This is a genomic window from Streptococcus sp. V940, assembly GCF_054353495.1.
Window position 1 is genome coordinate 1 of sequence record NZ_JBTHHZ010000003.1, and the last position, 55,628, is coordinate 55,628.

Annotated in this window: 70 protein-coding genes and 1 tRNA gene (1 of these 71 running past the window's edge); 10 read left to right on the top strand and 61 right to left on the bottom strand. The window is 40.2% G+C overall.

Annotated elements, in window-relative coordinates; translation table 11 throughout:
• Nucleotides 1–54: 54 nt before the first annotated feature.
• The 3 genes from ACXYSM_RS07655 to pbp2a all read right to left on the bottom strand — a co-directional run bounded on the left by ACXYSM_RS07655 (nt 55) and on the right by pbp2a (nt 3,082).
• Nucleotides 55–126, bottom strand: a tRNA-Glu gene (locus ACXYSM_RS07655).
• 66 nt (nt 127–192) lie between these two features.
• The gene (locus ACXYSM_RS07660; protein WP_036756170.1) at nt 193–672 is read right to left on the bottom strand and encodes a sigma factor; all 480 of its coding nucleotides are present in this window, start codon (nt 670–672) and stop codon (nt 193–195) included.
• A 184-nt stretch (nt 673–856) separates the two neighbouring features.
• Nucleotides 857–3,082 carry a penicillin-binding protein PBP2A gene (pbp2a, locus tag ACXYSM_RS07665; RefSeq protein WP_458634939.1) on the bottom strand — a complete coding sequence of 742 codons (2,226 nt, stop codon included), beginning with the start codon at nt 3,080–3,082 and terminating at the stop codon, nt 857–859.
• A gap of 88 nt (nt 3,083–3,170) precedes the next feature.
• Between pbp2a and ACXYSM_RS07670 the strand changes: the two genes are divergently transcribed.
• Nucleotides 3,171–4,046 (top strand): RluA family pseudouridine synthase, encoded by an 876-nt coding sequence (locus tag ACXYSM_RS07670; protein ID WP_458634940.1) that lies wholly within the window; start codon nt 3,171–3,173, stop codon nt 4,044–4,046.
• Between the two features lie 65 nt (nt 4,047–4,111).
• Here the strand turns inward: ACXYSM_RS07670 and gap are convergent, their stop codons facing one another.
• The 51 genes from gap to mnmA form a co-directional block, all read right to left on the bottom strand.
• Nucleotides 4,112–5,122 carry a type I glyceraldehyde-3-phosphate dehydrogenase gene (gene gap / locus ACXYSM_RS07675; protein ID WP_004251141.1) on the bottom strand — a complete coding sequence of 337 codons (1,011 nt, stop codon included), beginning with the start codon at nt 5,120–5,122 and terminating at the stop codon, nt 4,112–4,114.
• Nucleotides 5,123–5,431: 309 nt separating this feature from the next.
• Nucleotides 5,432–8,083, bottom strand: a complete 2,652-nt coding sequence (gene adhE / locus ACXYSM_RS07680) for a bifunctional acetaldehyde-CoA/alcohol dehydrogenase (protein WP_458634941.1) — start codon at nt 8,081–8,083, stop codon at nt 5,432–5,434.
• Nucleotides 8,084–8,382: 299 nt separating this feature from the next.
• Nucleotides 8,383–8,796, bottom strand: a complete 414-nt coding sequence (locus ACXYSM_RS07685) for an MORN repeat-containing protein (protein ID WP_024056349.1) — start codon at nt 8,794–8,796, stop codon at nt 8,383–8,385.
• Nucleotides 8,789–9,226, bottom strand: coding sequence for a low molecular weight protein-tyrosine-phosphatase (locus tag ACXYSM_RS07690; RefSeq protein WP_006153398.1), 438 nt, complete (start codon nt 9,224–9,226; stop codon nt 8,789–8,791). The genes ACXYSM_RS07685 and ACXYSM_RS07690 overlap by 8 nt, the downstream gene beginning before the upstream one ends.
• 48 nt (nt 9,227–9,274) lie before the next feature.
• On the bottom strand, nt 9,275–9,595 hold the full coding sequence (gene yajC, locus ACXYSM_RS07695; protein ID WP_004251136.1) for a preprotein translocase subunit YajC: 321 nt from the start codon (nt 9,593–9,595) through the stop codon (nt 9,275–9,277).
• A gap of 115 nt (nt 9,596–9,710) precedes the next feature.
• Nucleotides 9,711–11,687, bottom strand: coding sequence for a transketolase (tkt, locus tag ACXYSM_RS07700; protein ID WP_458634942.1), 1,977 nt, complete (start codon nt 11,685–11,687; stop codon nt 9,711–9,713).
• A 118-nt stretch (nt 11,688–11,805) separates the two neighbouring features.
• Nucleotides 11,806–12,426, bottom strand: a complete 621-nt coding sequence (locus ACXYSM_RS07705) for a ribonuclease P (RefSeq protein ID WP_458634943.1) — start codon at nt 12,424–12,426, stop codon at nt 11,806–11,808.
• 53 nt (nt 12,427–12,479) lie between these two features.
• A complete protein-coding gene (gene jag, locus ACXYSM_RS07710) occupies nt 12,480–13,436 on the bottom strand; it encodes an RNA-binding cell elongation regulator Jag/EloR (protein WP_070677854.1) in 957 nt (318 codons plus the stop codon).
• 14 nt (nt 13,437–13,450) lie between these two features.
• Nucleotides 13,451–14,266 (bottom strand): YidC/Oxa1 family membrane protein insertase, encoded by an 816-nt coding sequence (locus ACXYSM_RS07715; RefSeq protein WP_458634944.1) that lies wholly within the window; start codon nt 14,264–14,266, stop codon nt 13,451–13,453.
• Complete coding sequence (gene rnpA, locus ACXYSM_RS07720) at nt 14,241–14,612, bottom strand: ribonuclease P protein component (RefSeq protein ID WP_178895568.1); 372 nt, start codon at nt 14,610–14,612, stop codon at nt 14,241–14,243. Before rnpA ends, ACXYSM_RS07715 begins: the two co-directional genes overlap by 26 nt.
• Before the next feature lie 311 nt (nt 14,613–14,923).
• Nucleotides 14,924–16,261: a PFL family protein gene (locus ACXYSM_RS07725; RefSeq protein ID WP_458634945.1), complete on the bottom strand. Its 1,338-nt coding sequence runs from the start codon at nt 16,259–16,261 to the stop codon at nt 14,924–14,926.
• 9 nt (nt 16,262–16,270) lie between these two features.
• On the bottom strand, nt 16,271–16,537 hold the full coding sequence (locus ACXYSM_RS07730) for an ACT domain-containing protein (protein ID WP_281137978.1): 267 nt from the start codon (nt 16,535–16,537) through the stop codon (nt 16,271–16,273).
• A gap of 263 nt (nt 16,538–16,800) precedes the next feature.
• Nucleotides 16,801–17,187, bottom strand: coding sequence for a 50S ribosomal protein L17 (rplQ, locus tag ACXYSM_RS07735; RefSeq protein ID WP_000331493.1), 387 nt, complete (start codon nt 17,185–17,187; stop codon nt 16,801–16,803).
• Between the two features lie 11 nt (nt 17,188–17,198).
• The gene (locus ACXYSM_RS07740; protein WP_004251121.1) at nt 17,199–18,134 is read right to left on the bottom strand and encodes a DNA-directed RNA polymerase subunit alpha; all 936 of its coding nucleotides are present in this window, start codon (nt 18,132–18,134) and stop codon (nt 17,199–17,201) included.
• Nucleotides 18,135–18,177: 43 nt separating this feature from the next.
• The gene (gene rpsK, locus ACXYSM_RS07745; RefSeq protein ID WP_001118385.1) at nt 18,178–18,561 is read right to left on the bottom strand and encodes a 30S ribosomal protein S11; all 384 of its coding nucleotides are present in this window, start codon (nt 18,559–18,561) and stop codon (nt 18,178–18,180) included.
• A 17-nt stretch (nt 18,562–18,578) separates the two neighbouring features.
• Nucleotides 18,579–18,944, bottom strand: coding sequence for a 30S ribosomal protein S13 (rpsM, locus tag ACXYSM_RS07750; RefSeq protein ID WP_004251117.1), 366 nt, complete (start codon nt 18,942–18,944; stop codon nt 18,579–18,581).
• Between the two features lie 17 nt (nt 18,945–18,961).
• Nucleotides 18,962–19,078, bottom strand: a complete 117-nt coding sequence (rpmJ, locus tag ACXYSM_RS07755) for a 50S ribosomal protein L36 (protein ID WP_001808836.1) — start codon at nt 19,076–19,078, stop codon at nt 18,962–18,964.
• A 24-nt stretch (nt 19,079–19,102) separates the two neighbouring features.
• The gene (infA, locus tag ACXYSM_RS07760) at nt 19,103–19,321 is read right to left on the bottom strand and encodes a translation initiation factor IF-1 (protein WP_001029883.1); all 219 of its coding nucleotides are present in this window, start codon (nt 19,319–19,321) and stop codon (nt 19,103–19,105) included.
• Between the two features lie 117 nt (nt 19,322–19,438).
• Nucleotides 19,439–20,077, bottom strand: coding sequence for an adenylate kinase (locus ACXYSM_RS07765; protein ID WP_004251114.1), 639 nt, complete (start codon nt 20,075–20,077; stop codon nt 19,439–19,441).
• A 155-nt stretch (nt 20,078–20,232) separates the two neighbouring features.
• The gene (gene secY, locus ACXYSM_RS07770; RefSeq protein WP_004251112.1) at nt 20,233–21,543 is read right to left on the bottom strand and encodes a preprotein translocase subunit SecY; all 1,311 of its coding nucleotides are present in this window, start codon (nt 21,541–21,543) and stop codon (nt 20,233–20,235) included.
• Between the two features lie 12 nt (nt 21,544–21,555).
• Entirely contained in the window at nt 21,556–21,996 is a 441-nt protein-coding gene (rplO, locus tag ACXYSM_RS07775; protein ID WP_004251104.1) for a 50S ribosomal protein L15, read from the bottom strand.
• A gap of 145 nt (nt 21,997–22,141) precedes the next feature.
• Nucleotides 22,142–22,324, bottom strand: coding sequence for a 50S ribosomal protein L30 (rpmD, locus tag ACXYSM_RS07780; RefSeq protein ID WP_000057241.1), 183 nt, complete (start codon nt 22,322–22,324; stop codon nt 22,142–22,144).
• A gap of 13 nt (nt 22,325–22,337) precedes the next feature.
• Nucleotides 22,338–22,832 carry a 30S ribosomal protein S5 gene (gene rpsE / locus ACXYSM_RS07785; protein ID WP_004251100.1) on the bottom strand — a complete coding sequence of 165 codons (495 nt, stop codon included), beginning with the start codon at nt 22,830–22,832 and terminating at the stop codon, nt 22,338–22,340.
• A 17-nt stretch (nt 22,833–22,849) separates the two neighbouring features.
• Nucleotides 22,850–23,206, bottom strand: a complete 357-nt coding sequence (gene rplR, locus ACXYSM_RS07790; RefSeq protein ID WP_004251098.1) for a 50S ribosomal protein L18 — start codon at nt 23,204–23,206, stop codon at nt 22,850–22,852.
• Nucleotides 23,207–23,289: 83 nt separating this feature from the next.
• Nucleotides 23,290–23,826: a 50S ribosomal protein L6 gene (gene rplF / locus ACXYSM_RS07795; protein ID WP_016466460.1), complete on the bottom strand. Its 537-nt coding sequence runs from the start codon at nt 23,824–23,826 to the stop codon at nt 23,290–23,292.
• 187 nt (nt 23,827–24,013) lie between these two features.
• Nucleotides 24,014–24,412, bottom strand: a complete 399-nt coding sequence (rpsH, locus tag ACXYSM_RS07800; protein ID WP_004251095.1) for a 30S ribosomal protein S8 — start codon at nt 24,410–24,412, stop codon at nt 24,014–24,016.
• Nucleotides 24,413–24,696: 284 nt separating this feature from the next.
• Nucleotides 24,697–24,882 carry a type Z 30S ribosomal protein S14 gene (locus tag ACXYSM_RS07805; protein WP_001085699.1) on the bottom strand — a complete coding sequence of 62 codons (186 nt, stop codon included), beginning with the start codon at nt 24,880–24,882 and terminating at the stop codon, nt 24,697–24,699.
• A gap of 17 nt (nt 24,883–24,899) precedes the next feature.
• Nucleotides 24,900–25,442, bottom strand: a complete 543-nt coding sequence (gene rplE, locus ACXYSM_RS07810) for a 50S ribosomal protein L5 (RefSeq protein WP_000013542.1) — start codon at nt 25,440–25,442, stop codon at nt 24,900–24,902.
• 23 nt (nt 25,443–25,465) lie between these two features.
• The gene (rplX, locus tag ACXYSM_RS07815) at nt 25,466–25,771 is read right to left on the bottom strand and encodes a 50S ribosomal protein L24 (RefSeq protein WP_000497691.1); all 306 of its coding nucleotides are present in this window, start codon (nt 25,769–25,771) and stop codon (nt 25,466–25,468) included.
• A gap of 72 nt (nt 25,772–25,843) precedes the next feature.
• Nucleotides 25,844–26,212 (bottom strand): 50S ribosomal protein L14, encoded by a 369-nt coding sequence (gene rplN / locus ACXYSM_RS07820; RefSeq protein WP_002928796.1) that lies wholly within the window; start codon nt 26,210–26,212, stop codon nt 25,844–25,846.
• 25 nt (nt 26,213–26,237) lie between these two features.
• Nucleotides 26,238–26,498, bottom strand: a complete 261-nt coding sequence (rpsQ, locus tag ACXYSM_RS07825; protein WP_000440801.1) for a 30S ribosomal protein S17 — start codon at nt 26,496–26,498, stop codon at nt 26,238–26,240.
• Between the two features lie 24 nt (nt 26,499–26,522).
• Complete coding sequence (gene rpmC, locus ACXYSM_RS07830; protein WP_000772918.1) at nt 26,523–26,729, bottom strand: 50S ribosomal protein L29; 207 nt, start codon at nt 26,727–26,729, stop codon at nt 26,523–26,525.
• 9 nt (nt 26,730–26,738) lie between these two features.
• Nucleotides 26,739–27,152 carry a 50S ribosomal protein L16 gene (gene rplP, locus ACXYSM_RS07835; RefSeq protein WP_002928793.1) on the bottom strand — a complete coding sequence of 138 codons (414 nt, stop codon included), beginning with the start codon at nt 27,150–27,152 and terminating at the stop codon, nt 26,739–26,741.
• A 3-nt stretch (nt 27,153–27,155) separates the two neighbouring features.
• Nucleotides 27,156–27,809 (bottom strand): 30S ribosomal protein S3, encoded by a 654-nt coding sequence (gene rpsC, locus ACXYSM_RS07840; RefSeq protein ID WP_000529936.1) that lies wholly within the window; start codon nt 27,807–27,809, stop codon nt 27,156–27,158.
• 12 nt (nt 27,810–27,821) lie between these two features.
• The gene (gene rplV, locus ACXYSM_RS07845; RefSeq protein ID WP_000818137.1) at nt 27,822–28,166 is read right to left on the bottom strand and encodes a 50S ribosomal protein L22; all 345 of its coding nucleotides are present in this window, start codon (nt 28,164–28,166) and stop codon (nt 27,822–27,824) included.
• A gap of 11 nt (nt 28,167–28,177) precedes the next feature.
• Nucleotides 28,178–28,459 carry a 30S ribosomal protein S19 gene (gene rpsS / locus ACXYSM_RS07850; RefSeq protein ID WP_000533766.1) on the bottom strand — a complete coding sequence of 94 codons (282 nt, stop codon included), beginning with the start codon at nt 28,457–28,459 and terminating at the stop codon, nt 28,178–28,180.
• A gap of 102 nt (nt 28,460–28,561) precedes the next feature.
• Nucleotides 28,562–29,395, bottom strand: coding sequence for a 50S ribosomal protein L2 (gene rplB, locus ACXYSM_RS07855; protein WP_000512910.1), 834 nt, complete (start codon nt 29,393–29,395; stop codon nt 28,562–28,564).
• Nucleotides 29,396–29,412: 17 nt separating this feature from the next.
• A complete protein-coding gene (locus ACXYSM_RS07860) occupies nt 29,413–29,709 on the bottom strand; it encodes a 50S ribosomal protein L23 (protein WP_001055347.1) in 297 nt (98 codons plus the stop codon).
• Nucleotides 29,709–30,332, bottom strand: coding sequence for a 50S ribosomal protein L4 (gene rplD, locus ACXYSM_RS07865; RefSeq protein WP_006154757.1), 624 nt, complete (start codon nt 30,330–30,332; stop codon nt 29,709–29,711). The genes ACXYSM_RS07860 and rplD overlap by 1 nt, the downstream gene beginning before the upstream one ends.
• A gap of 24 nt (nt 30,333–30,356) precedes the next feature.
• Nucleotides 30,357–30,983, bottom strand: coding sequence for a 50S ribosomal protein L3 (rplC, locus tag ACXYSM_RS07870; RefSeq protein ID WP_004251088.1), 627 nt, complete (start codon nt 30,981–30,983; stop codon nt 30,357–30,359).
• Between the two features lie 82 nt (nt 30,984–31,065).
• A complete protein-coding gene (gene rpsJ, locus ACXYSM_RS07875; protein ID WP_001284511.1) occupies nt 31,066–31,374 on the bottom strand; it encodes a 30S ribosomal protein S10 in 309 nt (102 codons plus the stop codon).
• A 299-nt stretch (nt 31,375–31,673) separates the two neighbouring features.
• On the bottom strand, nt 31,674–32,270 hold the full coding sequence (nrdG, locus tag ACXYSM_RS07880) for an anaerobic ribonucleoside-triphosphate reductase activating protein (RefSeq protein WP_458634946.1): 597 nt from the start codon (nt 32,268–32,270) through the stop codon (nt 31,674–31,676).
• Nucleotides 32,271–32,274: 4 nt separating this feature from the next.
• Entirely contained in the window at nt 32,275–32,775 is a 501-nt protein-coding gene (locus tag ACXYSM_RS07885) for a GNAT family N-acetyltransferase (protein ID WP_458634947.1), read from the bottom strand.
• 38 nt (nt 32,776–32,813) lie between these two features.
• Nucleotides 32,814–32,954, bottom strand: coding sequence for a hypothetical protein (locus ACXYSM_RS07890; RefSeq protein ID WP_000521611.1), 141 nt, complete (start codon nt 32,952–32,954; stop codon nt 32,814–32,816).
• A gap of 11 nt (nt 32,955–32,965) precedes the next feature.
• Nucleotides 32,966–35,173, bottom strand: a complete 2,208-nt coding sequence (gene nrdD, locus ACXYSM_RS07895; protein WP_458634997.1) for an anaerobic ribonucleoside-triphosphate reductase — start codon at nt 35,171–35,173, stop codon at nt 32,966–32,968.
• Nucleotides 35,174–35,298: 125 nt separating this feature from the next.
• Nucleotides 35,299–36,852, bottom strand: a complete 1,554-nt coding sequence (locus ACXYSM_RS07900) for a damage-inducible protein CinA (protein WP_458634948.1) — start codon at nt 36,850–36,852, stop codon at nt 35,299–35,301.
• Nucleotides 36,853–36,896: 44 nt separating this feature from the next.
• A complete protein-coding gene (locus ACXYSM_RS07905) occupies nt 36,897–37,031 on the bottom strand; it encodes a hypothetical protein (RefSeq protein WP_024054483.1) in 135 nt (44 codons plus the stop codon).
• An 87-nt stretch (nt 37,032–37,118) separates the two neighbouring features.
• Nucleotides 37,119–39,035 (bottom strand): tRNA uridine-5-carboxymethylaminomethyl(34) synthesis enzyme MnmG, encoded by a 1,917-nt coding sequence (mnmG, locus tag ACXYSM_RS07910; RefSeq protein WP_458634949.1) that lies wholly within the window; start codon nt 39,033–39,035, stop codon nt 37,119–37,121.
• Nucleotides 39,025–39,456 carry an NUDIX hydrolase gene (locus ACXYSM_RS07915; RefSeq protein WP_458634950.1) on the bottom strand — a complete coding sequence of 144 codons (432 nt, stop codon included), beginning with the start codon at nt 39,454–39,456 and terminating at the stop codon, nt 39,025–39,027. The genes mnmG and ACXYSM_RS07915 overlap by 11 nt, the downstream gene beginning before the upstream one ends.
• A gap of 8 nt (nt 39,457–39,464) precedes the next feature.
• A complete protein-coding gene (locus ACXYSM_RS07920) occupies nt 39,465–39,920 on the bottom strand; it encodes an NUDIX hydrolase (RefSeq protein ID WP_458634951.1) in 456 nt (151 codons plus the stop codon).
• A 139-nt stretch (nt 39,921–40,059) separates the two neighbouring features.
• Nucleotides 40,060–41,181 carry a tRNA 2-thiouridine(34) synthase MnmA gene (gene mnmA / locus ACXYSM_RS07925; protein WP_458634952.1) on the bottom strand — a complete coding sequence of 374 codons (1,122 nt, stop codon included), beginning with the start codon at nt 41,179–41,181 and terminating at the stop codon, nt 40,060–40,062.
• A 305-nt stretch (nt 41,182–41,486) separates the two neighbouring features.
• Here mnmA and ACXYSM_RS07930 point away from each other — a divergent pair, with 305 nt between their 5' ends.
• Nucleotides 41,487–42,290, top strand: coding sequence for a hypothetical protein (locus tag ACXYSM_RS07930; protein WP_458634998.1), 804 nt, complete (start codon nt 41,487–41,489; stop codon nt 42,288–42,290).
• Between the two features lie 178 nt (nt 42,291–42,468).
• On the opposite strand, the gene ACXYSM_RS07935 is transcribed toward ACXYSM_RS07930, so the two are convergent.
• Together ACXYSM_RS07935 and apf are read right to left on the bottom strand one after the other, a co-directional pair.
• The gene (locus ACXYSM_RS07935; RefSeq protein WP_414170747.1) at nt 42,469–42,666 is read right to left on the bottom strand and encodes a hypothetical protein; all 198 of its coding nucleotides are present in this window, start codon (nt 42,664–42,666) and stop codon (nt 42,469–42,471) included.
• 276 nt (nt 42,667–42,942) lie between these two features.
• Complete coding sequence (apf, locus tag ACXYSM_RS07940; protein WP_036756293.1) at nt 42,943–43,569, bottom strand: aggregation-promoting factor; 627 nt, start codon at nt 43,567–43,569, stop codon at nt 42,943–42,945.
• Between the two features lie 240 nt (nt 43,570–43,809).
• On the opposite strand from apf, the gene sdaAB reads away from it, so the two are divergent.
• Genes sdaAB through ACXYSM_RS07955 form a run of 3 tightly spaced genes read left to right on the top strand, consistent with a single transcriptional unit; the run spans nt 43,810 to nt 46,018 of the window.
• Nucleotides 43,810–44,481, top strand: coding sequence for an L-serine ammonia-lyase, iron-sulfur-dependent subunit beta (gene sdaAB / locus ACXYSM_RS07945; RefSeq protein ID WP_195183513.1), 672 nt, complete (start codon nt 43,810–43,812; stop codon nt 44,479–44,481).
• A gap of 8 nt (nt 44,482–44,489) precedes the next feature.
• Nucleotides 44,490–45,362 carry an L-serine ammonia-lyase, iron-sulfur-dependent, subunit alpha gene (gene sdaAA, locus ACXYSM_RS07950; protein WP_458634953.1) on the top strand — a complete coding sequence of 291 codons (873 nt, stop codon included), beginning with the start codon at nt 44,490–44,492 and terminating at the stop codon, nt 45,360–45,362.
• Nucleotides 45,363–45,385: 23 nt separating this feature from the next.
• Entirely contained in the window at nt 45,386–46,018 is a 633-nt protein-coding gene (locus ACXYSM_RS07955; RefSeq protein WP_454380025.1) for an HAD hydrolase-like protein, read from the top strand.
• A 105-nt stretch (nt 46,019–46,123) separates the two neighbouring features.
• Here ACXYSM_RS07955 and ACXYSM_RS07960 read toward each other — a convergent pair whose 3' ends face one another.
• The 4 genes from ACXYSM_RS07960 to ACXYSM_RS07975 form a co-directional block, all read right to left on the bottom strand.
• A complete protein-coding gene (locus ACXYSM_RS07960; RefSeq protein ID WP_458634954.1) occupies nt 46,124–46,591 on the bottom strand; it encodes a DUF805 domain-containing protein in 468 nt (155 codons plus the stop codon).
• A 158-nt stretch (nt 46,592–46,749) separates the two neighbouring features.
• Nucleotides 46,750–47,103: a DUF805 domain-containing protein gene (locus ACXYSM_RS07965; protein WP_314945763.1), complete on the bottom strand. Its 354-nt coding sequence runs from the start codon at nt 47,101–47,103 to the stop codon at nt 46,750–46,752.
• A 164-nt stretch (nt 47,104–47,267) separates the two neighbouring features.
• Complete coding sequence (locus tag ACXYSM_RS07970; RefSeq protein WP_458634955.1) at nt 47,268–49,118, bottom strand: polysaccharide biosynthesis protein; 1,851 nt, start codon at nt 49,116–49,118, stop codon at nt 47,268–47,270.
• A 78-nt stretch (nt 49,119–49,196) separates the two neighbouring features.
• On the bottom strand, nt 49,197–50,027 hold the full coding sequence (locus ACXYSM_RS07975; RefSeq protein WP_458634956.1) for a glycosyltransferase: 831 nt from the start codon (nt 50,025–50,027) through the stop codon (nt 49,197–49,199).
• A 218-nt stretch (nt 50,028–50,245) separates the two neighbouring features.
• Here ACXYSM_RS07975 and ACXYSM_RS07980 point away from each other — a divergent pair, with 218 nt between their 5' ends.
• The 5 genes from ACXYSM_RS07980 (at nt 50,246) to ACXYSM_RS08000 (ending at nt 54,411) form a co-directional block, all read left to right on the top strand.
• Nucleotides 50,246–51,412, top strand: a complete 1,167-nt coding sequence (locus tag ACXYSM_RS07980) for a CynX/NimT family MFS transporter (protein WP_458634957.1) — start codon at nt 50,246–50,248, stop codon at nt 51,410–51,412.
• Between the two features lie 138 nt (nt 51,413–51,550).
• Entirely contained in the window at nt 51,551–51,877 is a 327-nt protein-coding gene (locus ACXYSM_RS07985; protein ID WP_006149048.1) for a PadR family transcriptional regulator, read from the top strand.
• A complete protein-coding gene (locus ACXYSM_RS07990) occupies nt 51,864–52,457 on the top strand; it encodes a DUF1700 domain-containing protein (RefSeq protein ID WP_414288139.1) in 594 nt (197 codons plus the stop codon). Before ACXYSM_RS07985 ends, ACXYSM_RS07990 begins: the two co-directional genes overlap by 14 nt.
• Nucleotides 52,450–53,403 carry a DUF4097 family beta strand repeat-containing protein gene (locus ACXYSM_RS07995; RefSeq protein ID WP_414288141.1) on the top strand — a complete coding sequence of 318 codons (954 nt, stop codon included), beginning with the start codon at nt 52,450–52,452 and terminating at the stop codon, nt 53,401–53,403. Before ACXYSM_RS07990 ends, ACXYSM_RS07995 begins: the two co-directional genes overlap by 8 nt.
• A 48-nt stretch (nt 53,404–53,451) precedes the next feature.
• Nucleotides 53,452–54,411, top strand: a complete 960-nt coding sequence (locus ACXYSM_RS08000; protein ID WP_458634958.1) for a DUF6574 domain-containing protein — start codon at nt 53,452–53,454, stop codon at nt 54,409–54,411.
• Nucleotides 54,412–54,494: 83 nt separating this feature from the next.
• Here the strand turns inward: ACXYSM_RS08000 and ACXYSM_RS08005 are convergent, their stop codons facing one another.
• Nucleotides 54,495–55,628, bottom strand: partial view of an Mbeg1-like protein gene (locus ACXYSM_RS08005; RefSeq protein WP_414288143.1) — the 3' portion only. 54 nt of this gene lie beyond the right edge of the window; the window shows 1,134 of its 1,188 coding nt (coding positions 55–1,188); the start codon falls outside the window, past its right edge; its stop codon occupies nt 54,495–54,497.

The window sequence follows — 55,628 nt, forward strand, 5'->3', positions numbered from 1 at the left end:
ACAGGTTTTTTTAACTTTTTTTAAATCCTATTTCCATCAACCGCGATACACTCATAGTCCGTACGGGATTCGAACCCGTGTTACCGCCGTGAAAAGGCGGTGTCTTAACCCCTTGACCAACGGACCTGAGCTTTTTAACTCTTTCTATTATACCTACTTTTAGAATCTTGTCAAGATATTGGATTTGTTTTTTTATCTTTTTGGAGAAAAATCTCTTAGCACATGTTTTAGTTCTTTCAACATTGCTTTTCTTCCTTTGAATCGCTCATCAGCTAACAATCGTTCAAATAACTCCAATTTTTCTTTTCCTAATCCTGCTCGATACTCTTTAAGCACTTCTTGTAATGCGTAAGACTCATCTATCAACAACCCCCCTTCGCCTAATCGATGGCTAATCTCGCTCACTTCTTCATAAGCTTGTCGATCCAATCTTCTTTTGTAACTTTCTTGTTTCCTGACTGCATCCAAAATTCGATTTCGAAACTTTGTTTTGAAGTAGGTATAAAATTCCTTATTTTTATTTTCCTTAAAATCAGGGTGATTTTCTAGTAATTCATGTAGGCAAATCATTCCCTCTTGATCCCAATCTTCTTTTTCCCATAAATGAAGGTAGTATTCTTTTCTACACTTATGTACAATAGCTTTTACTTCGTGGTAATTCATGTCTAACATAGTCGTTCTCCTTTTCTGCCATTAGTATAGCAAAGGTAGAGACGAATTATGACATTTCTTCTATTTTGTTATTTATCTTGCCTGATTTTATTTTTTTGAATGTTTGATATTTCGTTGGGATATCTTTTTAGACTTTTTAGGATATAAAAAGAGACAAGAGTTATGCTCTTGTCTCATAAAAAAATTATTGGAACAAATCTACAATTGTATCCCAGACGGTTTTTGCCTTTTCTTTAATTTTTGCATCTGAAATAGCTTTTTCTGCTTCATCAATAAGGTTCTGGGCTCGACTTTGAATGTCACTTATAGAGTCATTTGACTGCCCTCCACCATTGTTAGCTGACTGATTCGGAACATTTTCAGGAGCAATCCCATTTATTTTATAGGCATTTTCAACTGTAAATGTACTTCCTGGTGTATAAGGAAGAATTGTTTCTGCCATACTTCTAAAAATATGAGCGGCGCCATTTGATGTCGAACCTGCTAGATAATGATTTTCATCGGTTGTCGGGAAACCAAGCCAGTGACTAATGACTACATCTGGCGTATAGCCGATAACCCACTGGTCACTCGTATACACCGGGTTGAAGGCTGCTTCTGTTGTACCTGTTTTCCCGGCCATAACATAACCATCTGGTGATGAACTTATCCCTGTACCGTTTGTGAATGTCCCTAGCATCATGCTAGTCATTTTATCCGCTACGGATTTATCTATCACTCGTTTTTGAGAATTCTTATGCGTAGCAATGACTTGACCACTTGCATTTTCAATACGTGTAATGAAATGTGCTTCAGGCATCAAACCTTCGTTCGCAAATGCTGCATAAGCTTGCGCCATTTGCAGTGGACTAGTTTCCACACCACCGCCCAGTGCAACACCTAACACACGATCTACATTGGTTAAGTTAAGCCCGAATCTTTCGCCTGATTCAAAAGCCTTGTCAATACCAAGTTCCTTAACCGTGGCTACTGCAGGGAGGTTTAGGGATTCAGCTAAAGCTTGGTACATTGGAACTTCTGGAGATGTTTTAATTCCTGCGTAGTTATCTACCTTGTAATCACCATACTCCATAGTATGATTGTCCAACTCTTTATTTAGAGGCCAACCAGCTTCGACTGCTGGGGTATAGACAACTAAGGGCTTAATAGTTGAACCTGGGCTTCTTTTTGATTGAGTTGCATAGTTGAAATTTCGGAAACCAGCTTTATCATCTCCTGCTACACGACCAACAACTCCTCGAACTCCTCCTGTTTTTGGCTCTAGAGCAACACTGCCCGACTCAGCATGAGTTCCATCTTCTGCGGTTGGAAAGAGAGCTGTGTTTTCATAAATGACCTGCATATTAGCCTGGTAATTCTGATCTAATTCCGTATATATACGATAGCCGTTGTTCACAATTTCTTCTTCAGTTAAATTATACTTTTCAATTGCTTCATTAACAACAGCATCAAAATAGGATGGATATCGGTAGTCTGAAACTTTACCTTCATAAGCATCTTGCAGTTGAGAGGCCATATCAACACCCGAAGCTTCCGCTTCTTTGTCTTTATCAATATAGCCAGCAGCGACCATGTTTTGGAGAACGGTGTCTCTACGATTAGTAGAATCTTCAATAGAATTCAAAGGGTTATACAATTCTGGTCCTTTGAGCATTCCGGCTAAAGTTGCAGCTTCATCAAGTGTCAGTTGAGAAGCTGAGACCCCGAAGTATTTTTTACTTGCATCTTCAACACCCCAAACTCCATTTCCGAAGTAGGCATTGTTCAAGTACATAGTCAGAATTTCTTTCTTACTATATTTTTTTGTTAGCTCCAAAGCTAAAAAGAATTCTTTCGCCTTTCTCTGTACAGTCTGATCTTGAGAAAGATAGGCATTTTTCGCCAACTGCTGAGTAATTGTAGAACCACCACCTAAGCGTCCAGCCGTCACTATCGCTAGGAAAAAACGAGCATAGTTAATACCATCGTTCTTATAGAAACTTCTATCTTCTGTAGCAATGACGGCATTTTGTAAGTCTTCACTGATGTCCGAAAGTTCGACATAGGTGCCTTTTTGACCTGACAAGGCGCCTGCTTCTTTTTCCTCTCTGTCAAAAATCAGAGTGCGAGTTTTTAAAGCGTTTTGTAAGTCGGTAACATTTGTCGATTTTGCTAGAGCAAACAAATAGACCCCAACAAATAAGCTGGCACTAAGCCCAAGAATCAAAAAGATTTTTGTCAGATGATAGCGACGCCAAAATTTTCGAACAGGGCCAATTGCCCCCGCTTTCTTTCGCCCTGCTCTTGAACGCCGTAAATTGCTCGACACACTTTCTTCTTGTTCAGTTCCATTCATTTCTGTTTTTTCAATTTCAGATTCTTCTTTTTTAAATAAAGAAAGAAATTTTTCAAATAAGGTATCTAATTTCATGCGTATATTTTATCATCTTCCCCATAGGAAGACAAGAATTTTGCTAGTTCCCCTGTCCAAATAAATTGATTTTTGTTACAATATCAGTATGAAGTTTACCTTTACGATCCCCAACTCTCTACCCGAAATGACTGTCAAACATTTTCTAGAAGAACAATTGTTAATACCTAGAAAAATAAGGCATTTTTTGAGAATCAAGAAACACATCCTCATTAATCAAGAAGAAGTCCACTGGCATCAAACGGTCAAGGCTGGAGATGAGTGCCAATTGATTTTCGACGAGGAAGATTATCCTACAAAAAAAATTCTATGGGGAAATCCCAAACTTGTCGAAAAAGTCTATCAAGACCAACATTTAATTATCGTCAATAAACCTGAGGGTATGAAGACACATGGAAATCAGCCAGACGAGATAGCTCTTCTCAATCATGTCAGCGCCTATGTCGGCCAAACCTGCTATGTTGTTCATCGCTTGGATATGGAAACAAGCGGTCTCGTACTGTTTGCGAAGAATCCATTCATCCTTCCTATCCTTAATCGCTTATTAGAAAAGAAAGAGATTTCCCGAGAATACTGGGCTCTGGTTGATGGAAGATTAGCGGCTAAGGACTTGATCTTCCGAGATAAAATCGGTCGCAATCGTCACGATCGTAGAAAAAGAATTGTGGATCAAAAAAACGGTCAATACGCTGAAACTCACGTAACTCGGTTAAAACAATTTCAAAACAAAACCAGTCTCGTTCGGTGTAGATTAAAAACAGGACGTACTCATCAGATTCGAGTCCACCTATCTCACCACGGACATCCAATCCTCGGAGACCCTCTCTACAACCCACACTCAAAAAACAAGAGACTGATGCTTCACGCATTTAAACTATCCTTTATCCACCCTCTGACTTTAAATAAATTAAGCTTTACCGCACTCTCAGATACATTTGAAAGAGAATTAAAACAAAATGGATGATAAAATCATCCATTTTATAGATACAAAAAGCAAGACCGATTGGTCTTGCTTTTTCGACTCAGAAATTATTTAGCAATTTTTGCGAAGTATTCAAGAGTACGAACAAGTTGTGCAGTGTAAGACATTTCGTTGTCATACCATGAAACAACTTTAACCAATTGTTTACCATCAACGTCAAGAACTTTAGTTTGAGTTGCGTCAAACAATGAACCGTATGACATACCTACGATATCTGAAGATACGATTGGATCTTCTGTGTAACCGTATGATTCGTTTGAAGCTGCTTTCATAGCTGCGTTAACTTCATCAACAGTAACGTTCTTTTCAAGAACAGCTACCAATTCAGTAACTGATCCAGTTGGAGTTGGAACGCGTTGTGCAGATCCGTCAAGTTTACCATTCAATTCTGGAATTACAAGACCGATAGCTTTAGCAGCACCAGTTGAGTTAGGAACGATGTTTGCAGCACCAGCGCGAGCACGACGAAGGTCACCACCACGGTGTGGTCCGTCAAGGATCATTTGGTCACCAGTGTAAGCGTGGATAGTAGTCATCAATCCTTCTACAACACCGAAGTTATCTTGAAGAGCTTTAGCCATTGGAGCCAAGCAGTTTGTAGTACATGAAGCACCTGAGATAACTGTTTCAGTACCATCAAGAACGTCGTGGTTAGTGTTAAATACAACTGTTTTAACATCGTTTCCACCAGGAGCAGTGATAACAACTTTCTTAGCGCCACCTGCATGCAAGTGTTTTTCAGCAGCTTCTTTCTTAGCAAAGAAACCAGTTGCTTCAAGAACGATTTCTACACCATCGTTAGCCCAGTCGATTTGTTCTGGATCACGTTCAGCAGAAACTTTAACGAATTTACCGTTAACTTCGAATCCACCTTCTTTAACTTCCACAGTACCGTCGAAACGACCTTGAGTTGTGTCATATTTCAACAAGTGTGCAAGCATAACTGGATCTGTAAGGTCGTTGATGCGAGTAACTTCAACACCTTCTACGTTTTGGATACGACGGAAAGCAAGACGACCGATACGACCGAAACCGTTAATACCAACTTTAACTACCATTAGTGATTTCCTCCTTATGAAAATCATGAAAATTTTATTGTGAAAAGAGTAACTTGAATCACTACAAATCACCTTTCAACAAACCTATTATATAACTATTTTAGTTTTATTGCAAGCGCTGACGTTGATTTTCACTTTAGTTTTCTACTTTCTAGATACACAATTTTATATAGATTCCCTTTATCAAAAGTCTATCAACATACATCTTTACAGTTATTTACTAAACTTTTTTGTTAAACTTTTAACCTCTTCTATTTTGAAAAACTATAAAAAGAGACAGGATTACTCCTGCCTCTGACTGATAATCAATTATTTAAGACGTCCTGGTCTTTCTTTGTAACCATAGTAAGCATCTTCGATGATTTCTTGCATATGATCAACCATTGGAAGACGTGGGTTTGCAGGTGAACATTGATCTTCATAAGCAAGGAAGGCCAATTCACGTGAATGTTCTTTCCATTCTTTCTCGTCAACACCTTGTGCTTTGAAGTTCATTTCGATACCTACGCGCTCACCGAGTTCGTAAACAGCTTTAGCAAAAGATGCAACTCCTTCTTCTGGAGTAGAAGCTGGAAGTCCAAGCATACGAGCGATATCTTGATATTTCTCATCTGCACGGTAGTAGTTGTACTTAGGCCATGTAGCTGTCTTAGCTGGGCGTGTACCATTGTAACGGATAACGTATGGAAGCAAGATTGCATTTGTACGTCCGTGAACTGTGTGGAATTGTGCACCAATCTTGTGAGCCATTGAGTGAGAAATACCTAAGAAGGCATTCGCAAAGGCCATACCAGCAATAGTTGAAGCATTATGCATTTTCTCACGTGAGTGGAAGTCTGCATTCTTAACTGAGCTTTCAAGGTTTTCAAATACGAGTTTGATCGCTTGAAGAGCAAGACCGTCAGTGTAGTCGCTAGCCATTTGTGATACGTAAGCTTCAGTTGCGTGAGTCAATACGTCCATACCAGTATCCGCCGCAACAAATCCAGGAACTGTCAATACCAAGGCAGGGTCTACGATTGCCACAGTTGGTGTCAATGAGTAGTCAGCGATTGGGTATTTACGGTTGTTTGCTTTATCAGAGATAACGGCAAATGGAGTTACTTCAGATCCTGTACCAGATGTAGTTGGGATAGCGATGAATTTAGTCTTCTTCCCAAGCAATGGGAATTTGAAGGCACGTTTACGGATATCCATGAATTTTTGTACAAGGTCACGGAAGTCCACTTCTGGTTGCTCATAGAAGAGCCACATTACTTTAGCAGCGTCCATTGGTGATCCACCACCAAGAGCAATGATTGTATCTGGTTTGAAGGAACGCATAATCTCAGTACCACGTTCAACTGTAGTGATATCTGGATCTGGCTCTACATCTGCAAAGATTTGGTAAACAACCTTATTGCGACGAAGGTCAAGTTGCTCGATGATACGATCAAGGAAGCCAAGCTCTACCATAGCGTGGTCAGTAACGATCATGACACGCTCAACGTCACGACATTTTTGAAGGTATTGAATTGAATCACGTTCAAAGTATGTTTTTGAAGGAAGTTTCATCCATTGCATGTTATTTCTCCGTCTTCCGACTTTTTTGATATTCAAGAGGTTAATGGCGCTAACGTTATCCCCAACTGAGTTACGTCCGTAAGAACCACATCCGAGTGTCAATGATGGCAAGAAAGCATTATAAACATCCCCGATACCACCGAAAGTAGAAGGTGAGTTACAGATAACACGAATAGCTTTAACAGCTTTACCAAATTCTTTAGTCAGTTCTTCATCAGCAGTATGGATGGCAGCTGAGTGTCCAAGACCGTTAAATTCAACCATTTGACGAGCTTTTGCAATACCGTCTTCGCGGCTTTCAGATTTCAAAACTGCGATAACTGGTGATAATTTTTCACGAGTCAATGGCTCGTTTTCACCAACTTCTTTACATTCTGCAGCAAGAATGTTTGTTCCTTCTGGAACTGTAAATCCTGCTTGTTCTGCAATCCAAGTTGCGGGTTTCCCAACGATGTCAGCGTTCAATTTTGCACCAGCACAGTTTTTGCTGTTTGCTTTCACTCCGAAGCAGAACTCTTCAAGAAGAGCTTTTTCTTTTTTGTTTACAAAGTAAGTGTGGTAAGATTTGAACTCTGCTACAAATTCATCATAAATTTCTTTATCAATAATAACCGCTTGTTCAGATGCACAGACCATACCGTTGTCAAATGATTTAGACATTACGATATCGTGTGCAGCTTGGCGAATATTAGCTGATTTTTCAACATAAGCTGGAACGTTTCCGGCACCTACCCCAAGAGCTGGTTTACCACATGAGTATGCAGCTTTAACCATGGCATTCCCACCTGTTGCAAGGATTGTTGCAATACCTTCGTGGTTCATCAATGCGCTAGTTGCTTCCATAGATGGTTCAGTAATCCACTGAACACAGTTTTCAGGAGCTCCTGCTTTAATCGCTGCATCACGCACGATTTGAGCAGCGTGAGCTGATGATTCTTGAGCTGACGGGTGGAACGCAAAGACAATAGGATTACGAGTCTTCAATGAAATCAAAGCTTTAAAGATTGCTGTTGAAGTAGGGTTTGTTGTTGGAGTGATACCACAAACAACACCAACCGGTTCAGCGATAAGAGTCAATCCTGTCACATCGTCTTCTTCAATAACACCAACTGTTTTAGTGTGGCGCATGTTATTTACCACGTGCTCACAGGCAAACAAGTTTTTAGTCGCTTTATCTTCAAATACTCCACGTCCTGTTTCTTCAAAGGCATGTAGAGCCAATTCTCCGTGGGCATCAAGAGCTGCAACTGAAGCTTTTGCTACAATATAATCGACTTGATCTTGGTCAAGTTTATGCATTTCTTCAAGGGCAACTAAAGCTTTTTGCACCAAACCATCGACATGCTTTTCAGCAGCGAGTTTCTTTTCCTCTGGTGTTACAGTTTTTTTATCAGCCATATTTTCCTCCATAGCTTTCAAGGATTGTAAGTCCTTTGTTAATTTTTTCACAATCTTATTATAACTCTTTTTTCAAGATTTGTAAACAGTTTCATAGAAATTTCACAAACTTTTTTTATTCGCTTGTGAAAATAATTTTACACAGCCCTACCCATAAACTTTTTAGCTTATACTTTGTGAATAATCCCATAAAACTTTTATTTTTCACAAACTTCATTGTAAAAAGGTATTGAAAGGCGTCTCAACTTCCATGTAAGCGCTTTCTTTGAGTGCGGTATATTACCCCCTCTAAGAGGAGGTTATTGTGCTTGTTGGAAGAGCCCTTGTTTAAAGTCACCTTCATAGACAACTTCTTGCTCTGTAGTCAGTTTTCCTTTTCCTTCAGCTTGGCCATTAACAAAGTCACCTTCATAAACCCAGCCCTCTTTAGCTTGGTAGGTCCCTTTACCGTTAAATGCTCCATTTTTAAATTCACCAGTATAAGTGTCGCCATTTGAGAAGGTCATTGTGCCTTTGCCATTCATCTTTCCACGTACAATACTTCCATCATATACAAGTGAATCGCCATCCAGTTTCAAAACTCCTTGCTTAGGCATATTCCCTACAAATACAAATATAGCACAAAGAGCTATGACTACTACTGTTGCAATTTCCAAACGAGGACGCGTTATATAGACACTGTACTTATCATAGAATTTCTTTAAATTATCCATTTTTTGCCTCATTTTCTAAACGTGTTAGCCAAGCTTGGCAACCAGTTAAAACTCGATCGTAAGTTTCATCAAAATCACCTGTATACCATGGATCAGGAACACCCTCAGAAGCAAATGCCTCTAGCTTGTGTTGTTGGTCTTGTGGACACATTCGAGTCAAATCTAGAAGATTGGACTCGTCCATCCCAATGACATAATCAAAATATTCAAAATCATCCTTAGAAATTTGCTGTGATGTTTTTGATGAATCATAAGGAATCTCGTGAGCTTTAAAAATTTTCTGAGTTCCTTTGTGAATTGGATTTCCATGTTCCCAAGAAGAAGTTGCTCTACTTTCAATCTCATAATCATCGGTTAAAGATTTCATAACAAATTCTGCCATAGGACTACGGCAAATATTACCAAGACATACAAAAACAACTTTCTTCATTATTGTTCCCCATCTTCATAGAAAAAGGGGTATGAGATCCACCCCGTTTTATTCTTCAATCGCGCTTTCACCATCGACAACTGTACCTTCTGATGTAACAGCCTCTTTAAGTGGCAAGACAGATTTGATAGCTCCAAGTTCAAAAGTCAAGTAAACTCCGTCTACATCAAGTACGATCGTTCTGTTTTCGGTATCAACTTCATCAACTGTACCGTATAAACCACCGATGGTAATGACTTCATAGCCTTTTTGAAGTTTATTTAGACTCTCCATGCGTTTTTCAGCTTGTTTCTTTTGAGAACGTTGCATAAAGAACATCAAGGCAAACATTCCTACAAGCATAATCACAAATGTTAAATTTGCATTCATTGTATTTTCTCCTTTGTAATTCAGATAAAACTACTATATCAAATTTCACTATTTTTTACAAGATTGCACCTTAGTTTTAGGCCAATAAAAAACCAGAGCAAAGCTCTGATTTTTCTTATTTCAAGTTGTTTACAAGTTCTACTAAGTTTTCAACTGTAAATCCATACTCTGCCAACACTTTTGAAGCTGGGGCAGATGCTCCAAAGGTATCAATACCGAGAACTGCTCCATCAAGACCAACGTATTTGTACCAGTTTTGAGTCGCTCCCATTTCAACCGCCACACGGCGACGAACTGCATTTGGTAGGATTTCTTCTTTGTATGCGGCATCTTGCGCATCAAAGACATCCGTAGATGGCATGCTGACTACGCGAACTTTTCCACCTTGACTTGCCAATTCTTTAGCAGCTGCAACTGCTAGATTAACCTCTGAACCTGTTGCAATCAAAATCGTGTCAAAGTCTGTAGCATTTTCATAGACAACATAAGCACCTTTCGCAACCTTATCAAAGTCTGTTCCTTCCTCAACAGTCAAGTTTTGACGAGTCAAGACGAGGGCAGTTGGTGTTTTCTCACTCTTCACTGCAAGGTACCAAGCTGCTTGAGTTTCACGCGCATCTGCTGGACGGAAAACATTAAGGTTTGGAATCGCACGAAGTCCTGCCAAGTGCTCAATTGGTTCATGAGTTGGTCCATCTTCACCAACTGCGATTGAATCGTGGGTGAAGACATAGGTCACAGGAAGACCTTGTAGAGCTGATAAACGAACTGCTGCTTTAAGGTAATCTGAGAAGACGAAGAAAGTTCCACCATAAACTCGAAGTCCACCATGAAGAGCCATTCCGTTCAAAACTGTACCCATTGCAAATTCACGAACACCAAATTGGATATTACGGTTCAAGCGATTTGCATCGTCCTGAAGTCCATCAGTTTTGATGTAAGTCATATTTGAATGAGCAAGGTCAGCTGATCCACCAAGGAAGGTTGGCAATTTAGCAGCCACTACATTTAAAGCATCCTGACTTGAGTTACGAGTTGCTTGAGAGAAGCCGTTTTCTAAAGCTGGGAAGTCTTCTGGAGTCAATTCAACTGGATCGCGTCCGTCGATGATTGCTTCCACTTCTGCAGCAAGCTCTGGGTAAGCTTCTTTATAATCTGCAACTAGTTTTGTCCATGCTTCATATGCTGATGCACCTCGGTCCGCAACATTTTCTTTGAAATCAGCATAAACTTCTGCTGGGATTTCAAATGGTTCGTAGTCCCAACCAAGGGCTTGACGAGTTGCAGCAGTTTCGTCTGCACCTAGAGGAGCACCGTGTACGGCATTAGTTCCTTGTTTGTTTGGCGAACCATAACCAATAACAGTTTTCACTTCAATCAAAGATGGTTTGCCAGAAGCCTTAGCTTCTTCAATAGCTGCTTGAATAGCTTCTAAGTCTGTCCCGTCTTCAACCAAGGCTGTATGCCAACCATAAGCATTATAACGATCGCGAACACTCTCTGTGAATGAATCTTTTGTCTCACCGTCCAAGTTGATATCATTTGAATCATAGAGAACAACCAATTTGTCAAGTTTCTGCAAACCTGCATAAGAAGCAGCTTCACTTGATACACCTTCCATCAAGTCACCATCTCCACAGATAACATATGTGTAGTGATCAAAGATGTTATAACCTTCGCGGTTATACTTGGCTGCAAGGAAACGTTCTGCTTGTGCAAAACCTGTCGCAGTCGCAATCCCTTGTCCTAGAGGACCTGTTGTTGCATCAACCCCTGCTGTATGACCAAATTCTGGGTGACCTGGAGTTTTAGATCCCCATTGACGGAAACTCTTCACTTCATCCATACTCACATCTTCAAATCCAGAAAGGTGAAGAAGGGCATAGAGAAGCATTGATCCGTGACCCGCTGAAAGAATAAAACGGTCGCGGTTGATCCAGTTTGGTTGAGCTGGATTGATACGAAGTTCTTTAGTGAAAAGGCTGTAAGCCATCGGTGCTGCACCCATTACCACCCCTGGGTGACCTGAATTAGCTTTATTAATAGCGTCAATACCCAAGAAACGAATAGCATTAACAGATAGATTTGACATAGAATTTCCTTTCTATTTAAGGTGATAAGTTTATCACATATCCTATTCTACTATTATATGAAAAAACAGATAGAATAGCAATAAAACAATTTACTATAAAATGACTCAGCCGATTATACTAATCTCTAGTCACTTGATAGTAAGGTGATAGTTTTTCAAAACCTCTATCAAGTTTATCTAGAAGCTTATCTATAGTATCTTCATCGGCTACTGGAATATCAACTTTTACTAAAACCTTACGAATCTCCTGATTGGATAATTGTTGTCTTAAAAGTTGCCTTTTCTCCTCAGTAGCTTGTACTCTATAGCTTTCATCGTTTTCCTGAACCCAATAATAGATTCTATCAACCACTGGGATATCCAATATTTTAGCCTGTTTTGACAAGGTAGCCTCATCTTTCTTTCTCTCTACAAAGCTGACTTCTATAGAGATTCCCCAATTATTCTGATTTCCATACAAACGAAGAGCCATCATGGGCTCTGTTACATGCCCCTCTCTCTGTAAATAAACCCAGAAATGTGGTCGTAATCTCTGCGCTTGATTCATCCATTGACTGGTTGGGTGTAAATTCCAATCGGAATGCCTAGCTTGAAAACATTCCGCTAGGTGAGTAAATGCCTTTCGCGCTTCCTGCCCTTTTTGACGCAGGTCTAGCATTTTATCCTTTTCAGTTCCTGCTTTTTCAGGATTCCGGTACTGTTCCCCTTGATAAGCAAGATAGTCCTTGATTTCTTTCATTTTACTCCTTCTTCAGTTAGAAAAAAATCAGGCTTTCCCTGATTTTTCATTTTTTATTCTGTGTCAACTACAACGTAACGATTTGGTTCGTCACCTTCAGAGTAGCTAGTAACACCTTCCATTCGTGAGATGATACGATGGATAATTTTACGCTCGCTGCTTGACATTGGATCTGTCATCTGACTACGGCCTTCTTCTAAGACACGTGTAGCTAATTTTTGAGCATAACTTTGTAACACTTCTGCACGATGTTCAACATAATCATTCACGTTGATAGTAATGTAGAAAGTTTTTGAATAACGATTGTAGAGGTAATTTTGTGCCAAAAGTTGAAGGGATTTCAAAACCTTACCATGGTAACCAATGATACGGCCTGGCTCATTTGTATCAATTTGCATGTTGATAGAGCGACGGTTAGAAGTGCTAGAAATAGTTCCCTCAACATCCATATCATCGATGATTGCTTGAACATAATTGGTTACTTCTTCAACAACCTTTTCGGTGTCGTATGTTGGCTCGACTTTCAAACCAAGATTTTCTAAGTCGCTGCCTTTTTCAGGCTCAACTTCATCTTGAATTTCTTCAGGTTGCAATTCTTTTAAAACTTCAATATGGCCTGTTTCTTCTAAAATCGTGCTGGCTTCTTTATCATTCTTAAGAATTTCAGCCTTGACTTCTTCAGAAATTTCTTGGCCTTCTTCTTCAATTTTCTTGATAGCTGCAACTACATGTCCCAAATCAACTGTTGCTTCACTGACTGTTTTAACTGGATCATTTTGATCATTAATTTCTTTTGGAACTCCCTTGATTGCCTGCTGATTCGCTTTTACAACAGTTGTTTCACTGATTGCTTCGATATCAACTTGAGCTGGTTTTGTACCAAAAAGTCCAAAAAATCCCTTTTTCTCTCTCGAAACAACTTTGATATGAGCTTTCATTCTCGGAATATTTAATTCATTCAATCCCTTTTGGATTGCTTCTTCTACTGTTGAACCTGTAAATAATACCATTATCAGATTTCTCCTTACTTTTTCTTTTTCTGTGCTTTCTTTAGAGCTTTTCTTTTCTTAACTTCTAAATCCTTCTTAACTTGCACATCAGCTTCACGCTCTGCAATGATTTTGAAGGGGTTGTTCAAAAGGTAAGTTTGCAATACTTGATAAGCATTTGAAACCGCCCAGTAAAGAGCGACACCACTTGGAGCAGATATTGCAAAAAAGAAGATTATAACAGGCATCCCATACATCATACCTGTCATTGCACCATTTTTCTCAGGCAAAGCTTTATTTGAAAGCCAGCTACTGAGGAAGGTAAATAGGGCAGCCAAAATAGGTAGTACGAAAGTGGTATCAGCTCCACCTAGATTGAACCATAAGAAGTGGCCTGTCTTCAAAAAATCTACGTTTGATAAAGCTTGGAAAAGAGCCAATAGAATTGGCATTTGAATCAAAAGCGGCCAGAAGGATGCGGATTGCTTAATGCCTAATTCTTTAAATAATTTACGTGTTTCCTGATCTAGCTTAGTACGACTTTCCATGTCGCGGCCTGGATAACGTTCGCGCAATTCTTTGATAAGAGGTTGCGCCTCTTGCATTTTTCTGGAAGCCACCATTTGTGTTTGAAAGACTGGTAACAGTATTGTTCTAATCAAGACTGTGAACAGAATAATCCCTAAACCAATGCTGACATCAAATGACAAAAATCGAATAGTTTCAGCAAAAAAATAAACAAGTTTACTCCAAAAGTCTGCAGAATCTGCAGACACTTCACTAGTTGCACAAGCAGTCATTACCAACAAGGACAAACCTAACAAACTAGTCAATTGTAATTTCTTCTTCACTCTTATTTCCTTCCTGGTAAATCTTTGCTAATCTCAAAACATGAAGTAAGTTTTTTTCAATTTCTGCATATTCTAATAGTTCAACGCCTTTTCGAGCAATTACAACAAAATCGACATTATCAACAATTTGATTACTATTTTGAATGAGAACATGCCGGATTCTTCTCTTGATTTGGTTTCTTGTCACAGCATTTCCTAATTTTTTACTGACTGATAAACCTACTCGAAAATGTGTTTCATTGTTTTCTAATCGATAAATAACAAATTTTCGATTAGCTACACTTGCTCCCTTTTTAAATATGGCGTCGAAATCTTTCTCTTTTTTTACACGAAAGCTTTTTCTCAAAAATTCTACTCCATCTAATAAAACTACTACTATTATACCATAATTTTTCAAAAAGCCAATTATGGCAAGGTTTTAGGCTGGTTTGACTTCGAAAAAAGTAGCCATTCTTAAAAAATTTGACCAGAATCAATGAAATTTTACTAGTTTTATTAGAGAATACAAAACAAAAGCCACTCTTACGAGCGACTTTTGTAGGAGATTATTATGAAAAAGTTTAGGATTTCTATTAAATAAAGTTAGGAGGTCTTTATTTAATGATTAGAGTATACACACCTATCCTTAAATTGAACTTAAATCATTTTATTTTTTTATTAATTTTTAAAACTATGAATTGGAGCTGGAATCTGTCCTCCACGAGCAATGAAATCAGCCGAAGAAGCTCCATTGACTTTCATAACTGGGGCAGTTCCTAGCAAGCCACCAAACTCAATCATATCGCCTTCTTTACCCTTTGGAATGATACGGACAGCGGTGGTTTTCATATTAATAACACCAATTGCTGCCTCATCCGCAATCATAGCCGCAATCGTTTCTGCCGGAGTATATTCAGGGATAGCAATCATATCCAATCCAACTGAACAGATAGCAGTCATGGCTTCTAATTTCTCAAGATTTAGGGAACCATTTTGCACTGCTGCTATCATACCCTCATCTTCTGAAACTGGGATGAAAGCACCTGACAGACCACCGACTTGGTTGCAAGCCATTACTCCGCCTTTTTTTACTTGGTCATTTAAAAGAGCTAAAGCGGCAGTCGTCCCATGAGTCCCAACTGTTTCCAGTCCCATTTCTTCCAGAACCCGAGCTACAGAATCCCCAACTGCAGGAGTAGGTGCTAAACTCAAATCAACAATCCCAAAATCAACACCTAGTCTTTCACTAGCCATCTGGCCAACTAATTGACCAATCCGAGTAATCTTGAAGGCTGTCTTTTTAACAGTTTCAGCAACTACATCAAAGCTTTGCCCACGAACTTTTTCTAAAGCACGTTTGACAACACCAGGCCCTGACACACCGACATTTATAATAACATCAGCTTCACCAACACCATGAAAGGCTCCGGCCATAAAAGGATTGTCCTCAACTGCATTGGCAAAAACGACAAGTTTTGCAGCCCCCATATCTGAAAGCTCAGCTGTCTCCTTGATAATTCGACCCATATCAGCTACAGCAGTCATGTTAATTCCTGACTTGGTTGAACCAATATTTACTGAAGAGCAAACTTTATCAGTTTCAGCTAAAGCACGTGGAATCGAGTTGATGAGTATTTCATCCCCTTTTTGGTAGCCTTTTTGAACTAAAGCAGAAAAGCCACCAATAAAATCAACACCAATTTCTTTTGCTGCTCTATCTAAAGCTTTGGCTAATGGTACATAGTCCCTTGCATCTGTAGTAGCACCAATTAGAGAAATCGGTGTTACTGATACACGTTTATTGACAATAGGTATACCTAACTCAGCAGCAATTTCATCACCGACAGCCACTAAATTCGCCGCCTTAGTCGTAACTTTTTCATATATTTTATCTGCAGCCCTATCAATATCTGGATCAATACAATCAAGAAGAGAAATTCCCATGGTAATGGTACGAATATCAAAATTCTGCTCTTCAATCATTGCAATAGTTTCGGTAACTTGTCTAATATCCATAAGCACCTCCTAGATATTGTACATAGCATCGAAAATAGCCGCGCTCTGAATATTGATTTTGACATTCAAGGTCTGGCCAAAGGTTTCAAACTCATTTCTTAGTTGAGTAAAATCATGTTTTTCATCACTGGATACTACAGCCATCATGGTAAAGAACTCATCCAAGACAGTTTGTGAAATATCATCAATATTTAATCCTAATTCAGCAATCTTAGTCGCAACACCTGCAACAATACCACCCTTATCTTTTCCAACAACAGTTATAATAGCTTTCATATTGGTCCTCCATCTTTGAAATCATAGAAAAATAACCATATCTATATTTTTCTTTTTTCTCAGTATAGCACATTTACTTCAAAAAAACTAAAAAACGCCTGCTTACGAAATTGTTCTTAAAAGAAAAACAATTTCGTAAACAAGCGTCTACCCTACCATCTTATGATGAGTGTTCCCGCTAGGACAAAAGTCCTAGCGGTAGACCAGAGCTAGACTAAGAGCACAGGGCTCCATCATCATAACACTCAACAAAATTGATGATTTTATACTAATTCGATGATCGCCATTGGCGCTGCATCACCACGACGTGGTTCAGTTTTAAGGATACGAGTGTATCCACCGTTACGTTCTGCGTAACGAGGTGCGATTTCTGAGAACAATTTTTGAAGTGCTGTAGTAGAAGTGTACTTATCAGTTGCTTCATCATAGTTTTCAGATGCGATTTCATTACGTACGAAAGCAGCAGCTTGACGACGTGCATGCAAATCACCACGTTTACCTAGAGTAATCATTTTTTCAACAGTTTTACGGATTTCTTTAGCACGAGCTTCAGTTGTCACGATTGATTCGTTGATCAAAAGGTCAGTTGTCAAATCGCGAAGCATTGCTTTACGTTGTGAGCTAGTGCGTCCTAGTTTACGGTAAGCCATGTATTCCTCCTTTATTTATCTTTTAATCCAAGACCCAAATCAATGAGTTTGAGTTTCACTTCTTCCAAACTCTTGCGTCCAAGATTTCTTACTTTCATCATCTCTGCTTCAGATTTTTCTGTCAAATCATGCACAGTATTGATACCAGCACGTTTCAAACAGTTATATGAGCGTACAGACAAGTCAAGTTCCTCAATCGTACGTTCCAAAATACGGTCGTCCGATTCAGTATCAGCTTCTTTCATCACTTCTGCAGATTTAGCAATCTCTGTAAGATTTGTAAACAAATCAAGATGTTCTGTCAAAATACGTGCTGAAAGCCCTAAAGCATCTTCTGGAATAATAGTTCCATTTGTCAAGATTTCAAGGGTTAATTTGTCGAAACCATCATTGCTTCCTACACGAGCAGGCTCAACTTGATAGTTAACTTTTGTAACTGGTGTATAAATAGAATCTACAGCAAGTGTTCCAACTGGGGCATTATCTTTTTTATTTTCATCTGCAGGTACATAACCACGACCAGTGTTTACAGTCATAGTTGCTTTAAATGAAGCACCTTCTCCGATTGTGAAAAGATAATGATCTGGATTTACGATTTCAATATCACTATCAGTTAAAATATCTCCGGCTGTCACTTCAGCAGGACCTTCAACATCAAGTTCAATAGTCTTTTCGTCTTTTACATATGATTTAACTGCAATACCTTTAATGTTCAGAATGATTTGCATCACGTCTTCGCGAACACCAGGAATTGTATCAAATTCATGTAATACTCCATCGATATCGATAGATGTAACAGCTGCTCCTGGAAGAGAAGCAAGAAGTACACGACGAAGAGAGTTACCAAGTGTTGTACCGTATCCACGTTCTAGTGGTTCGATTACAAACTTGCCATAATCTTTATTTTCATCAATTTTTGTTATATTTGGTTTTTCAAACTCGATCATTTAGTTACTCCCTCTTAAACGAAAAGCAGTGTAAAGGTAATGATTATACACGGCGACGTTTTGGAGGACGAGCACCATTGTGTGGCACTGGAGTCACATCACGAATTGCTGTTACTTCAAGACCAGCGGCAGCAAGAGCACGAATAGCTGACTCACGACCAGAACCTGGACCTTTTACAGTAACTTCAACTGATTTAAGACCGTGTTCTTGTGCAGATTTAGCAGCAGCTTCTGAAGCCATTTGAGCAGCAAATGGTGTAGATTTACGAGAACCTTTGAAACCAAGAGCACCAGCTGATGACCAAGCGATTGCATTACCATGCACATCAGTAATCATAACAATAGTGTTATTAAATGTAGCGTGAATATGAGCAATACCAGATTCGATATTCTTTTTCACACGACGTTTACGTGTTGGTTTAGCCAAGACTTTTACCTCCTATATTATTTTTTCTTACCAGCAATCGCAACAGCTTTACCTTTACGAGTGCGAGCGTTGTTTTTAGTGTTTTGTCCACGGACAGGAAGTCCACGACGGTGACGGATACCACGGTATGAACCGATTTCCATCAAACGTTTGATGTTCAAGTTCACTTCACGACGAAGGTCACCTTCAACTTTAATTGCATCCACTTCACGACGGATAGCATCTTCTTGATCTGATGTAAGGTCACGAACACGAATATCTTCTGAAACTCCAGCAGCTGCCAAAATCTTTTGAGATGTTGCAAGTCCGATACCATAGACATAAGTCAATGAGATAACTACGCGTTTGTCATTTGGAATATCAACTCCAGCAATACGAGCCATGTTTTCTCCTTTCTATCTTATCCTTGACGTTGTTTGTGTTTTGGATTTGCTGGGCAAATTACCATAACACGACCATTACGACGAATTACTTTACAGTATTCGCAAATTGGTTTGACCGATGGTCTTACTTTCATTTCTTATCCCTCCAAGTTTTTCGATTATTTAAAGCGGTAAGTGATACGTCCACGTGTCAAGTCATATGGACTCATTTCAACAGTAACACGATCTCCCGCTAAAATACGAATATAGTTTTTACGAATTTTACCAGAAACTGTTGCTAAAATCTGATGTCCATTTTCAAGTTCAACCGTAAACATTGCATTCGGCATCGTATCGACTACTTTGCCTTCAACTTCAATCACATCGTCTTTTGCCACGCAAAAGTACCTCCCTAAATTTCGATTTGATGCCTCTAGACACAGAGACAACAATTATAAGTCAGACTAACTCAGTATAACATTTGTCAAGACATTTTGCAAGCCTGAAAAACGCTTTTATTTCAAATTTGTCAATACCTTTTCGATATCTTTAAAGACATCATTGATATCTTGGTTCCCTTCGATATCATGTACTAGACCTTTAGCACGATAGTGGGCGATGATTGGTTCACCTTGAGCAATATTGACATCCAAACGGCGTTTTACTGTCTCAGGTTTATCATCTTCACGTTGGTAGTAATCTTCCTCTTTGTAATCAACTGGTGGGTTGAATACTTTATGGAAAGTTTCGCCAGTTTCACGGTGAATGATACGACCACTCAAACGTTCAAGTAGGCAAGATGGATCTACTTCGATGTTGATAACACCTTCAAGTTTAATTCCAAGTTCAGCCAATGTTTTATCTAAGGCATGTGCTTGCTCAATTGTACGTGGGTAGCCATCCAACAAGAAACCAGTTTCTTTAATATCATCTTGAGAAAGACGTTCTTTAACAATTCCATTTGTTACTTCATCTGGAACCAATTCGCCTTTGTCAATATATGACTTAGCTAGTACACCCATTTCAGTTTGGTTAGCCATTGCTGCACGGAACATGTCACCTGTTGAGATGTGGGCAACGTGAAACTGTTCAACAATTTTCGCTGCTTGTGTCCCTTTACCTGCACCAGGTAAACCCATAATCAAAAGATTCATGATTCAAACTCCTTTTTTGTATTTAAATAGAAGCAAAAATTCATTTCAACTCCTATTTAAAAACAAAATAGAAGAGAGGAGATAAAAATCTGACAATGTCTTTGATTTTTACACTCCACTCTCTGAGCAATAGTGAATTTTATTTTCTATTACAATTATTCTGTTGTATCTAAGAAACCAACATACTTACGTTTCAATAGATAACCTTCCAATTGTTTAATTCCTTCGATACCTGTAGAGATAATGATTAGCAAACTTGTTCCCCCAAAAGCGACAACTTCTGAAAGACCAAATAAATCTTTAGCTACAATAGGTAGGATAGAAATCACACCTAGGAAGATTGATCCGACTGTTGCGAGACGACGAAGAAGTTTTGACATGTATTCTTCTGTCCCCTTACCAGGACGGACACCATGGATATAAGCTCCACTCTTTTGTAAATTTTCTGCCGCTTTCTCTGGGTTGATCTGTACAAATGTATAGAAGAATGTAAAGAGAATAATCAACAGAGCATACAAAGCAACACCTGTTGGGGTTGAAGTAGATACCAACTCTTGAGCTGTTTTTACCCATTCCCAATTAAGGCCAGACGCACTTACAAATTGTAAAATTGCTGCCGGTGCTGCTGTAATAGAGCTAGCAAAGATAACTGGGATAACCCCAGCAGGGTTAATCTTCAATGGAAGATAGGAGCTTGACGGCGCACCTTGAGCTACCTTTGTATACTGAATTGGAATCTTGTATTTAGCTTGTTCAACGTAAGTTGTAAAGTATACAATTAACAAAACAGCAATGATTAAGATGGCAACGAAAATGAGAGACGATGTCAATCGACTACTTGGTACATTGACAAAGTAGTCCACGTAGATGCCCTTAACCATATCAGGAATTGAAGCAACAATCCCTGCAAAGATAATCATTGAAACACCATTACCATATCCCTTATCTGTGATTTGCTCTCCCAGCCAGGTTACAATCATGCTACCTGCTGTTAAGATTCCTCCAATCACAAGGAAAACTTGTGGTGTAAGTGGTACAGTCAAAAGTTTAGCACCAGACAGAGCGTTAAAACCAGCAGTAATACCGACTGATTGAACAAATGCAAGCACTAGTGCAATGTATCGAGTCGCTTGGTTTAACTTTCTACGACCAACTTCCCCTTGTTTGCCCCACTCCACAAACTTTGGTAATAAATCCATTTGCAAGAGTTGAACGACGATTGAGGCTGTAATGTAGGGGCTGACTCCAAGAGCAAAAACTGAAAAGTTTTTCATGGCATTCCCTGACACTAAGCTCAACATATTCAAGAAGGATAGTCCACTCAAAGCGTTCAAGCTATTTGCATTTACCCACGGTACAGTAATACTAGTACCGATACGAAAAACAAATACGATAAAAATTGTAAATAAAATCTTTGATCGAACTTGCTTAACTTTGAGTGCTTCTCTCAATAATTTAAAAAACATAGGTCACCTCACTTAGATGACTTCAACTGAACCACCTTTAGCAGTGATAGCTTCTTCAGCTGATTTAGAGAATTTAGCAGCTTTAACAGTCAACTTCTTAGTCAACTCACCGTTACCAAGAATCTTGATACCTGATTTTTCAGATTTAACAATTCCTGATTCTACAAGTACCACTGGAGTTACTTCAGCACCATCATCAAAGGCGTTCAATTGGTCAAGGTTAACAATCGCATACTCTTTAGCGTTGATGTTAGTAAATCCACGTTTTGGAAGACGACGGAACAATGGAGTTTGTCCACCTTCAAAACCAAGGCGTACTCCGCCACCGCTACGAGCTTTTTGACCTTTTTGACCACGACCAGATGTTTTACCGTTACCTGATGAAGTACCACGACCAACACGGTTACGAGTTTTACGAGAACCTTCTGCAGGTTTCAATTCATGAAGTTTCATTATATATTTTCTCCTCTTTTGTAAAATGCTAGCGCCGATAAGAGAGAAAAGGTTGTCTCCCTTATCAACTCGCCTATACTAAGTCATCTAAGATGACTATATCTAGTTTTAGGGGATGGTCTTATGCACATCCCCTAAAATTTTATTAGTTTACTTCTTCAACTGTTACCAAGTGAGATACTGCAGTGATCATACCACGGATAGCAGCGTTATCTTCTTTAATAACAGAGCTGTTCAATTTGCCAAGTCCAAGTGCTACAACAGTTTTACGTTGTGATGGAATGCGTCCGATTGGAGACTTAGTCAAAGTAATTTTAATTTGAGCCATTTTATCCCCTTTCTTATGCCAAATCAGAAACTGAAATACCACGAAGGGCAGCAACTTCTTCAGCGCGTTTCAATTGTTTCAAACCTTCAACAGTTGCACGAACAATGTTGATTGGAGTGTTAGAGCCAAGTGATTTAGATGTAATATCTGCCACACCTGCCAATTCCACAACGGCACGAACTGCACCACCTGCGGCAACTCCAGAACCTTCTACAGCTGGTTTCAACAATACTTTAGCTCCACCGAATTCTGAAAGAACTTCATGTGGGATTGTTGTTCCAACCATAGGAACTTCGATCAAGTTTTTCTTAGCATCTTCTACTGCTTTGCGGATTGCTTCTGGAACTTCTTGAGCTTTACCAGTACCAAATCCTACACGACCATTGCGGTCACCAACAACTACAAGAGCTGCGAAACGAAGACGACGTCCACCTTTAACAACTTTTGTAACACGGTTAACAGCAACTACGCGTTCTTCAAGTTCTACTGCATTGTCTTTAAATGCCATTTTCTAGTGTCCTCCTATTAGAATTTCAATCCGTTTTCACGAGCTGCATCAGCCAAAGCTTTCACACGTCCGTGATATAGATATCCACCGCGGTCGAACACCACTTCTGAAATACCTTTAGCACTTGCACGTTCTGCAACGAGTTTACCGACAGCAACGGCTTGTTCAGTTTTAGTTCCTTTTGAAACTTCTTTGTCAAGAGTTGAAGCACTTGCGAGCGTTACACCCGCTACGTCATCAATCACTTGAGCGTAGATGCCTGTATTAGAACGGAATACGTTCAAACGTGGGCGATCAGCAGTTCCAGAGAGTTTTCCGCGAACGCGACGGTGGCGTTTTTGGCGGAGTTTGTTTTTATCTGGTTTAGAAATCACAGTTTTCACCTCTTTAATTTTAAATCGTGTGCTATGCACAAAGTTGGTAATGAGGTTGATGGTTGAAAATCAACCACTCAACATTATTTACCAGTTTTACCTTCTTTAAGACGAACATATTCGCCAACGTAACGGATACCTTTACCTTTGTATGGTTCTGGTGAACGAAGGCTACGTACGTAAGCAGCTGTTTGACCAACTTTTTCTTTTGAAATTCCGCTGATAACGATAGTCGTTGGGTTTGGAAGTTCAAAAGTAATTCCTTCTGGAGCTTCAACTTCGTCTGGATGTGATTTACCAACAGCCAAAACAAGTTTGTTTCCTTGAAGTTGTGCACGGTAACCAACCCCACGCATTTCAAGTTCTTTCTTGAATCCTTCTGAAACACCAATAACCATGTTGTTCAAAAGTGCACGAGTAGTTCCGTGGATAGTTTTCATTTCTTTTGAATCGTTTGGACGGTGAAGAGTTACTTCAGTACCTTCCACACGGATTTCAATATCTTTTGAGAACTCACGAGTAAGTTCTCCTTTAGGTCCTTTTACAGTTACAACGTTGTCATTGTTAGTGAGTTCAACACCAGCAGGCAACACGATAACTTTATTACCAATACGTGACATGTTTTTATTCTCCTGTTAAATTGTCAGGCCATAAAGGCCAGTTTTCACGGGGTTAAATCGATTTCTCGATTTAAAGGAATATTTAGATTTCAATTTCAAAGTGAATCTAGGCATCGTCTCGCAGGCATAACTTTTGGTTAGGCTAGAGACGATAACGAAGAGTCATAAAGAAATTGGGAGCTAAATATTACCAAACGTAAGCGATAACCTCACCACCAACATTCTTTTGGCGAGCTTCTTTATCAGTAAGCAAACCTTCAGAAGTTGAAAGGATAGCAATTCCAAGTCCGTTAAGAACTTTTGGAAGATCTTCACGTTTTTTGTAGACACGAAGTCCTGGTTTAGAAACGCGTTTCAAGTTAGTGATAACTCGTTCACCGTTTGCTCCGTATTTAAGGAATACACGGATGATGCCTTGTTTGTCATCTTCGATGATTTCTACGTTCTTAACAAAACCTTCGCGTTTAAGGATTTCAGCAATCCCTTTTTTGATGTTTGATGCAGGTACTTCAAGTACTTCGTGTTTTGCTTGGTTAGCGTTACGAATACGAGTTAGGAAGTCTGCGATTGGGTCAGTCATAACCATTTTATTTTTCTCCTCTTACTAGTAGTTTGCAAGTTGCACTTGCTAGTTAATACATGATACAGAGAGCGTTACAGCAAGAGCAAAAATAGGCAATTTAATGCAGGAACTATGTTCCAAAGTAAATTGATCTTTTTTGCCAAGGCTGTAGCTCGTGTTCAAATTGGCTAGCCCAAATGAACCCGGGCTAAACTCTGTGTGAAAAAGATAAACTTTTCTAGAAACTAAAGTTTCTTCGCCAAGTTTCCTATTTTCACTTGGAGTTTTGACGCCCTTGATATCTTAAATTACCAAGATGCTTTTGTTACACCAGGGATTTGACCTTTATATGCCAATTCACGGAAGCAAACACGGCAAAGTTTAAACTTGCGGTAAACTGAGTGTGGACGTCCACAACGTTCACAGCGAGTGTATGCTTGAGTAGAGAACTTCGCTGGGCGTTTGTTCTTAGCAATCATAGATTTTTTAGCCATTAGTTATACCTCCTATATTATTTTGCAAAAGGCATTCCAAGGCCTGTAAGCAATGCACGTGACTCTTCGTCAGTGTTAGCAGTAGTTACGATAACGATGTCAAGACCGCGAGTTTTGTCAACGTCATCAAAGTTGATTTCTGGGAAAATCAATTGCTCTTTCACACCAAGTGTGTAGTTTCCGCGTCCGTCAAATGATTTTGTTGGAACACCGTGGAAGTCACGTACACGTGGAAGTGATACTGAAACCAATTTATCCAAGAATTCGTACATACGTTCACCACGAAGGGTAACTTTTGCACCGATCGCAACACCTTCACGAAGACGGAAGCCGGCGATAGATTTTTTAGCTTTAGTGATAAGTGGTTTTTGACCTGAGATAAGCGCCAATTCTTCAGCAGCTTTTTCAAGGCTTTTAGCGTTTGATACTGCTTCACCAACACCCATGTTCAAAACGATCTTATCCACTTTAGGAACAGCCATCACTGATGAGTAGTTAAATTGTTCTGTCAAAGCAGGAACTACTTCATTAAGATATTTTTCTTTTAAACGATTTGCCATTATACTTCTCCTTTCCTTCGTGATTAATCAAGCACTTCGCCTGATTTTTTGTTGTAGCGAACTTTTTTACCGTCTACAAATTTGTAACCAACACGACCAGCTACACCATTTTTGTCCAAAACTTGAACGTTTGATACGTGGATAGCTGCTTCCTTCTCGATGATACCACCTTGAGGAAGTTCGTTAGTTGGACGTTGGTGTTTCTTAACGATGTTAACACCTTCAACGATAACTTTGTTTACTTTTGGAAGGGCAGTAAGGACAACAGCTTCTGTTCCCTTATCTTTACCAGCGATTACGCGAACTTTGTCGCCTTTTTTTACAAACATTTTTTTCTCCTTTTATTCTTACGCCCGATGGGCACCCTGGCTAGCCCAGGGGACTGTGTTTGTGTTTATTGATTAAAGTACTTCTGGAGCAAGTGACACGATCTTCATGAAGCCACCTTCACGCAATTCACGTGCAACTGGGCCAAAGATACGTGTTCCGCGAGGAGTTTTATCGTCACGGATGATAACTGCTGCGTTTTCGTCAAATTTGATGTATGAACCATCAGCACGACGAGCACCTGATTTAGTACGAACGATAACTGCTTTTACAACGTCACCTTTTTTAACCGCACCACCAGGAGTAGCTTGTTTTACAGATGCCACAATAACATCACCGATGTTTGCAAATTTACGTCCTGAACCACCAAGAACTTTGATAGTCAAGATTTCGCGAGCACCGCTGTTGTCTGCGACTTTCAAACGAGTTTCTGTTTGAATCATTTCAGTTTTCTCCTTTCAGGTTTGATTAGATGATTACCGCTTCTTCAACAACTTCTACAAGACGGAAACGTTTTGTAGCTGAAAGCGGGCGAGTTTCCATGATACGTACGATATCGCCTTCTTTGGCAACATTGTTTTCATCATGTGCTTTGTATTTTTTAGAGTAGTTAATACGTTTACCATAGACTGGGTGGTTACGTTTTGTTTCAACTACAACTGTGATTGTCTTGTCCATTTTGTCAGATACAACACGTCCAACAAGAACTTTACGATTATTGCGTTCCATTGAAATTTCTCCTTCCCTAGTCTATTATTTCGCTTCAGATTGAACTGTTTTGATACGAGCGATTTGTTTTTTTACTTCTTTCAAGCGAGCTGTTTGTTCTAATTGACCAGTAGCAGCTTGGAAACGAAGTTCAAACAATTCTTTTTTCAATTCGTTTTCGCGCTTCGCGAGTTCTTCTTGAGAAAGACCACGAAGTTCTTTAACAAATTCTTTTACTTCATTAAGTTTCATGCCTTCTCCTTATTCTGCTTCACGTTTTACGAATTTACATTTAACTGGCAATTTGTGGCTTGCAAGTCGAAGCGCTTCGCGAGCAACTTCTTCAGATACACCAGCAACTTCAAACATTACTTTACCACGTTTAACTGGTGCTACCCAACCTTCAGGTGCCCCTTTACCAGATCCCATACGAACCCCGATAGCTTTAGCTGTGTAAGATTTGTGTGGGAAGATTTTAATCCAAACTTTACCACCACGTTTCATGTAACGAGTCATGGCGATACGAGCAGCTTCGATTTGGCGGTTAGTGATCCAGTGGCTAGTTGTAGCTTGAAGACCGTATTCACCGAATGCTACTTCTTTCCCACCTTTAGCTTCACCGCGCATTTTACCACGGAATTCACGACGGTGTTTAACACGTTTAGGTACTAACATTGGTTATTTACCTCCTTTAGTGTTTTTACGAGCTGGAAGAACTTCACCACGGTAGATCCATACTTTAACACCAAGTTTACCGTATGTAGTATCTGCTTCTTCCCAAGCGTAATCGATATCTGCGCGAAGTGTGTGAAGCGGAACTGTTCCTTCAGAGTATCCTTCAGCACGGGCGATATCTGCACCGTTCAAACGACCTGATACTTGAGTTTTAATTCCTTTAGCTCCAGCACGCATTGCACGTTGGATTGCTTGTTTTTGTGCACGACGGAAAGCAACACGTTGCTCCAATTGACGAGCAATTCCTTCACCAACAAGGTGAGCATCCAAATCAGGTTGTTTGATTTCGATGATGTTGATGTGTACTTGTTTTCCAGTCAATTTGTTAAGTTTTGCACGGAGTGCATCAACGTTAGCACCACCTTTACCGATAACCATACCTGGTTTAGCAGTGTGAAGTGAAACGTTAACTTTGTTTACTGCGCGTTCGATTTCAATAGTTGAAACTGCTGCGTCAGCAAGTTCTTTTTGAACGAATTTACGGATTGCAAGATCTTCATGAAGGTAATCCGCGTATTCTTTTTCAGCATACCATTTGGCATCCCAATCACGGATGATGCCGACACGCATACCAATTGGATGTACTTTTTGACCCACGATTTTACCTCCTTATTTTTCTGCAACAGCTACAGTGATATGAGCTGTACGTTTGTTGATTGGTGAAGCTGAACCTTTCGCACGTGGACGGAAACGTTTCATAGTTGGTCCTTCGTTTGCGAATGCTTCAGATACTACCAAGTTAGCTTTATCCAAACCAAAGTTGTTTTCAGCGTTAGCTACAGCTGAGTTCAAAACTTTCAAGATGATTTCAGCAGCTTTGTTTGGAGTGAATGTCAAAATTGCGATTGCATCGGCTACGCTTTTACCACGGATGTTGTCAAGAACAAGACGTGATTTACGAGGTGAAACACGTACTGTGCGAGCCATTGCTTTAGCTGAAGTAATTTCTGCCATTTATGTTCTCCTTATTTTCTACGTGTCTTCTTGTCGTCTGCGGCGTGACCTTTGTAAGTACGAGTTGGTGCAAATTCACCAAGCTTGTGACCTACCATGTCTTCTTGGATGTAAACAGGTACGTGTTTACGTCCATCATAAACTGCGATAGTGTAACCAATGAAACTTGGGAAGATCGTTGAACGACGTGACCAAGTTTTGATAACTTTTTTCTTTTCGTCGTTAGCTTGAGCTTCAACTTTTTTCATCAAATGCTCATCGACGAAAGGTCCTTTTTTAAGACTGCGTCCCATTTTTATATTTTCTCCTTTAAATATAGTACCACAGCGGCTTGCGCTCTCAACGAGCACTACCGAGCTGGCGGATTATCTAGCGCTTAAGCGACTAGTTTTAAATTATTTCTCGTTGCGACGACGAACGATAAGTTTGTCAGATTTCGCTTTCTTGTTACGAGTTTTAAGACCAAGAGCAGGTTTGCCCCATGGAGTTGATGGTGCTTTACGACCAACTGGTGCTTTACCTTCACCACCACCGTGTGGGTGATCGTTAGGGTTCATTACAGAACCACGAACTGTTGGGCGGATACCTTTCCAACGGCTACGTCCTGCTTTACCAAGGTTTACAAGTCCATGTTGTTCGTTTCCGACAACACCAACTGTTGCACGACAAGTTCCAAGAATCATACGAACTTCACCTGATTGAAGACGAACAAGAACGTATTTACCTTCTTGACCCAATACTTGAGCAGAAGCTCCAGCAGCACGTACCAATTCTCCACCACGACCTGGTTTCAATTCGATGTTGTGGATCAAAGTACCAACTGGGATGTTAGCAAGTGGAAGAGCGTTTCCGACTTTGATATCTGCTTCTGGACCTGAAACGATACGTTGACCAACTTCAAGACCTTTTGGAGCGATGATGTACGCTTTCACACCGTCAGTGTAGTGTACAAGAGCGATGTTTGCAGAACGGTTTGGATCGTACTCGATAGTTTTAACAACTGCTTCAACGTTGTCTTTGTTACGTTTAAAGTCAACCAAACGGTAGAAACGTTTGTGTCCTCCACCTTGGTGACGAACTGTGATACGACCGTTGTTGTTACGACCAGCCTTGCTCTTCAATGCAACAAGCAATGATTTTTCAGGAGTGCTTGTTGTGATTTCAGCGAAATCCAAAGAAGTCATATTACGGCGACCGTTTGTTGTTGGTTTATAAACACGAATTCCCACGATATTTCCTCCTTAGATTATTCAGCTTCAGCTGCAAACAACTCGATTGCTTTTGAATCAGCTGTAAGAGTGATGATAGCTTTTTTAGTTTTGTTAGTAAAACCAGTGTAACGTCCAACACGTTTAGCTTTAGGTTTTACGTTGATTGTGTTAACATTTGCAACTTTAACACCTTCGAAAGCAGCTTCAACAGCTTGCTTGATCAAAAGTTTGTGTGCACGAGTGTCAACTTCAAATACATATTTGCCTGCTTCAAGTTGAGCCATTGAGCTTTCAGTGATAACAGGTTTTTTGATAACATCATACAAATTCATTATGCAAGAACCTCCTCGATTTTAGAGATAGCTGCTTGAGTAACAAGAAGTTTGTCACTATTTGCGATGTCAAGAACACTTGCAGTTGTAGCAGTCGCAACTTTCACATTTGGAAGGTTACGAGCTGAGAGAGCTGCGAATTCGTTTCCTTCTTCAAGAATAACAAGGACTTTAGAATCGATGCTCAAAGCTGCAAGAACTTTTGCAAATTCAGCAGTTTTTGGAGCTGTAAATTCAAGAGAATCAACGGCTACAAATTTGTTTTCAGCAACTTTTTCTGAGTAAACAGATTTAAGTGCAAGGCGACGAACTTTTTGAGGAAGTTTGTACGCATAGCTACGTGGAGTTGGTCCGAAGACGATTCCACCACCACGCCATTGTGGAGAGCGGATAGAACCTTGACGAGCACGTCCAGTTCCTTTTTGACGCCATGGTTTGCGTCCGCCACCTGAAACAGCTGAGCGGTTTTTAACTGCGTGAGTTCCTTGACGAAGGCTAGCACGTTGGCTGATGATCACATCAAACACAACAGATTGGTTTGGTTCGATACCAAAGATTGCATCGCTAAGAACAACTTCGCCCGCTTGTTTACCAGTTTGGTCGAATAATGTTACATTTGCCATTTTGACTGTATTCCCCTTTCCTTATTATTTACCAGCTTTAACTGCTGACTTGATAGTGATAAGAGATTTCTTAGCACCTGGTACGTTACCTTTAATAAGGATAACGTTCTTTTCTGGAACAACTTGTACAACTTCAAGGTTTTGAATTGTTACACGATCGCCACCCATACGTCCTGCAAGGTTTTTACCTTTGAATACGCGGTTAGGTGCAACAGGTCCCATAGAACCTGGACGACGGTGGTAACGAGAACCGTGAGCCATAGGTCCACGTGATTGTCCGTGGCGCTTGATAACACCTTGGAAACCTTTACCTTTAGATGTACCAGTTACATCAACAATGTCTCCAGCTGCGAAAGTTTCAACTGTGATTTCAGCACCAACTTCCAAGCCTTCAACGTTTTTGAATTCACGAATGAAGCGCTTAGGAGCCGTGTTAGCTTTTGCTACATGTCCTTTAGCAGGTTTGTTGCTCAATACTTCGCGTTTGTCATCGAAACCAACTTGGATAGCGTTGTAACCATCTGTTTCAACAGTTTTAACTTGAAGAACAACGTTTGGAGTTGCTTCGATAACTGTTACAGGGATCAATTCGCCAGCTTCAGTGAAGATTTGAGTCATTCCCACTTTTTTCCCTAAGATTCCTTTTGTCATGAGAAAATAGTTCCTTTTCTATATTTTTTATTCAAAAAGTTTTTAACGAGCGTTTTTTATGCTCAAGGTATCAAGCTTTAAATTAAAGTTTGATTTCTACGTTTACACCACTTGGAAGATCCAATTTCATCAAAGCGTCAACTGTTTTTTGAGTTGGGTTGATGATATCGATCAAACGTTTGTGTGTACGCATTTCGAATTGTTCGCGAGAGTCTTTATATTTGTGAGTCGCACGAATGATTGTGTAGAGGCTACGCTCAGTTGGAAGTGGGATTGGACCTGCAACTTCTGCACCTGTACGAGTAGCTGATTCTACGATTTTAGCAGCCGCTGTGTCAAGCGTACGGTGTTCGTAAGCTTTCAAACGGATACGGATTTTTTTGTTTGCCATCTTTTTCTCCTTTTCGTCTATTTAAGATAATAGGCTAGCTCCACAAGAAAACCGACGCGCGTTGCGTGGCAATGCAACCGAGCGTGTCGCAACCTCTTGCTTCAAAGCTAAGGCTGTAATTTACAGCACCATAATAGAATAACACAAAGCCCCTGCGATTGCAAGGGATTTGACAGGATTTTTTTAATTTTTCGAATGAAACTGTTTTCTTATCGCTCCTTATCTCAAAAAAGCATAAATGAAGAGCAAATTTTTATTTTTTCTTCTATATTATAGATACAGTTTCTGCAATTGTCTTTTTATTCTCTCCTCACCTGTTCATAGCTTTGTTTCCCATCATTAAGCTTGTCCCAAATAACTACTTTTCCACTTTGCAGAGATTTTTGTACATCGATAATTCGTTGATTGGACGAACCTCGAAACTGGAGCATGAGATTCCTTTTGTTCCGATCATATCGCCCATCGACAAGAATATCAATCATGGACAAGAGTTCTAGTTTATCAAGTGTCTCCAGCATCATCTCTTCCCATGTGTATCCCGTCCAAGACCAGATATCTTTTTCTGGCAATTCTTTCCGTATACGTTTCACGAGAGGCAAGAGAATACCCGTATTGAGGAAGGGTTCTCCTCCTAATAAAGTCAAGCCTTGAACATAGGGTTGGGCTAGGTCTGCTATGATTTGCTCTTCCAACTCTGGGGTATAAGGTACGCCTGTATTAAAGGACCAGGTTGCTACGTTGTAACAGCCCTCACAGTGAAACATACAACCTGCTACGTAAAGGGAATTGCGCACTCCTTCGCCATCGACAAAGTTAAAAGCCTTGTAATCAATGATTCGACCTTGACTCAGTTCTTCACTTTTCCACTCGCCTGGTTTTGGTGTATTCCATGTCATGCTTTTACTCCAAGTCTATCCAATAGCGCTCTGTTCCGTTTCGAACATCCTCCAACTCCCCACCATTAGCTAAGATAACAGCTCGGCTGGCAGGATTTTCCGTGCTACAAGTCACAAGTGCTCGCTTGATATTCTTTTCTTTAGCAACTTGTAGACCTTGGCGGAGGGACTCTTTGGCGTAGCCCTTGCATCTTTCAGACGGACGAATAGAGTAGCCAATGTGGCCACCTAGCTCCAACAAGTAGTCACTAAGACGCAATCGGAGATTAAGGAACCCTACGGCTTGTCCATCTTTCGCAAAAGCGACTAATTGAATAGCAGGCACCCACCCTTCAGGCAGATTAATCCCCATTTCATGATTCTGATTACTTTCTAACCACTCTTCGTAAACAAAATTCTCAGTATCCCAAAATCCGCCATCGTGGGCTGATTGGCTCTTTTCAAACTCTGCCATCATCTCTAAAATTGTTTCTTTATCTGCCAATGTCGGTCTGCGTAGCTCCATATTCCCCTCCCCGCTATAAGAAAAGCGAGAGGCAACTCTCACTTTTTCTTGTTTTTGTTTAAAAACTGTTCTCTAAGGCTAGCCACTCGGTCTTTTTTATTGACTCCACCCTTTGAATGCTTTTCGTGAAATCGTTGAACCAAAGCCTTGCCTTTATCATCTAATTGATATTTCCCCATGCTATCTCTTTCTAATTTCTTACTTCATGTCCTGCTGTTTTAATAGTAGAACCGTTCATGTGTTTCACACGTGCAGCAATTTCCTTATGACGCCCATTAACCATCGGACGAGCTTGTGGATTCCCAAGATAACCACAAGTCCGTTTAACAACATCTACTGTTTTAGGATCATTATTCCCACAGTTAGGACAAGCAAATCCTCTCTCTGTCGGCTCAAAATCTCCTTCAAAATCACACTTGTAACAGCGGTCAATTGGAGTATTGGTTCCGAGATAACCTACACGGTCATAAGCATAATCCCAAACAGCTTCCAAGGCCTTTGGATTTTGTTGAAGAACTGGATACTCACAGTAGTGGATGAATCCACCCGATGCACCCGCTTCTGGGTAGACTTTCTCAAAGTCCAATTTTTCAAAAGGTGTTGGATTTTTGCGGACATCATAATGGAAGGAATTTGTGTAGTATTCTTTATCTGTAATATCTGGAATAGAGCCGAATTTCTCTGTATCCAAGCGACAGAAACGGTCTGTCAAACTTTCAGACGGAGTTGAATAGATAGAGAAATGGTAACCATATTGGTCAGACCATTCTTCTACTCGACGTTTCATATCGCGAATAATATCAAGGGTGAACTCTTTGGCTTCTGGATTATTTTCCCAATTATTACCAAAGAAGACTGTCGCTACTTCGTACAAGCCAATATAGCCCAGAGAAATAGTTGCACGACGATTCTTAAAGAGTTGGTCAACACTTTCTTCTTTTCCAAGACGACGTCCGAAGGCCCCATATTGATAAAGAATTGGTGCATTAACTGGAGTGGCTTCCTTGGTTCTTTCCACACGGTAAACCAAGGCATCTTCCGCGATGTTCATGCGCTCGTTGAAGATTTCCCAGAACTTATTCATGTCGCCTTCGGATTCAAGAGCAATACGAGGAAGATTGACCGTTACCACACCTAGGTTCATACGGCCCGAATTGACTTCAACTCCATTTTCATCCTTCCATCCTTGAAGGAATGAACGGCATCCCATCGGAACCTTGAAAGAACCAGTCAACTCAACAATCTTATCATAAGACAAGACATCCGGGTACATGCGCTTAGTTGCACACTCAAGAGCCAACTGCTTGATGTCGTAGTTAGGTGAGCCTTCCTCTAAGTTAAGACCTCTTTTAAGAGTAAAGATGAGTTTAGGGAAGATGGCTGTACGGTGTTCTGAACCAAGCCCCTTGATACGAATGTTCAGGATTGCCTTTTGAATTTCACGTTCAAAACGACTGGTTCCTAGACCGAAACCAAGAGAGGTAAATGGCGTTTGCCCATTTGATGTAAAGAGGGTATTAATCTCGTACTCTAGTGATTGCATGGCATCGTAGATGTCTTTTTGGGTTTTCTTCCAGGCATATTCTTGGCGCTTGTCAGGCAAAACCCATTCCTCCGCATCCTTGAGGTGCTTTTGGTAATTTTTCTCTGCATAAGGAGCTAAAACTTCATCAATACGGTCTGCTGAACAGCCCCCGTACTGGCTAGAAGCAACGTTTGCGATGATTTGTGAAATCTGTGCTGTCGCAGTTTGGATAGACTTGGGACTCTCTACCTCAGCATTTCCAATCTTAAAACCATTTTCCAGCATGCCCTTGAAATCAATCAAACAGCAGTTGGTCATAGGGGTATAGGGACTGTAGTCCAAATCATGATAGTGGATATCCCCTTTTTGATGGGCATTAGCCACATGTTTAGGAAGCATTTGAAGTCCGATGGATTTCCCAACAATCCCTGCCGTCAAATCACGCTGGGTATTAAAAACATCACTATCCTTATTGGCATTTTCATTGACAACCGCTTGATCTTTATTGAGCAGTTTATGAATACTAAAGTTGATGTCTGTCGCTTTTGAGCGCTCAAAATCCCTTTGAGTCCGATAGGTGATATATTCCTCGGCCAAGGCGTATTCTTTAGCTTCCAACAATTCGTGTTCTACGATATTTTGGATTTCATAGATTTTTACACCTTGTGGGAAACGGCTATGAATCTCTTCGACGATACGTTCAACTAGGGTACTAAGTCGTTTTTCAACCAAAGGGGTTACATCCATAACCTTTTCAGCAGCCTTATGAAGCGCTTTGTCAATCTTGTCTACATCAAAAATTACACGTCTGCCGTCACGTTTTTCGACGAATAAAGTCGGATCAGGGACAGCCTTCTCTTCCAATACAATCATATCCATACCCTTTTCTTAAATATAATATTGATTCTAAAAAGTATTATATCACTAAAAAAATAAAAATCAATATCTTGTGCCAAAAAATAAAAATTTTTTAAAATTACACAAGATATTGATAGTTTTTATTTTAATTTATAGAGTTTAAAGTCTTTGAAGTCACTTTGAACCGCTTGATAATTTTCAGCTAAAAGTTGCTCAACTTCTGTCCATAGACTTGTTTTTGTATTCACTACAATCATCTTTGGTTGATTATCTCTCAGATCATTAATAAGTCTGGTACGATTTTCACCAAGTCCTGTATGCAACCTAGGCGAAAGCAACTGACTCGCAGCTAAACGTTCACTAGCCTTATAACTACTTGTCAGATTATCCCAAACATAGATACGATCTGCAGCTTGAGTTTCCCCTTTGACTTTAGTTTCGATGGCTGTACGTTCTCGATATAGTTCTGCATGAAGTAAATATCGTGATACTACAGGTGCTAAGAATAGGTAAGCAATAGCTAAAATTGGTAGATAGACATTTCCTTTTACAAAAGCTCCCCATACCGAAGTTTCTTCTCTAGATCTTCTACGACGATTCGCTCCTTCCGCTTTCTCTGTTGGAATTCGTGTCAGCAAAAGAAGCGATAAGAAAGGAAGGAACTCAACCATACGACCACCATTGATAAGATCTGTAGAAAAAATCTCTAAAATTAGTACCAAAATGACAGCTATTGAAGCAGAGATTGATAAGACTGACTGTTTCAATGGTTTAGATTGGAAGAGACCTGTAAATGCTAGCGTCAATGCTCCAAGAGCAATTGCTAACAATCCATAAAAGAGGATATTGTCGAGTAATCCCGAGTTAGACGTAAAGTTTAAACTATCTAATGGATAAAGGATTTGACTAATGGCATTTCCGAAACTGCCTTTATAAGCCGTGTAGTATCCAATTGGATAAAAGAAGATTGAAAAACCAAGGCCCGCTGCAAAAAATTGATAGAGACCATGATTCAAGTTATTGCGACCAACATTAAAAGCTGTTAGAGCAAAAAACAAGACGAACCCATACAAAGCCGTGACCAAGGGCGCAAAGAAAAATGCTAGAGCCAAGCTAGCTCCAATCCGGATAAATCCTTTGTCATGACTTGGTTCTGACAAATAAGCTGTTACTAAACTCAAGGCATAGAACAAGAATGGGAGGGCTAGAATAGTTGCATAGCCCCCACCAAAACTAAGAGCACTAGCCAGGACATAAAAGACCGTCAACACTTGTTGCGATTGCTTGTTTTGTTCCGTCAGATTGTAAGCCGAACGGAAAAGAAAGAATCCCGTGCCTACTAAGGCCAACCAATTAAAAACAGCAAACAAAATACTGCCCTTGGTTAAATACTGTAAAAAGTAATAGAGGAGACCACTAGTTCCAAAATAATCTGTGTAGACATCTCCGCTCTGATGCATAGCCCATCCAATATAAAAATCCTGAGACTGCTCCGGACTTATTAACCCTAAAAAGAAGGGTAAAATTACGGACACAAGGACCACTAGAGTACTCAAAAAGAGGATATTCAAAAATGGTAAGCGGGCAGGCTGACGAGTTTCAACCTCGAGTTGCTCCTCATTTTCTACTGGAGCATCCTGACTTCCCATCCAAGTTGGAGTTGGTTCGTCTTCTAATCTGCCATATACGTTCATTCGCTCTCTCCTATATTTTAATTTGTTCTAGTATATCAAAAAGTCTAGTTCTTGTCAGCCTTTGGCGGACGTTCGCTCAACTTTTCAGACAAGGTAACAAAGCGTTCAATCTCATAAAAACGATGATATGAAACTCTTTTATAGCGGTCTAAAAAATTTTTTTCTTCTACTGTCAGCATAGTCATTTCTCCTTTTCTCTTAATTCGAAAAATGAAGAAAAAACTAAAAAAGCTGAATCCCTCAATAGAGAATTCAGCTTTTTATTTTTAGTCAGCTTTCTTTTCTAAGTTTTTAGAAATGCTTCGATTTTTACCTTCTAAATACACCATTAGAATTGAAATATCTGCTGGGTTTACACCTGAAATACGGCTAGCTTGGCCGATGGTTTCTGGATTGATGAGCTTAAACTTCTGGCGAGCTTCTGTCGCGATAGAGTCAATATCATCCCAGTCAATATTCGCTGGAATCCGTTTTTCTTCCATGCGTTTCATCTTGGCAACCTGATCCATAGCTTTTGAGATATAGCCTTCGTACTTGATTTCTGTTTCAATCAATTCGATAATCTTGTCATCTAACTCTTCAGCAGCAGGTCCGATAAAGGCCACCACATCTTGGTAAGAGACTTCTGGGCGACGAAGAAATTCCTTAGCTGTCACCGCATCTGTCAAGGGTTTGAAGCCCATTGCTTCAACCTTAGCATTTGTTTCCTTGACTGGCTTGAGTTTGATGCTGTCTAAACGCTTCATTTCATTTTCAAATTGATTTTTCTTGATTTCAAAACGAGCCCAACGTTCATCGTCAACAAGCCCAATCTCGCGCCCCATCTCAGTCAAACGCATATCGGCATTGTCATGACGGAGGATGAGTCGGTATTCTGCACGACTGGTCAAGAGACGGTAAGGTTCAATGGTCCCCTTAGTTACCAAGTCATCAATCATCACTCCGATATAACCGTCGCTTCGTTTTAGAATTAACTCAGGCTTACCTTGGATTTTCAGCGCTGCGTTGATACCCGCGATAATCCCTTGGCCAGCAGCTTCTTCATATCCAGACGTTCCATTTGTCTGGCCAGCAGTGAAAAGTCCTGAGATTTTCTTGGTTTCCAGAGTCGCACGCAATTGATGAGGCAAGACCATGTCGTACTCGATAGCATAACCAGTTCGCATCATCTCTGCATTTTCCAAACCTTTGATGGAATGAACCAAGTCACGTTGGACATCCTCAGGAAGACTGGTTGAAAGTCCTTGGACATAAACTTCTTCTGTGTTTCGTCCTTCTGGCTCAAGGAAAAGCTGGTGGCGTTCCTTGTCCGCAAAACGCACAATCTTGTCCTCAATCGACGGACAGTAACGAGGTCCCACTCCCTTAACCACACCTGTAAACATAGGCGCACGATGGAGGTTGTTTTGGATAATCTCATGACTGGTACCATTGGTGTAGGTTAACCAGCATGGAACTTGGTCCTTGACATAATCTTCGTCACGTGAAGTGTAAGAGAAGTGATTTGGTGCCTCGTCCCCTGGCTGAATCTCTGTCACATCATAGTTGATAGAGGAAGCCTTGACGCGTGGAGGAGTTCCTGTCTTGAAACGACCGATTTCAAGTCCAAGTTCCTTGAGATTATCAGCTAGGTTAATAGAAGCCAGACTGTGGTTTGGACCTGATGAATACTTGAGATCTCCGATGATAATTTCCCCACGAAGGGCTGTCCCTGTGGTCACGATAACAGCCTTGGCGGCATACTCTTGATGGGTAGCTGTACGAACACCGACAACCTTGCCATCTTCCACCAAAATCTCATCAATCATGGTTTGACGAAGGGTTAGATTTTCTTGATTTTCAACCGTCTTGCGCATTTCCTTAGAGTAAAGTTCCTTATCAGCCTGCGCACGAAGGGCACGGACAGCTGGTCCCTTCCCAGTGTTGAGCATCTTCATCTGGATGTAACTCTTGTCAATGGTCTTAGCCATTTCGCCACCAAGGGCATCCACTTCACGCACGACAATTCCCTTGGCAGAACCACCAATAGACGGATTACATGGCATGAAAGCCAGCATTTCAATGTTGATAGTCGCAAGCAAGACCTTGCAACCCATACGGCTCGCAGCTAGGGAAGCTTCAACCCCCGCATGTCCCGCACCGATTACAATAATATCGTATTCTTCCGTAAAATTATAAGTCATCTCTTAACCTTTCAAAAATTTCTCGTAAATAAGGAACTATCTTCTCCTCCTCTAGAGCTTGATCCATAGTAACCCATTTAAAGTGTGTATGCTCTTCAGAATCTAATCTGATAATTGGCTTCTCCCCAACCCACTCTGCTTTATAAACTAAGCGAGTAAAGACAGTATCCTTAGAGGTATCCAGTTGACTATCTTCGTGAAGAAGTTTGAGCGAACCTCTATCTAGCCTAATTCCCACTTCTTCAACACATTCTCTAAGAGCTCCATCTCGCGGAAGTTCACCCTTTTCAACCCCGCCACCAGGAATATCCCAGTAAGTTGGATAAACGTTGGGTTGTCCTCTTTTAATTTCCGAACGCTGAATAAGCAAAAAATCACCACCACTATGAACAAGCACATGGGCAATAAGCTTAACCATCATTTTCTCTCCTATTCTTCAAGATGAATGTGTCTTAGTTGGCCGTCCCAATCTGCCAGGGCTGTTTTTAAAAAGGCTGGAACTAGCTGGAAATCCTCAAGCTTGTCCAAGTCAATCCACTCACAAGGTTGCCTTTTCTCATCTTCCTGCATGGTCAATGGGGCATCCTCAAGTAAGTCTACCAGATAATGAAACTCGATATTGTGATAGGAAACACCGTCCTGTTCAAAATGATTTTCAACTACAAAAGCTAGTGGCCCAGCTTGAGCTTTGACACCCAGTTCTTCACCCACTTCGCGCACTACCGCGTCTTCCGTGCTTTCATTTACTTGGATCGCACCGCCAATAGTATAATACTTGCCCTTGTCTTGGGTGACTAGAAGTTTGCGATTTTGAAGAATCAAGGCTGTCGCCCGAACGCCAAAAACCGTGTTCCCCACTTTTGTCCGAAAGTCTTGTTGAATCATGTTGCCCCTTCCCTTAAACGACACAAAAACAGTCAAAACTCGTAAGAAGTGCAGGACAAAAAAGCCTGCAACATCCATGAGCTTTGACCATCATTTCTATTGCTTTTATTATTGTAGCAAATTGAGAACATTTGTCAATCTATATGTACTGACAAACTTTGCCATCACGGTAAGCATTATCAATCATACCACCACCGAGACATTCTTCACCGTCGTAAAAGACAACTGCCTGTCCTGGTGTAATGGCGCGCTGTGGCTCCGCAAAGATGACCTCTGCCTTATCCCCTTTGACATGTACAGTCACTTTAGAGTCAGGCTGACGATAGCGGAATTTAGCCGTGCATTCGAGCGTAAATTCCTCTGGCATATCACGAGTAAAGTGGACCTGACTGGCTTCTAAGCTAGTTGACATAAGCGAGTCATGGTAGAAGCCTTGACCTACATAGAGGATATTTTTGCTCAGGTCTTTTCCAACAACAAACCAAGGGGCATTGTCCCCACCGTGTTGCCCACCGATACCGAGCCCGCCACGCTGACCAATTGTATAGTACATCAGACCAGCATGCTCACCCATATCGCGACCATCCACAGTCATCATTCGACCAGGCTGAGCTGGTAAGTAGTTGCTGAGAAATTCTTTAAAGTTCTTTTCTCCAATAAAGCAAATCCCTGTTGAATCTTTCTTCTTAGCAGTTGCAAGGCCTGCTTCTTCTGCTAGTCTGCGAACTTCAGGCTTTTCCAAATGTCCCAATGGGAACATAGTCTTTTGTAATTGTTCTTGTGAAAGTTGACTGAGGAAATAGGTCTGATCCTTGCCATTGTCCACGCCACGAAGCATGTGAACGATGCCATCCTCATCACGCGCCACTCGGGCATAGTGCCCAGTTGCTACATAGTCTGCTCCCAAGGTCAGGGCATAGTCCAAAAAGGCCTTAAACTTGATTTCCTTGTTACACATAACGTCTGGATTTGGCGTGCGTCCTGCACGGTATTCCGCTAGGAAATACTCAAAAACGCGGTCCCAGTACTCTTTTTCAAAGTTGACAGAGTAGTAAGGGATGCCAAGTTGATCTGCTACCGCAGCCACATCCTTGTAATCTTCGGTCGCCGTACAGACGCCGTTTTCATCTGTGTCGTCCCAGTTCTTCATGAAGATACCGATCACATCGTAGCCCTGCTCCTTGAGCAAGAGAGCCGTCACCGACGAATCAACACCACCACTCATCCCCACGACAACACGTGTTTTAGAGTTATCACTCATGGTAGTTCTCCCATCTATTCGTTTATTCACGATTGAAGGTCGTGTTTGCTATCACGATTGAAGGTCGTTTGAGCAGTTTTCATTATAACATGCTTAGTTAGAGAAGACAAGGAAGATGCTGACAAACCTAGCCACCTCTTTTATAAATACATGAAGATAGGATACAAAAGAAATTAATTCATTCCTAAATCTCTATTCTCTTTAAAAACTTATTTTTAAAATCAACTAAAAATGATATACTTTAATAAGGAGGAATGCGTACATGATTCCATATATACACCATCATCCATGTGCGTAGAACTAATGTGAAAAACTACAAAGATATTCTAAAATCAAAAAATACTATTTTTATTATTACACTTATTGCAGGTATTGGACTTTTGACAGGCTTAGTCCTCCATCAAGAAAAAATCCAAGCAGAGAGAGGGAATGTTGCTCTCATCAAACAACAAAAAAATCAACAAGATGTCGAACAAGTAAAAAACGCCATTAAAGACTTCAATATTGATTCTGAAACCATTATAGAAGATTGGAAAAAAATTCAAGAATTAAAACCAACTACTGATGAAGGCAAAAAGACATTAGCAGACTTTCTCGCTTCTACTGCCGATAAAGTCACAAATCATTATAGTGAAAAAGCTTTGAAATTAGATATAAAGGATTCTGACAGCCAGTTTCAAGATAAACAAACACTTGAGACAGCCATCACTTCCTTACAAAAAATAATAGACATCATTAAAAACATTAATTCTGCCAGCGACCAAGTTGCTCTTGAAGAAAAGATAAAACCAATTCAAGAACTAATCTCTAAATTCCAAAAACAAGTTGAAGTCTTGACCAAAAAAGAAGAAGAAAAAACTACCCAAACAGAAACGACTACTAGAGAAGCCGGAATAGAAGCCAGCCGTTCAGAAGATAGTAGCTATATTCAAAGCTATCCAGAAACAAATGGAAGCATATCTAATTCCCAAGCTCCTGCAGCTGAGCAGTCTTCATCTGGTAGTACTAGTAGTGGAGGAGATAATAACGCTAATACAGGAGGTCAAACTGCTGATTCTTCCGGTTCTCAATCAGAGTCTAATAGCGTTACAACCAGTTCGTCTAACTAATAATCTAGATGGCGAAATCCCATAAACTTGTAAGCCCTCAACACCAATGTTTATAATGATCTCTCATCAAATGCAAACACACAAAAAGAGCCTTAAACGGCTCTTTTTTAGGGCTCTATGATATTGGTAGCAGGTTAATTCCCTATAGATATTATGGAGCCAATTATTGATAAAAACTTTAGTCATCTTCGTCTCTATAAAAATATTTTCTATACACCCTTGAAAATATCAAAATTAATGCCCATATCGTACCAAGAGCTATAATAATAGAATTTATTGGATCTATTTCAGTATGTCCAATCACTAGTCCAATTATTGGACTAGTAGACATGTTTAGATATAATAAAAATGACAAAATATGATGTTGTTGCTGAATCTCTCAACTCTTTATCTTTACAATGGTGATAAGTTACTTTGCAAACAGCTTTGCTACACTCTCTTGGAGGAAGCAAAAATAAGCAAACAGTATGACACACTTGCGTTTTCCTATATTCGTATAGGCATTTGTACTAATGATGCTCAGTTGATACAAAATGGACTCTCCTTAGCTAAGCTAGTAGAAGATGAACACTTACTAACAGAACTAGAGCGAGAAGTTGATATCTTTGTAAACAAAAAAGAAAGTCATTGAGACTTCCTTTTCTATATCTTCTTAATACCAACCGTTGTTAAGCCAGAAGTTCTTGGCAGCTGTCCATGAACCGTAACGTCCTGCAACATAAGCGTCTGCCACACGTTCTTGGTTTTCAGCTGAGTAGTCGCCGTTCAAGTAAGAATCTGTCAATTGGTAACGTCCGATGTAACGTCCGTTTGTCGCTGTGTAGCTACCACCTGATTCTTTTTGAGCGATCCATTCTTTCGCTTCTGCTTCAGATCCGCTTACAGTTGCAGCTGGAGCTGAGTAGCTTTCTGCTGCTGCAGGTGCTGAAGCTGGAGCTTCGTAAGTTTCTTCATATGTAGTTTCTTCTACAACAGTTTCAGCAACTGCTGGAGTTTCTTCAACTTCTGCTACAGGAGCTTCTGTTGTTGTAGTTTCAGCAACTGGAGCTGCCCCATCAATAACCAATACTTGGTCAATAAAGATAAGGTCAACATTTTTAATGTTGTTCAATTTAGCTAATTTTTCAACTGTTGTGTTGTATGTCTCAGCAATTTCTGAAAGAGTATCTCCAGGTTTAACTGTATAAGTTTTTGTTTCTTGTGCAAAAGTAAGTGATGGTGCAAGGAAAGCAAGTACAACTGCAAATCCTGCAAGTTTAGTCTTAATGTTTAATTTCATTTAAAAAAGTTCTCCTTCTTTCTTATACTACCATGATACCTTTCTAATGTTACTATTTGTTAACGAATTTGTTTAGAAATGTTACAAAACTGTGATTTATTTACTTAAAAAAGCCACTTTTTGTTACAAAACCCTTGTTATAAAAGCTTTTTAATCTTTTTATATATTTCAGAAAGTAATTAAGCACTTACATCTAATCTTTGCTATAATAGAAGTAAGAATCTTTTTAAGGGGAAACAGATGCAATCACTTCGTTTTCAATCTGTCTTTGATATCATTGGACCAGTCATGATTGGGCCATCTAGTAGTCACACGGCAGGAGCTGTTCGTATCGGTAAAATCGTTTCATCTATCTTTGATGATACTCCTACCGAGGTTGAATTCCAGCTTTTTAACTCTTTTGCAAAAACCTATCGTGGACACGGGACAGACCTTGCCCTTGTAGCTGGTATTTTGGGAATGGATACGGATGATCCTGAAATTCCAAATAGTTTAGAAATTGCCCACAAGCGTGGCATTAAAATCGTGTGGACCATCCAAAAGGACAGTAATGCTCCCCACCCAAATACTACGAAAATCACTGTTAAGAACGATCATAAGACTATCAGTGTAACAGGGATTTCAATCGGCGGTGGAAATATCCAGGTGACAGAATTAAATGGTTTTGCCGTATCTCTCAACATGAACACTCCTACCATCATCATCGTTCATCAGGATGTTCCAGGTATGATTGCTCACGTGACAGAAGCTCTTTCTCGCTTTGGCATCAATATCGCTCAAATGAATGTAACTCGAGAAAAGGCTGGAGAGAAGGCCATTATGATTATTGAAGTTGATAGTCGTAACTGTGAAGAATCTATCGAAGAGATTCGGAAAATTCCTCATTTGCACAATGTCAATTTCTTTCAATAGGAGAAGATATGTTTTACTCTATCAAAGAATTAGTCGAACAAGCCGAACTTGATTTCCAAGGAAACGTTGCTGAGCTCATGATTACTACTGAGTTTGAGCTGACTGGGCGTGAACGTGAAGAAGTTCTTCTCCTCATGGAACGCAACCTCGAAGTCATGAAAGCTTCCGTCGAGCTTGGTCTCAGCGAAAAGAAATCTCGTAGCGGTTTGACTGGTGGTGACGCTGCCAAGCTCGATCATTACATCAAAAAAGGAAAGACCTTATCAGACTTCACTGTCTTGTCTACCGCCCGTAACGCCATTGCCGTTAATGAGCACAATGCCAAGATGGGCCTTGTGTGTGCAACACCAACCGCAGGTAGCGCAGGTTGTCTTCCTGCAGTTCTCACATCTGCTATTCAAAAGTTAAATTTAACGCATGAACAACAACTAGATTTTCTCTTTGCTGCTGGTGCTTTTGGGCTCGTCATTGCTAACAATGCCTCTATCTCAGGAGCCGAAGGAGGTTGCCAAGCGGAGGTGGGGTCAGCTTCTTCCATGAGCGCTGCTGCCCTAACTCTAGCTGCAGGTGGAACTCCTTATCAAGCGAGTCAGGCTATCGCCTTCGTTATCAAAAACATGCTCGGTCTTATCTGTGACCCAGTTGCAGGTTTGGTTGAAGTTCCATGTGTTAAGCGTAATGCCATGGGAGCAAGTTTCGCCTTCATCGCAGCCGATATGGCTTTAGCCGGTATCGAATCAAAAATCCCAGTTGATGAAGTCATTGATGCCATGTACCAAGTAGGCTCTAGCCTCCCAACTGCCTTTCGTGAAACTGCCGAAGGTGGTCTCGCAGCCACACCGACAGGCCGTCGCCTTCAAAAAGAAATCTTCGGTGAATAATTTCAAGATTACTAGGAGAATCAATGTCATCCTTATCAGCTATCTTTTTCGACTTAGATGGAACCCTTGTGGACAGCTCTATCGGTATTCACAATGGCTTCACCTATACTTTTGAACAACTGGGAGTCCCTAGTCCAGACGCAAAAACCATCCGTGGTTTTATGGGGCCGCCATTGGAAACTAGTTTCGCTAGTTGCTTACCAACTGAGCAGATTGAGTCAGCTATCCAGCTTTATCGTTCCTACTATAAGGAAAAAGGAGTTTACGAAGCTCAGCTCTTTCCACAAATCAAGGAACTACTCACTGAACTAGCTCAACAATATCCTCTCTATATCACGACAACAAAAAATACTCCGACAGCAGTCCATATGACAGCTAATTTTGAAATCGATCATTTCTTTGACGGCATCTATGGTTCAAATCCTCAAGCAGTGCACAAGGCAGACGTCATTCGTCAAGCTTTGGCAACTCATAACTTGGATCCAGAAAAAGTGGTCCTTATCGGAGATACAAAATTTGATATGATTGGTGCCCAAGAAACTGGCATTAAAAAACTAGCGGTTACTTGGGGGTTTGGTGACGAGAAGGACCTCATGACCTATCAACCTGACTGGGTCGCACATCAACCAGCAGACATTTTACGTCAACTACAATAGAAGATTTAAACAAAAGCACTCCAACTAAATTGGAGTGCTTTTTTAACTTGTTGATAATAAAATACAAGAAGTCCAAAACAGATTCAACCGTAAAACAAGAATCTCTTAGTTCTTATCTGATTCTTCGAATGGTGTATCTTCAATGGCTTCTTCATTTTTGACTGCTTGAGGTTCACTATAGTTTACCACTTCAGTTTCTTTTGTCGGCATAGCGAGAAGAATCAAAAGAGCTATCCCTCCCACCATTGGGGCAAAGCGAAGGAAGATAAAGGCCCAGTGAAAACCAGCATCACGCAGACGGCGAATTGTCAAAGCTATAGTCGGCACTAAAATAGCTAGATAAAAAACTACATAAATAATGGCAACTAAACCAAAAATCATGAAAGCAGCTTCGCTGGCTGAATCGCTCACTGAATCCATCACGGCACTAAGAAATACAGTGTAGATATATATAACCCAGAAAGGAATAGAAAGGATGAAATTTCCTAACCAAACCCACCAGTAATCTGGACGCGTCGAACGACCAGTGAACTCTGCATATCCTTTAAAGAAATTTTTATACGCGTTAATCATACAATACTCCTAATTTTTATGTTTACTAGTAGATATTAAACTATACAGTTATAGAACACTCCCAAATCTAGTAAAAGATCTGGGAGTGTTAGCAAATTATTCGACAAGACTGAAACTTCTTCGTTCTTGTAGCATTCTTCAGATAGTTGAATTTATCATTAATCCTTTGTCGGCATAGCCAATAGCACCAGAAGAGCGATGCTTCCAACAAACGGAACAAAACCAACGAAAATAAGTGCCCAATGGAAACCAGCGTCACGCAGGCGACGGACTGTCAATGCAAGACCAGGTAAGAAAACTGCCAAGCCCAAAATGATATAAACAAATACGAGTAAGCCCAAAGTCATAAGAGCAGCTTCGCTATCTGGATTTGCTATTGCAGCACCGTATGCCATGTAGAAAGGAATAGAAAGGATGATGTTTGCCAACCAAATCCACCAGTAATCTGGGCGTGTTGAACGTCCAGAAAAATCTACATAACCTTTAAAGAAATTTTTAATTGCGTTAATCATAATATACTCCCTTTTATTGTTATTTGTTATATTTTACCATATCTGTTCACTTAAAGCAAATATGTTCAAAATCACCTAGAAATCCCTTTAAATATAGAAAAAAAGATATTACCTGTCGCCTCCACTTAAAGAAGATTTGACAGATAATAGCTTATTTTTTATATTTAGTCAACATGTGTTGTTTCATTAGCAAAAGCTATGATTGCTCTCTTCAATTCAGAACCCTGCAAGGTACGGAACTCTTCAATCTTCTCATTGATCATCTCAAGAGGCATTACATTTACTTTACCAACAAAGATTTTGTCCATTACTTGATTATCAACTAGTTCAGTTGATACAAGCAACTCTTCGTATAGTTTTTCACCTGGGCGAATACCTACTTCTACGATTGGAATTTCATTTTCAGTATGACCACTGAGTAGAACCATTTTCTTAGCCAAATCGTAAATGCGTACTGGTTTGCCCATATCAAGGATAAAGACTTCTCCATCCTTTGCATAAGCACCCGCATGAATTACCAAGCGACTAGCTTCTGGAATGGTCATAAAGTAACGAGTCATTCGGAAGTCTGTCACCGTTACAGGCCCACCTTCAGCAATCTGACGTTCAAAGACAGGAATTACACTACCACGACTACCAAGTACATTCCCGAAGCGAACCGCACAGTAGGTAGATTGGCTACGTTGATTAAATCCAGTTACAATCAATTCAGCAACACGTTTGGTAGCTCCCATTACGTTTGGTGGATTAACGGCCTTATCTGTCGAAATCATGACCATTTTTGGAACTCGTGCGGCGTCAACTGCCTTCGCAACATTATAAGTTCCAAGGATGTTATTTTTGAAGGCTTCTTTTGGATTGCGCTCCATCATCGGAACATGTTTATGAGCTGCAGCATGGTAAACAATCGCTGGTTCGTACTGTTCAAAAACTTGAAGCAAACGATCGTAATCTTGAATATCAGCAATGACAGGAACAAAATCAATTTCCTGGAACTTGCGAATCAATTCATGGTAAATCAGATAAATAGAGTTTTCTCCATGACCGAGCAAAATGACACGTTCGGGATTGAATCGACTAACTTGACGGCAGATTTCTGAACCAATCGAACCTCCGGCTCCAGTCACCAAGATTGTTTTGCCAGTGATTTCAGAACCCAGACGTGATTCATCCAGCTGAATCTCTTTACGTCCCAACAGGTCCGTGATATCAATTTTCTGGAAACCACCTGCTTGAGGCTGGATACCTTGCACAACTGATTCAATCATCGGCATCTTAAAGCATTTTACACCGATACTGTTACACATTTGCAGGATTCGTTCATATTCAGATGGATCTAGAGACGGAATCGCAACGATAACTTTTTCAACTCTGTAGCGTTTAGCCAATTCTGGTAGATCATCATAAGAACCCAAAACTGGGATTTTCCCAAGTTTTTGTCCTTTTTTCTTTTCATCATTATCCAAAATCCCAACTAGTTCAAGGTCGCTAGTAGGATGTTGGTAGCTGTTCATAAAGAGCGCGCCACCATCACCAGCACCAATCAAGAAGGTACGACGGTGTTCTCCAGCTCCATTTCCCTTTTTACGTCTTGAGTAAATCAACTGCCAAGTGATACGAGGAAGTAGAATCAAGAAAGTTGTTAATAGGATAAAGAGTACGATAAAGCGGATAGAAAAGAGCGGCAAGAAAGCATAGCAAATCACATAAGATAAGATACTACTGATAGTCACTCCGAAGAAAATCTTCATGAAATCTGTTATTTTGCTATATCGACTAATACTAGCATTAAGTCCCCAGAATCCAATCATCAGTTGGTAGAAAAGGAAGGTTAGACCTGTGTAAATGACATAGTCTACCGGGGCTGGATTAATCAAGCCATAAAATAGAATATAGGAAACAATAATTGATAAGACCATACTGGCAATATCAAAAAATCCCCAAAAAATTTGTTTCTGTTGTTTATTTAATACTTCAACCAGATCAATGACGTAATCTGTTATTTTTTTATTCATGTGAATGGTATCCTCCTACGCAGAATCACATTTTCTAGAAATGATAAGAGATAATTTTAAAATCCTATCAGCTAGGCATTACTTGCTTTTTCTTAGAAGTTTTAAAAATATAAACTGTCGCACAAAGCCTGGACACAGAGCAACGACAACCTGAATTAAAACACTTTTCAGGTATTCACCATAAGAAATCTGCCCACGCGCGTGCATTCTTTTACGTGCTTGGCGATAGAGTTTAAGATAGCGAAGACCTCCACGGCGTTCAAACATCCCTGCTCCCACGCGCACCTTACATAGAATTTGATCCACATTTCCAGTTCGAGCTCCTGCACTAATCATATTGAGCCAGAGAAGATCATCTTCCATATAAAGGCCATCTTCGTAGTTACCAGCCTTGAGCACCATTTCTTTTTTGAACATAACCGTCATATGATTAAAGGCACTTCTCATACGTTGGTAGGCAATGATATCCTCATGCTTAGTCGGTACACGACGGTAAGACACAATCTCGTCAGGTTGGTCGATAAACTCTGCGATATGACCACCTAGCAGGTCCAAGTTTTCTTTTTCCATCAATTCGAACTGTTGTTCGAAACGGTCTTCAACAGCAATATCATCTGTATCCATACGAGCAATGACATCATATTGGCATTGTAAGACACCGTACTGAAGCGCTAAACCTAAGCCACGATTTTGCTCAAGTGGGCAACGTTTGATTGGAATACTTGACTGTGCTTCCAATTTCTCCAAAACTTGATACAGTTCAGGTGTCAGCGGACCATCTTCGACGATTACCACTTCGCTAGGTTTGAGCGTTTGATGTATGATACTCTCTACCGCCTCTTCTAGAAAGACTGGATTTTCTTTAACATAGACTGACATCAGGACGCTAAATTTACGATTTTCAGACACAGTAGTTCTCCAATGTATAGATTTTCTTTCACTATTTTATCACAATTTTTCAGACTTTCCTATTTTTATTTGAATCCCAGAAAAAAACTAGTAAATATATTGTCCTTCCTTACTATGATTTCTATCGGCTACGTAGCGAATCACGTCAGGTCAACTTGACATCTTTAGGAAAAAAAATTAAAATAAGCTGTTATCAAAATCAGCTTATTGAGGTTCACATGAAAAAACGATCACTCTTTTTTATTCTAGGAATTATCTTAATCGGAGCGGTCTTAAGAGCTCCCTTCACAGCTTTACCAACTGTTTTGGGAGATATTGCCCAAGGTTTAGGCGTGGAAGTTAGTTCACTTGGTGTTTTGACCAGTCTTCCTCTCTTGATGTTTGCCCTCTTCTCCTCTTTTGCGACTCGTTTGGCTCAAAAAATTGGACTCGAGCACCTTTTCACCTATAGTCTTATCGTATTGACCATCGGTTCAGTGATTCGTATCTTTAATCTTCCTCTACTCTATCTAGGGACTTTACTCATCGGAGCAAGTATTGCGATCTTTAACGTGCTCCTTCCTAGCGCCATTCAGGCCAATCACCCACAAAAGATTGGCTTTCTGACAACCATCTATGTGACCTCTATGGGAATTACAACGGCTCTTGCTTCCTATCTCTCTGTACCCATTACTCAAGCAAGCTCTTGGAAAGGCTTGATTCTCTGTTTATCCTTGGCCTGCCTACTAACTTTAGTTGCCTGGCTCCCCAATCATCGTCACAATCATTTTCTAAAAGGAAGTGAGAAAAAACAAAAGAAAGAGAATATCTTAAAAAACAAGGAAGTTTGGGCTATTATTGTATTCGGTGGACTTCAATCCTTACTCTTCTATACCAGTATGACCTGGTTACCTACCATGGCAATCAGTGCTGGCTTGTCTCACACAGATGCCGGTCTTTTAGCTTCGATCTTTTCTCTGACTAGTATCCCCTTCTCGATGACTATTCCAAGTTTAACGACTCGTTTGTCCAATCGTCACCGTCAAATCATGCTGACAGTCATCTCTATCGCTGGATTACTTGGAATTGCCATGCTCTTATACCCGAGCAAGAGTTTCCTCTACTGGTTAGTAGCGCATCTCTTGATTGGTACAGCCTGTAGCGCTCTTTTCCCTTATCTCATGGTTTGCTTCTCCATCAAAACAAGCTCGCCTGAAAAGACGGCCCAATTGTCTGGACTTGCCCAGACCGGCGGCTACATTTTGGCAGCCATTGGCCCAGCCCTCTTTGGTTACAGCTTTGACATGTTCCATTCCTGGATCCCAGCTGTATTGGCTCTTCTAGTTATTGATATCATCATGACAATCTCCCTCTTTATGGCCGATAGATCGGATAAAATCCTCTAATCTTCTAGTTTTCACTAGAAGATTTTTTATATATAAAAATTTTACACATATTACTTGACAGGGCTTACATTTAGATGTATGATGTATGTGTAGAATAATTATATATAAAATTTTTACATACTAAAAAAGGAGGTCCCCATGTATTTTCCGACATCAGCGGCTTTGATTGAATTTCTCATCTTGGCCATTCTAGAACAAGGGGATTCCTATGGTTATGAGATTAGCCAAACCATTAAACTCATTGCCAAAATCAAGGAATCTACCCTCTACCCCATCTTGAAAAAACTGGATACCAACCGCTATCTAACTACGTACTCTCGCGAATACCAAGGTCGGATGCGGAAATACTACTCCCTAACAGAGATTGGGGAGGAGCAACTATTTGTACTCAGAGAAGAGTGGACACTCTACACTGACACTATCAACGGCATCATAGAAGGGAGCATTCGCCATGACAAGAACTGAATATTTGAATCAGCTTGAAGCCTATCTGATGAAGCTTCCTCAAGCTGATCGCATCGAAGCCATGGACTACTTCAAAGAACTCTTTGATGATGCTGGTCCAGAAGGTGAGGAAGAACTCATAGCTAGCCTCGGTAGTCCAAAAGAGGCTGCCCATGACATCCTGACTACACTTCTTGATAAGAAAATCAACGAAGAAAATTCCAATAAGAACAACCGTCAGGTTTTACAAATCGCAATCCTCGCACTTCTGGCTGCACCTATTGGGATTCCAGTCGGGATTGGTCTTCTCATGGCTATCATCGGGATTTTTATCGCTGCGGTTAGTGTACTTTTAGCCTTCTTTGCTGTATCAGCAGCTGGACTAATCCTAGGAGGTGTTCTCCTATTTGAAAGCTTCTACGTTCTGGCTGAATCGACATCTGCTTTTATGCTGATTTTTGGTGGAGGTTTGCTAGCTATTGGAGCTTCATCTTTAGTTCTGCTGGCAACTTCCTATGTGACCCGTTTCTTTGGAATACTAATCCTTCGACTTATTCAGTGGATTCTTAATAGAGGAAAGAGAGGTGAAAGTCATGCGTAAATTAACAAAAGGATTTCTTATCTTTGGTGTTGTTACTAGTATCATCGGTTTTGCCATGATGATCATCGGCATCCAAACCGATGGTGTCAGAAGCCTCCTTGCAATGTCACAAAAACCAGTCTTTGAGAGCCGAATGGAAGAGCTCGTTTTTGATCAAGATATTGAAAATCTTAACATGTCACTGACAGAACATTCGTTAGTCATTAGAGAATCTAGCGATGACAAGATCCACATCCAGTATCATCCAACCTTCTCTGAAAAAGAAAATCTTCAAAATTCTATCAAAGAAAAAACTCTTGAGATTTCAGACACCAAGTCAACTACACGTCGTTCTGTGGGTTCTAGTATCGAGGGAATCCTATTTATCGCAAGCGGAGTCTCTAGACGTAATGACGAAGTCGTTCTATCACTACCAAAAGGAAGAGAATTAAAAAACATAACTGCTCAGGTCGACCACGGTGTCCTTTCGATTGCCGATGTAAAACTCAGCAATGCCAAGATTCAGTCAAATGGCTTTCTTCTTCGTATCACTAATAGCGAGATTAAAAATAGCCAACTGACCACAACTGGAATTGTCAATGTATTTGGAACAAGTCTAACAGATAGCCGTATCCAAGCAGAACATGAACATATCTCTGCTGACGATATCCAAGTGCACGGTAAGGTAGAATTCGAGGCAGAAAATGACATATCGCTCATGTTATCAAGAAAAGAGCTTGAACGAATCAATCTCAATCTCTCATCAGAATACGGCGCTATTTATCATCGAACTCGAGAAGGAGTGAATCCTGTCCAGGGAAATGATGTAAATAGGGACGAAGAATTCTCAAATCCTTATAAAGTAGAGAAAAAAGATACGCAAGATCTCCTCGTCGCAAAGGCAGGTCAAGATATCAACATTCCAGACGAACCGGATCGCTCACCTAATTCGAGAGACCATGAATAATAGTTAATCATTACTACTCAAACAAGAAATAAAAAAGGAGGTCTCATCATGACTCAAGAATGGTTCGAAAGTGCTGATTTCGAGAAAACAGCCAACAATGATAAAAAAGAAAGTCCATCTGACCCAGTCATTCCCGAGGAAGAACTAAAAGAAAAAGAAGAGTTGCCAGTAGTCGAGGAAAATTCCCAAGCTATTCCAGAAGATAAGGATGCTGATTTAGAAAAAGTAGAGGCTGAAGAACAAGAAGAAGCTAAAGAAGAGCCGGCAACAAAGACAGAACAGTCAGAAGAGCCTGTTAAAGAAGCACCTCAGCCTAGCAAATCTTTGGAAAGTCCATTTGTCCCAGATCCTGTCCCTACAAAAACTGCAATCTTCAAAGAAGAATTGGCTGATTTTTGGGTCTGGTTACAAGGTGCTCTTAAAGAGCCAACAGCAAGCATTGGTTCAGATAAAAAACATAGTTACACTGCCTTTGCGCTCCTGACTATCTTTTCTGCCACGAGTTTCCTCTTTACAGTTTATCACGCCAAGCAAGCCTACTACGGCCGCATGGCAGCCATCGACTCTAAAGCTCTCCAGCATCTCCCTTCTCTAAATCTCTTTTCTATCTTCTCCATCCTGGTAGCGACAAGTTTGTTCTTCTTCTCTATCCTCATGGGTGGATTTGTAGTCAAACGTTTTGTCGATCAGGACAGTGATTGGACATTGGAAAGGGCCTTTCAAGTACATAGCAGACTCTTGGCTATCCCAATTCTCTTGACAGGTATTGCTAGCTTCTTTGCCTTCTTTAACGGTCTACGCTTTGCGACTCTTCTCTGCCTCATTAGTATGTGCATGGTACTACTTGGTAACCTCTATATCATTTCAAGACCTAGCAAGGATAGTCAAACTGATTCCTTCTATCGCCTTCTCTTGGCTTTCTTGGTCAACGGAGGTGTCCTATTTATCTTTTTCCTAGCAGAAATGGCACTTGTTTTCGACTATCTTCGAATTCTTGCTTTCCTATAAAAAAATCCCAGCTATTCTTAAACAGCTGGGATTTTCTATTTTGTACCAAATCGGAAAAATTCGTCCTAGATTTCACGTAAAATCTATTTACCTTTTCGTTTAGACCTTTTGAAAACTCCTGTGATATTTGAAAATGCACTTTTGGCAAAATGTTCCACTTTACCTTCGACCTTTTGAATGGGCTTTGGAAGATAACTCTTAAAAACATCAAATTGAGCATTGAATAGTTTGAAGAAAACTTGTATCGTCATCTTCTTTTGTTCAGATGTTAGACGAGTCATATTATTAACAATGTTGATAATCTTCTTCGGAGTATCAACGGTTATGTCTGCGAATTTATTAATACCTGATTCCAAAAAGACATCAAAGATAACATCTGAAAACTCTTGCTTTTCATCATGACTCATGTTTTCTAACCAACTCGAAATGACCTTGTCGGCATGGATACTAAGCTGAGATTGATTTTCAACTTGGACAAAGTCTATTTGCCCCACCTCCCAAGAGAACGTATCGTGTTGAAGAAGCAAAATGGCGTTACTCTTGACAACTTGTGCATTCACCGGTGGCTCCAATAAGACGCTCACCATTGAGTCTTGAGGAATGTAGGAGGCGATTCTATCTTTTATTCGGAGAAATCCTTCTGACTCCAAAAGGGACTCATGAAGTCCTGGAGCATCAAAGGCATAAATTTCTGAAACCGAATTCTGCTTTTCTTCGTCTAACTTTGAACTGGCATAAATTGCAAGATTTCCACCTTTAGAGTGACCAGATACAATATACTCTCCTGGGTACTCCGTCATCCGCTTTTCTAAGTATTGATGGGCTGACTGTTGGGCTGGAACCTCATGCATAAAGGTCATGTGGAAGTCTTCTTTCCAACCAATCAGATTCTCATCTGTCCCTCGAAAAACGACCAGATATTTTTCTTCTCCTAGACGATAGGTTATGGCTGAAAATTGACGTTCAATATTAGAATCTATTTTGTTAATAAATTCAAAAGCTTCAATAGTTCCATACCGAGCACTACGTCCTAAAATTCTAAGCAAATCAATTCGAGGTGTAGTAATAACTGATAAAATTTCCCCTTTTTCACCATTAAGCGTCGTATAATACTGCGCTAATTTTTCTAATGTTATTTCGCCTTCAGTAATTATCTGCTCAAAAGGTAAATAGGCCACTTCTGTCAGCGCCAGGACATCTAAATCTTTAAAAAAAAC

Bases quoted from the DNA above. Each gene is read 5' to 3' on its own strand.
- ACXYSM_RS07660 (WP_036756170.1), bottom strand. From the start codon at position 672: ATGTTAGACATGAATTACCACGAAGTAAAAGCTATTGTACATAAGTGT.
- pbp2a (WP_458634939.1), bottom strand. From the start codon at position 3,082: ATGAAATTAGATACCTTATTTGAAAAATTTCTTTCTTTATTTAAAAAA.
- ACXYSM_RS07670 (WP_458634940.1), top strand. From the start codon at position 3,171: ATGAAGTTTACCTTTACGATCCCCAACTCTCTACCCGAAATGACTGTC.
- gap (WP_004251141.1), bottom strand. From the start codon at position 5,122: ATGGTAGTTAAAGTTGGTATTAACGGTTTCGGTCGTATCGGTCGTCTT.
- adhE (WP_458634941.1), bottom strand. From the start codon at position 8,083: ATGGCTGATAAAAAAACTGTAACACCAGAGGAAAAGAAACTCGCTGCT.
- ACXYSM_RS07685 (WP_024056349.1), bottom strand. From the start codon at position 8,796: ATGGATAATTTAAAGAAATTCTATGATAAGTACAGTGTCTATATAACG.
- ACXYSM_RS07690 (WP_006153398.1), bottom strand. From the start codon at position 9,226: ATGAAGAAAGTTGTTTTTGTATGTCTTGGTAATATTTGCCGTAGTCCT.
- yajC (WP_004251136.1), bottom strand. From the start codon at position 9,595: ATGAATGCAAATTTAACATTTGTGATTATGCTTGTAGGAATGTTTGCC.
- tkt (WP_458634942.1), bottom strand. From the start codon at position 11,687: ATGTCAAATCTATCTGTTAATGCTATTCGTTTCTTGGGTATTGACGCT.
- ACXYSM_RS07705 (WP_458634943.1), bottom strand. From the start codon at position 12,426: ATGAAAGAAATCAAGGACTATCTTGCTTATCAAGGGGAACAGTACCGG.
- jag (WP_070677854.1), bottom strand. From the start codon at position 13,436: ATGGTATTATTTACAGGTTCAACAGTAGAAGAAGCAATCCAAAAGGGA.
- ACXYSM_RS07725 (WP_458634945.1), bottom strand. From the start codon at position 16,261: ATGGATATTAGACAAGTTACCGAAACTATTGCAATGATTGAAGAGCAG.
- ACXYSM_RS07730 (WP_281137978.1), bottom strand. From the start codon at position 16,537: ATGAAAGCTATTATAACTGTTGTTGGAAAAGATAAGGGTGGTATTGTT.
- rplQ (WP_000331493.1), bottom strand. From the start codon at position 17,187: ATGGCTTACCGTAAACTAGGACGCACTAGCTCACAACGTAAAGCAATG.
- ACXYSM_RS07740 (WP_004251121.1), bottom strand. From the start codon at position 18,134: ATGATCGAGTTTGAAAAACCAAATATAACAAAAATTGATGAAAATAAA.
- rpsM (WP_004251117.1), bottom strand. From the start codon at position 18,944: ATGGCTCGTATTGCTGGAGTTGATATTCCAAATGACAAACGCGTAGTT.
- rpmJ (WP_001808836.1), bottom strand. From the start codon at position 19,078: ATGAAAGTAAGACCATCGGTCAAACCAATTTGCGAATACTGTAAAGTA.
- ACXYSM_RS07765 (WP_004251114.1), bottom strand. From the start codon at position 20,077: ATGAATCTTTTGATTATGGGTTTACCTGGTGCAGGTAAAGGGACACAA.
- secY (WP_004251112.1), bottom strand. From the start codon at position 21,543: ATGTTTTTTAAATTATTGAGAGAAGCACTCAAAGTTAAGCAAGTTCGA.
- rplO (WP_004251104.1), bottom strand. From the start codon at position 21,996: ATGAAACTTCATGAATTGAAACCTGCAGAAGGTTCTCGTAAAACTCGT.
- rpmD (WP_000057241.1), bottom strand. From the start codon at position 22,324: ATGGCTCAAATTAAAATTACTTTGACTAAGTCTCCAATCGGACGCATT.
- rpsE (WP_004251100.1), bottom strand. From the start codon at position 22,832: ATGGCATTTAAAGACAATGCAGTAGAACTTGAAGAACGCGTAGTTGCT.
- rplF (WP_016466460.1), bottom strand. From the start codon at position 23,826: ATGTCACGTATTGGTAATAAAGTTATCGTGTTGCCTGCTGGTGTTGAA.
- rpsH (WP_004251095.1), bottom strand. From the start codon at position 24,412: ATGGTTATGACTGACCCAATCGCAGACTTCCTAACTCGTATTCGTAAC.
- ACXYSM_RS07805 (WP_001085699.1), bottom strand. From the start codon at position 24,882: ATGGCTAAAAAATCTATGATTGCTAAGAACAAACGCCCAGCGAAGTTC.
- rplE (WP_000013542.1), bottom strand. From the start codon at position 25,442: ATGGCAAATCGTTTAAAAGAAAAATATCTTAATGAAGTAGTTCCTGCT.
- rplX (WP_000497691.1), bottom strand. From the start codon at position 25,771: ATGTTTGTAAAAAAAGGCGACAAAGTTCGCGTAATCGCTGGTAAAGAT.
- rplN (WP_002928796.1), bottom strand. From the start codon at position 26,212: ATGATTCAAACAGAAACTCGTTTGAAAGTCGCAGACAACAGCGGTGCT.
- rpsQ (WP_000440801.1), bottom strand. From the start codon at position 26,498: ATGGAACGCAATAATCGTAAAGTTCTTGTTGGACGTGTTGTATCTGAC.
- rpmC (WP_000772918.1), bottom strand. From the start codon at position 26,729: ATGAAACTTAATGAAGTAAAAGAATTTGTTAAAGAACTTCGTGGTCTT.
- rplP (WP_002928793.1), bottom strand. From the start codon at position 27,152: ATGTTAGTACCTAAACGTGTTAAACACCGTCGTGAATTCCGTGGTAAA.
- rplV (WP_000818137.1), bottom strand. From the start codon at position 28,166: ATGGCAGAAATTACTTCAGCTAAAGCAATGGCTCGCACAGTACGTGTT.
- rpsS (WP_000533766.1), bottom strand. From the start codon at position 28,459: ATGGGACGCAGTCTTAAAAAAGGACCTTTCGTCGATGAGCATTTGATG.
- ACXYSM_RS07860 (WP_001055347.1), bottom strand. From the start codon at position 29,709: ATGAATTTGTATGATGTTATCAAAAAACCTGTTATCACTGAAAGCTCA.
- rplD (WP_006154757.1), bottom strand. From the start codon at position 30,332: ATGGCAAATGTAACATTATTCGACCAAACTGGTAAACAAGCGGGCGAA.
- rplC (WP_004251088.1), bottom strand. From the start codon at position 30,983: ATGACAAAAGGAATCTTAGGGAAAAAAGTGGGAATGACTCAAATCTTC.
- rpsJ (WP_001284511.1), bottom strand. From the start codon at position 31,374: ATGGCAAACAAAAAAATCCGTATCCGTTTGAAAGCTTACGAACACCGT.
- nrdG (WP_458634946.1), bottom strand. From the start codon at position 32,270: ATGACATGGAATACACCAAAACCAGGCGAGTGGAAAAGTGAAGAACTG.
- ACXYSM_RS07885 (WP_458634947.1), bottom strand. From the start codon at position 32,775: ATGGAGCTACGCAGACCGACATTGGCAGATAAAGAAACAATTTTAGAG.
- ACXYSM_RS07890 (WP_000521611.1), bottom strand. From the start codon at position 32,954: ATGGGGAAATATCAATTAGATGATAAAGGCAAGGCTTTGGTTCAACGA.
- nrdD (WP_458634997.1), bottom strand. From the start codon at position 35,173: ATGATTGTATTGGAAGAGAAGGCTGTCCCTGATCCGACTTTATTCGTC.
- ACXYSM_RS07900 (WP_458634948.1), bottom strand. From the start codon at position 36,852: ATGAACGTATATGGCAGATTAGAAGACGAACCAACTCCAACTTGGATG.
- ACXYSM_RS07905 (WP_024054483.1), bottom strand. From the start codon at position 37,031: ATGCTGACAGTAGAAGAAAAAAATTTTTTAGACCGCTATAAAAGAGTT.
- mnmG (WP_458634949.1), bottom strand. From the start codon at position 39,035: ATGACTTATAATTTTACGGAAGAATACGATATTATTGTAATCGGTGCG.
- ACXYSM_RS07915 (WP_458634950.1), bottom strand. From the start codon at position 39,456: ATGATGGTTAAGCTTATTGCCCATGTGCTTGTTCATAGTGGTGGTGAT.
- ACXYSM_RS07920 (WP_458634951.1), bottom strand. From the start codon at position 39,920: ATGATTCAACAAGACTTTCGGACAAAAGTGGGGAACACGGTTTTTGGC.
- mnmA (WP_458634952.1), bottom strand. From the start codon at position 41,181: ATGAGTGATAACTCTAAAACACGTGTTGTCGTGGGGATGAGTGGTGGT.
- apf (WP_036756293.1), bottom strand. From the start codon at position 43,569: ATGAAATTAAACATTAAGACTAAACTTGCAGGATTTGCAGTTGTACTT.
- sdaAB (WP_195183513.1), top strand. From the start codon at position 43,810: ATGCAATCACTTCGTTTTCAATCTGTCTTTGATATCATTGGACCAGTC.
- sdaAA (WP_458634953.1), top strand. From the start codon at position 44,490: ATGTTTTACTCTATCAAAGAATTAGTCGAACAAGCCGAACTTGATTTC.
- ACXYSM_RS07955 (WP_454380025.1), top strand. From the start codon at position 45,386: ATGTCATCCTTATCAGCTATCTTTTTCGACTTAGATGGAACCCTTGTG.
- ACXYSM_RS07960 (WP_458634954.1), bottom strand. From the start codon at position 46,591: ATGATTAACGCGTATAAAAATTTCTTTAAAGGATATGCAGAGTTCACT.
- ACXYSM_RS07965 (WP_314945763.1), bottom strand. From the start codon at position 47,103: ATGATTAACGCAATTAAAAATTTCTTTAAAGGTTATGTAGATTTTTCT.
- ACXYSM_RS07970 (WP_458634955.1), bottom strand. From the start codon at position 49,118: ATGAATAAAAAAATAACAGATTACGTCATTGATCTGGTTGAAGTATTA.
- ACXYSM_RS07980 (WP_458634957.1), top strand. From the start codon at position 50,246: ATGAAAAAACGATCACTCTTTTTTATTCTAGGAATTATCTTAATCGGA.
- ACXYSM_RS07985 (WP_006149048.1), top strand. From the start codon at position 51,551: ATGTATTTTCCGACATCAGCGGCTTTGATTGAATTTCTCATCTTGGCC.
- ACXYSM_RS07990 (WP_414288139.1), top strand. From the start codon at position 51,864: ATGACAAGAACTGAATATTTGAATCAGCTTGAAGCCTATCTGATGAAG.
- ACXYSM_RS07995 (WP_414288141.1), top strand. From the start codon at position 52,450: ATGCGTAAATTAACAAAAGGATTTCTTATCTTTGGTGTTGTTACTAGT.
- ACXYSM_RS08000 (WP_458634958.1), top strand. From the start codon at position 53,452: ATGACTCAAGAATGGTTCGAAAGTGCTGATTTCGAGAAAACAGCCAAC.